Annotated in this window: 55 protein-coding genes and 1 riboswitch (2 of these 56 running past the window's edge); of the genes, 29 read left to right on the forward strand and 26 right to left on the reverse strand. The window is 66.0% G+C overall.

The window, feature by feature from the left end; genetic code table 11:
• Nucleotides 1-1,738, forward strand: partial view of a non-ribosomal peptide synthetase gene (locus K5H97_RS11155; protein ID WP_028691692.1) — the final stretch only. Its footprint begins 4,601 nt before the window's first position; the window shows 1,738 of its 6,339 coding nt (coding positions 4,602-6,339); its start codon lies beyond the left edge, outside the window; it ends in the stop codon at nt 1,736-1,738.
• A gap of 13 nt (nt 1,739-1,751) precedes the next feature.
• Here the strand turns inward: K5H97_RS11155 and K5H97_RS11160 are convergent, their stop codons facing one another.
• Complete coding sequence (locus K5H97_RS11160; RefSeq protein WP_028691691.1) at nt 1,752-2,396, reverse strand: helix-turn-helix transcriptional regulator; 645 nt, start codon at nt 2,394-2,396, stop codon at nt 1,752-1,754.
• Between the two features lie 310 nt (nt 2,397-2,706).
• Between K5H97_RS11160 and K5H97_RS11165 the strand changes: the two genes are divergently transcribed.
• From K5H97_RS11165 to ribD, 7 genes are read left to right on the forward strand one after another with little or no spacing between them, the layout of a single operon-like run.
• Entirely contained in the window at nt 2,707-3,750 is a 1,044-nt protein-coding gene (locus tag K5H97_RS11165; RefSeq protein ID WP_028691690.1) for a methyltransferase, read from the forward strand.
• Complete coding sequence (locus K5H97_RS11170) at nt 3,750-4,643, forward strand: VOC family protein (RefSeq protein ID WP_028691689.1); 894 nt, start codon at nt 3,750-3,752, stop codon at nt 4,641-4,643. The genes K5H97_RS11165 and K5H97_RS11170 overlap by 1 nt, the downstream gene beginning before the upstream one ends.
• A gap of 56 nt (nt 4,644-4,699) precedes the next feature.
• Nucleotides 4,700-5,710, forward strand: a complete 1,011-nt coding sequence (locus K5H97_RS11175) for a formylglycine-generating enzyme family protein (RefSeq protein WP_028691688.1) — start codon at nt 4,700-4,702, stop codon at nt 5,708-5,710.
• A 34-nt stretch (nt 5,711-5,744) separates the two neighbouring features.
• Nucleotides 5,745-6,341 carry a GTP cyclohydrolase II RibA gene (gene ribA / locus K5H97_RS11180; protein ID WP_028691687.1) on the forward strand — a complete coding sequence of 199 codons (597 nt, stop codon included), beginning with the start codon at nt 5,745-5,747 and terminating at the stop codon, nt 6,339-6,341.
• A gap of 23 nt (nt 6,342-6,364) precedes the next feature.
• Nucleotides 6,365-8,056, forward strand: coding sequence for a WD40 repeat domain-containing protein (locus tag K5H97_RS11185; RefSeq protein ID WP_028691686.1), 1,692 nt, complete (start codon nt 6,365-6,367; stop codon nt 8,054-8,056).
• Nucleotides 8,057-8,066: 10 nt separating this feature from the next.
• Nucleotides 8,067-8,726, forward strand: coding sequence for an SAM-dependent methyltransferase (locus K5H97_RS11190; RefSeq protein ID WP_028691685.1), 660 nt, complete (start codon nt 8,067-8,069; stop codon nt 8,724-8,726).
• Nucleotides 8,723-9,637: a bifunctional diaminohydroxyphosphoribosylaminopyrimidine deaminase/5-amino-6-(5-phosphoribosylamino)uracil reductase RibD gene (gene ribD / locus K5H97_RS11195; protein ID WP_036986307.1), complete on the forward strand. Its 915-nt coding sequence runs from the start codon at nt 8,723-8,725 to the stop codon at nt 9,635-9,637. The genes K5H97_RS11190 and ribD overlap by 4 nt, the downstream gene beginning before the upstream one ends.
• Before the next feature lie 212 nt (nt 9,638-9,849).
• Here the strand turns inward: ribD and K5H97_RS11200 are convergent, their stop codons facing one another.
• Nucleotides 9,850-10,578: a class I SAM-dependent methyltransferase gene (locus tag K5H97_RS11200; protein WP_028691684.1), complete on the reverse strand. Its 729-nt coding sequence runs from the start codon at nt 10,576-10,578 to the stop codon at nt 9,850-9,852.
• Nucleotides 10,575-12,002, reverse strand: a complete 1,428-nt coding sequence (locus K5H97_RS11205) for an MFS transporter (protein WP_028691683.1) — start codon at nt 12,000-12,002, stop codon at nt 10,575-10,577. Before K5H97_RS11205 ends, K5H97_RS11200 begins: the two co-directional genes overlap by 4 nt.
• A gap of 134 nt (nt 12,003-12,136) precedes the next feature.
• Here K5H97_RS11205 and K5H97_RS11210 point away from each other — a divergent pair, with 134 nt between their 5' ends.
• The 3 genes from K5H97_RS11210 to K5H97_RS11220 all read left to right on the forward strand — a co-directional run bounded on the left by K5H97_RS11210 (nt 12,137) and on the right by K5H97_RS11220 (nt 13,298).
• Nucleotides 12,137-12,457 carry a YbjQ family protein gene (locus tag K5H97_RS11210; RefSeq protein WP_028691682.1) on the forward strand — a complete coding sequence of 107 codons (321 nt, stop codon included), beginning with the start codon at nt 12,137-12,139 and terminating at the stop codon, nt 12,455-12,457.
• A gap of 140 nt (nt 12,458-12,597) precedes the next feature.
• Nucleotides 12,598-12,786: a hypothetical protein gene (locus tag K5H97_RS11215; protein WP_028691681.1), complete on the forward strand. Its 189-nt coding sequence runs from the start codon at nt 12,598-12,600 to the stop codon at nt 12,784-12,786.
• Between the two features lie 206 nt (nt 12,787-12,992).
• Nucleotides 12,993-13,298, forward strand: a complete 306-nt coding sequence (locus K5H97_RS11220; RefSeq protein WP_028691680.1) for a hypothetical protein — start codon at nt 12,993-12,995, stop codon at nt 13,296-13,298.
• 60 nt (nt 13,299-13,358) lie between these two features.
• Here K5H97_RS11220 and K5H97_RS11225 read toward each other — a convergent pair whose 3' ends face one another.
• From K5H97_RS11225 to ampC, 3 genes are all read right to left on the reverse strand, one after another.
• Nucleotides 13,359-13,691, reverse strand: coding sequence for a hypothetical protein (locus K5H97_RS11225; protein ID WP_028691679.1), 333 nt, complete (start codon nt 13,689-13,691; stop codon nt 13,359-13,361).
• 307 nt (nt 13,692-13,998) lie between these two features.
• On the reverse strand, nt 13,999-14,622 hold the full coding sequence (locus tag K5H97_RS11230) for a glutathione S-transferase family protein (RefSeq protein WP_028691678.1): 624 nt from the start codon (nt 14,620-14,622) through the stop codon (nt 13,999-14,001).
• 1 nt (nt 14,623) lies between these two features.
• A complete protein-coding gene (ampC, locus tag K5H97_RS11235; protein WP_028691677.1) occupies nt 14,624-15,763 on the reverse strand; it encodes a class C beta-lactamase in 1,140 nt (379 codons plus the stop codon).
• A 142-nt stretch (nt 15,764-15,905) separates the two neighbouring features.
• Between ampC and K5H97_RS11240 the strand changes: the two genes are divergently transcribed.
• Nucleotides 15,906-16,904, forward strand: a complete 999-nt coding sequence (locus tag K5H97_RS11240; protein ID WP_036986293.1) for a bile acid:sodium symporter family protein — start codon at nt 15,906-15,908, stop codon at nt 16,902-16,904.
• A gap of 10 nt (nt 16,905-16,914) precedes the next feature.
• On the opposite strand, the gene gspI is transcribed toward K5H97_RS11240, so the two are convergent.
• Nucleotides 16,915-17,274 (reverse strand): type II secretion system minor pseudopilin GspI, encoded by a 360-nt coding sequence (gene gspI / locus K5H97_RS11245; protein ID WP_028691675.1) that lies wholly within the window; start codon nt 17,272-17,274, stop codon nt 16,915-16,917.
• Between the two features lie 150 nt (nt 17,275-17,424).
• Here gspI and gspG point away from each other — a divergent pair, with 150 nt between their 5' ends.
• Genes gspG through gspF form a run of 7 tightly spaced genes read left to right on the forward strand, consistent with a single transcriptional unit; the run spans nt 17,425 to nt 25,224 of the window.
• Nucleotides 17,425-17,871 carry a type II secretion system major pseudopilin GspG gene (gene gspG, locus K5H97_RS11250; RefSeq protein WP_028691674.1) on the forward strand — a complete coding sequence of 149 codons (447 nt, stop codon included), beginning with the start codon at nt 17,425-17,427 and terminating at the stop codon, nt 17,869-17,871.
• 24 nt (nt 17,872-17,895) lie between these two features.
• Entirely contained in the window at nt 17,896-18,816 is a 921-nt protein-coding gene (gene gspK, locus K5H97_RS11255; RefSeq protein ID WP_051555711.1) for a type II secretion system minor pseudopilin GspK, read from the forward strand.
• The gene (locus tag K5H97_RS11260) at nt 18,813-19,724 is read left to right on the forward strand and encodes a GspL/Epsl periplasmic domain-containing protein (RefSeq protein ID WP_145978847.1); all 912 of its coding nucleotides are present in this window, start codon (nt 18,813-18,815) and stop codon (nt 19,722-19,724) included. The genes gspK and K5H97_RS11260 overlap by 4 nt, the downstream gene beginning before the upstream one ends.
• Nucleotides 19,714-20,235, forward strand: coding sequence for a type II secretion system protein GspM (gene gspM / locus K5H97_RS11265; RefSeq protein WP_028691671.1), 522 nt, complete (start codon nt 19,714-19,716; stop codon nt 20,233-20,235). The genes K5H97_RS11260 and gspM overlap by 11 nt, the downstream gene beginning before the upstream one ends.
• Nucleotides 20,232-22,601 (forward strand): type II secretion system secretin GspD, encoded by a 2,370-nt coding sequence (gene gspD, locus K5H97_RS11270; protein ID WP_028691670.1) that lies wholly within the window; start codon nt 20,232-20,234, stop codon nt 22,599-22,601. Before gspM ends, gspD begins: the two co-directional genes overlap by 4 nt.
• Entirely contained in the window at nt 22,598-24,019 is a 1,422-nt protein-coding gene (gene gspE / locus K5H97_RS11275; RefSeq protein WP_028691669.1) for a type II secretion system ATPase GspE, read from the forward strand. Before gspD ends, gspE begins: the two co-directional genes overlap by 4 nt.
• Entirely contained in the window at nt 24,019-25,224 is a 1,206-nt protein-coding gene (gene gspF / locus K5H97_RS11280) for a type II secretion system inner membrane protein GspF (RefSeq protein ID WP_028691668.1), read from the forward strand. Before gspE ends, gspF begins: the two co-directional genes overlap by 1 nt.
• Here the strand turns inward: gspF and K5H97_RS11285 are convergent.
• Nucleotides 25,205-26,131 (reverse strand): LysR family transcriptional regulator, encoded by a 927-nt coding sequence (locus K5H97_RS11285; protein WP_028691667.1) that lies wholly within the window; start codon nt 26,129-26,131, stop codon nt 25,205-25,207. The genes gspF and K5H97_RS11285 overlap by 20 nt on opposite strands.
• Nucleotides 26,132-26,218: 87 nt before the next feature.
• On the opposite strand from K5H97_RS11285, the gene K5H97_RS11290 reads away from it, so the two are divergent.
• A complete protein-coding gene (locus tag K5H97_RS11290; RefSeq protein WP_028691666.1) occupies nt 26,219-26,524 on the forward strand; it encodes a putative quinol monooxygenase in 306 nt (101 codons plus the stop codon).
• 14 nt (nt 26,525-26,538) lie between these two features.
• On the forward strand, nt 26,539-27,384 hold the full coding sequence (locus K5H97_RS11295) for a type 1 glutamine amidotransferase domain-containing protein (protein ID WP_028691665.1): 846 nt from the start codon (nt 26,539-26,541) through the stop codon (nt 27,382-27,384).
• Between the two features lie 110 nt (nt 27,385-27,494).
• On the opposite strand, the gene K5H97_RS11300 is transcribed toward K5H97_RS11295, so the two are convergent.
• Nucleotides 27,495-27,983, reverse strand: a complete 489-nt coding sequence (locus K5H97_RS11300) for a signal peptidase II (protein ID WP_028691664.1) — start codon at nt 27,981-27,983, stop codon at nt 27,495-27,497.
• A 193-nt stretch (nt 27,984-28,176) separates the two neighbouring features.
• Here K5H97_RS11300 and K5H97_RS11305 point away from each other — a divergent pair, with 193 nt between their 5' ends.
• Nucleotides 28,177-29,223, forward strand: coding sequence for a class I SAM-dependent methyltransferase (locus K5H97_RS11305; protein ID WP_028691663.1), 1,047 nt, complete (start codon nt 28,177-28,179; stop codon nt 29,221-29,223).
• 99 nt (nt 29,224-29,322) lie between these two features.
• Here K5H97_RS11305 and K5H97_RS11310 read toward each other — a convergent pair whose 3' ends face one another.
• Both K5H97_RS11310 and nspC read right to left on the reverse strand, forming a co-directional pair.
• A complete protein-coding gene (locus K5H97_RS11310; protein WP_028691662.1) occupies nt 29,323-30,567 on the reverse strand; it encodes a saccharopine dehydrogenase family protein in 1,245 nt (414 codons plus the stop codon).
• A 30-nt stretch (nt 30,568-30,597) separates the two neighbouring features.
• Nucleotides 30,598-31,695 carry a carboxynorspermidine decarboxylase gene (gene nspC / locus K5H97_RS11315; RefSeq protein WP_028691661.1) on the reverse strand — a complete coding sequence of 366 codons (1,098 nt, stop codon included), beginning with the start codon at nt 31,693-31,695 and terminating at the stop codon, nt 30,598-30,600.
• Nucleotides 31,696-32,198: 503 nt separating this feature from the next.
• On the opposite strand from nspC, the gene katG reads away from it, so the two are divergent.
• On the forward strand, nt 32,199-34,445 hold the full coding sequence (gene katG, locus K5H97_RS11320) for a catalase/peroxidase HPI (protein WP_028691660.1): 2,247 nt from the start codon (nt 32,199-32,201) through the stop codon (nt 34,443-34,445).
• 56 nt (nt 34,446-34,501) lie between these two features.
• On the opposite strand, the gene K5H97_RS11325 is transcribed toward katG, so the two are convergent.
• Nucleotides 34,502-35,836: an MFS transporter gene (locus K5H97_RS11325; protein WP_028691659.1), complete on the reverse strand. Its 1,335-nt coding sequence runs from the start codon at nt 35,834-35,836 to the stop codon at nt 34,502-34,504.
• A gap of 238 nt (nt 35,837-36,074) precedes the next feature.
• Here K5H97_RS11325 and K5H97_RS11330 point away from each other — a divergent pair, with 238 nt between their 5' ends.
• Entirely contained in the window at nt 36,075-36,434 is a 360-nt protein-coding gene (locus K5H97_RS11330; protein WP_028691658.1) for a VOC family protein, read from the forward strand.
• Nucleotides 36,435-36,437: 3 nt separating this feature from the next.
• Here K5H97_RS11330 and K5H97_RS11335 read toward each other — a convergent pair whose 3' ends face one another.
• The 3 genes from K5H97_RS11335 to K5H97_RS11345 all read right to left on the reverse strand — a co-directional run bounded on the left by K5H97_RS11335 (nt 36,438) and on the right by K5H97_RS11345 (nt 38,864).
• The gene (locus K5H97_RS11335) at nt 36,438-38,021 is read right to left on the reverse strand and encodes a sensor domain-containing diguanylate cyclase (protein WP_028691657.1); all 1,584 of its coding nucleotides are present in this window, start codon (nt 38,019-38,021) and stop codon (nt 36,438-36,440) included.
• Between the two features lie 149 nt (nt 38,022-38,170).
• On the reverse strand, nt 38,171-38,650 hold the full coding sequence (locus K5H97_RS11340) for a hypothetical protein (protein ID WP_028691656.1): 480 nt from the start codon (nt 38,648-38,650) through the stop codon (nt 38,171-38,173).
• A gap of 58 nt (nt 38,651-38,708) precedes the next feature.
• On the reverse strand, nt 38,709-38,864 hold the full coding sequence (locus K5H97_RS11345; protein WP_155952705.1) for a hypothetical protein: 156 nt from the start codon (nt 38,862-38,864) through the stop codon (nt 38,709-38,711).
• A 167-nt stretch (nt 38,865-39,031) separates the two neighbouring features.
• Between K5H97_RS11345 and K5H97_RS11350 the strand changes: the two genes are divergently transcribed.
• From K5H97_RS11350 to K5H97_RS11365, 4 genes are all read left to right on the forward strand, one after another.
• Entirely contained in the window at nt 39,032-39,403 is a 372-nt protein-coding gene (locus K5H97_RS11350; RefSeq protein ID WP_028691655.1) for a GFA family protein, read from the forward strand.
• A gap of 46 nt (nt 39,404-39,449) precedes the next feature.
• Nucleotides 39,450-39,884, forward strand: a complete 435-nt coding sequence (locus K5H97_RS11355; protein ID WP_028691654.1) for a bleomycin resistance protein — start codon at nt 39,450-39,452, stop codon at nt 39,882-39,884.
• A 34-nt stretch (nt 39,885-39,918) separates the two neighbouring features.
• Nucleotides 39,919-40,416, forward strand: a complete 498-nt coding sequence (locus tag K5H97_RS11360; RefSeq protein ID WP_028691653.1) for a GNAT family N-acetyltransferase — start codon at nt 39,919-39,921, stop codon at nt 40,414-40,416.
• A gap of 134 nt (nt 40,417-40,550) precedes the next feature.
• Nucleotides 40,551-40,871 carry a hypothetical protein gene (locus K5H97_RS11365; RefSeq protein ID WP_028691652.1) on the forward strand — a complete coding sequence of 107 codons (321 nt, stop codon included), beginning with the start codon at nt 40,551-40,553 and terminating at the stop codon, nt 40,869-40,871.
• A 70-nt stretch (nt 40,872-40,941) separates the two neighbouring features.
• Here the strand turns inward: K5H97_RS11365 and K5H97_RS11370 are convergent, their stop codons facing one another.
• From K5H97_RS11370 to K5H97_RS11390, 5 genes are all read right to left on the reverse strand, one after another.
• A complete protein-coding gene (locus K5H97_RS11370; RefSeq protein WP_028691651.1) occupies nt 40,942-41,727 on the reverse strand; it encodes an ABC transporter ATP-binding protein in 786 nt (261 codons plus the stop codon).
• A complete protein-coding gene (locus tag K5H97_RS11375; RefSeq protein WP_028691650.1) occupies nt 41,724-42,740 on the reverse strand; it encodes a FecCD family ABC transporter permease in 1,017 nt (338 codons plus the stop codon). The genes K5H97_RS11370 and K5H97_RS11375 overlap by 4 nt, the downstream gene beginning before the upstream one ends.
• Nucleotides 42,737-43,750 (reverse strand): ABC transporter substrate-binding protein, encoded by a 1,014-nt coding sequence (locus K5H97_RS11380; protein ID WP_028691649.1) that lies wholly within the window; start codon nt 43,748-43,750, stop codon nt 42,737-42,739. The genes K5H97_RS11375 and K5H97_RS11380 overlap by 4 nt, the downstream gene beginning before the upstream one ends.
• A 114-nt stretch (nt 43,751-43,864) precedes the next feature.
• Nucleotides 43,865-44,062: riboswitch (cobalamin riboswitch) on the reverse strand.
• A gap of 27 nt (nt 44,063-44,089) precedes the next feature.
• Complete coding sequence (locus tag K5H97_RS11385) at nt 44,090-45,250, reverse strand: DUF1624 domain-containing protein (protein WP_028691648.1); 1,161 nt, start codon at nt 45,248-45,250, stop codon at nt 44,090-44,092.
• Between the two features lie 98 nt (nt 45,251-45,348).
• Nucleotides 45,349-46,269 carry a LysR family transcriptional regulator gene (locus tag K5H97_RS11390; protein WP_028691647.1) on the reverse strand — a complete coding sequence of 307 codons (921 nt, stop codon included), beginning with the start codon at nt 46,267-46,269 and terminating at the stop codon, nt 45,349-45,351.
• Between the two features lie 112 nt (nt 46,270-46,381).
• Here K5H97_RS11390 and K5H97_RS11395 point away from each other — a divergent pair, with 112 nt between their 5' ends.
• Nucleotides 46,382-47,569 (forward strand): MFS transporter, encoded by a 1,188-nt coding sequence (locus K5H97_RS11395; protein WP_028691646.1) that lies wholly within the window; start codon nt 46,382-46,384, stop codon nt 47,567-47,569.
• A 3-nt stretch (nt 47,570-47,572) separates the two neighbouring features.
• Here K5H97_RS11395 and K5H97_RS11400 read toward each other — a convergent pair whose 3' ends face one another.
• The 6 genes from K5H97_RS11400 to K5H97_RS11425 form a co-directional block, all read right to left on the reverse strand.
• Nucleotides 47,573-47,830 (reverse strand): PAAR domain-containing protein, encoded by a 258-nt coding sequence (locus K5H97_RS11400; RefSeq protein ID WP_028691645.1) that lies wholly within the window; start codon nt 47,828-47,830, stop codon nt 47,573-47,575.
• Nucleotides 47,831-48,033: 203 nt separating this feature from the next.
• Nucleotides 48,034-49,230, reverse strand: coding sequence for a DUF6708 domain-containing protein (locus K5H97_RS11405; RefSeq protein WP_081791603.1), 1,197 nt, complete (start codon nt 49,228-49,230; stop codon nt 48,034-48,036).
• Nucleotides 49,230-51,848 carry a T6SS effector BTH_I2691 family protein gene (locus tag K5H97_RS11410; RefSeq protein WP_222578006.1) on the reverse strand — a complete coding sequence of 873 codons (2,619 nt, stop codon included), beginning with the start codon at nt 51,846-51,848 and terminating at the stop codon, nt 49,230-49,232. The genes K5H97_RS11405 and K5H97_RS11410 overlap by 1 nt, the downstream gene beginning before the upstream one ends.
• A gap of 243 nt (nt 51,849-52,091) precedes the next feature.
• Nucleotides 52,092-53,066 (reverse strand): PDR/VanB family oxidoreductase, encoded by a 975-nt coding sequence (locus K5H97_RS11415; protein ID WP_036985824.1) that lies wholly within the window; start codon nt 53,064-53,066, stop codon nt 52,092-52,094.
• A 56-nt stretch (nt 53,067-53,122) separates the two neighbouring features.
• Nucleotides 53,123-54,244: an aromatic ring-hydroxylating oxygenase subunit alpha gene (locus K5H97_RS11420; RefSeq protein WP_028689260.1), complete on the reverse strand. Its 1,122-nt coding sequence runs from the start codon at nt 54,242-54,244 to the stop codon at nt 53,123-53,125.
• Nucleotides 54,245-54,365: 121 nt separating this feature from the next.
• Nucleotides 54,366-54,909: the 3' end of a BCCT family transporter gene (locus K5H97_RS11425; RefSeq protein WP_028689261.1), read on the reverse strand. It continues 1,055 nt past the right edge of the window; 544 of the gene's 1,599 nt are visible here — the last part of the coding sequence; the start codon falls outside the window, past its right edge; the stop codon is at nt 54,366-54,368.

Raw genomic sequence — 54,909 nt, forward strand, 5'->3', positions numbered from 1 at the left:
GAGTGAAGACGCGCAGCTCACCTACCGCGAGCTCGACGCCCAGGCCAATCGCCTGGCCCATCACTTGATCGGCCTTGGCGTGCGGCCCGACAGCCGGGTAGCGGTGTGCCTGGAGCGGGGCGCCTCGCTGATCGTCGGCCTGCTCGGCGTGCTCAAGGCCGGTGGCGCCTATGTGCCGCTGGACCCCGGCTACCCCGACGAACGCCTGCACTACATGCTGGCCGACAGCGCGCCCCTGGCACTGCTGGTGCACGGAGCCACCCGTGGCCTGTTCGAGGGTCAGTCGACATCGCTGGTGGATCTGGATCACGGTGACTGGCAGGTGCACGGCGACCCTGCGCCGGAGCTGCCGGAACTGGGTGGCGGGCACCTGGCCTATGTCATGTACACCTCGGGCTCGACTGGCACGCCGAAAGGGGTGATGGTCGAGCACCGCGGGCTGTGCAACCTGATGCGCTGGGGCAGCGACCTGTGCCCGCCGCGGGCCGACGACGCGCTGCTGCAGCGGGCGCCGTTCAGCTTCGACGGTTCGGTGTGGGAGTTGTTCTGGCCACTGTGCGCGGGCTTGCGCCTGGTGCTGGCCCGCCCCGACGGTCACCGCGATCCGGCTTACCTGGTGCAGCTTGTCCAGTCGCGCAGGGTGACCACCGTCAAGTTCGTTCCGGCCCTGCTGCAAGCGTTTCTCGACACCCCGGGCGTGGAGCGTTGCAGCAGCCTGCGCGATGTCTTCTGTGGTGGCGGCGAGCTGACGCTGGCGCTGGCGCAACGGGTGCGCCAGGCCTTGCCCCAGGTGCGCTTGCACAATGTCTATGGCCCCACCGAAGCTACCGTGGACAGCACCGCCTGGACCTTGGAGCCGCAGCAGCCGTTGCCCGTCGCCCCCCCGCCGATCGGGCGGGCGATCGGCAACACGCGTCTGTACGTGCTCGATGCCCATGACCGTCCGGTGCCTGTGGGTTGTGCCGGCGAACTGCACATCGGCGGCATCGGTGTGGCCCGCGGCTACCTGGGCTTGCCGGCGTTGCAGGCCGAGCGCTTCATCGCCAGTCCGTTCGTGGCCGGCGACCGCCTGTACCGAACCGGCGACCTGGTGCGCTATCGCGCCGATGGTGAGCTGGAGTTTCTCGGTCGCAACGACTTCCAGGTCAAGCTCAACGGCCTGCGCATCGAGCCGGGCGAGATCGAGGCGCTGTTGGCGGCTCATCCGGACCTTGGCCAGGTGGTGGTGCTGGTTCGCGAGGAGCGCCTGGTGGCTTATGCCAGCTGTCGCGACGGCCATGGCGCGCCGACGCTGGAAGCGCTGCGTGCCTACCTGCTGGCGCGACTGCCGGCCTACATGGTGCCCTCGGCCTATGTGCTGCTGGCCGAGTTGCCGCTGAGCCCCAATGGCAAGGTCGATCGCCGCGCTTTGCCGGCGCCGGGCGTGGAGGCGGTGATCAGTCGGGCCTATGAGGCGCCCCGTGACGAGCTGGAGCATACGCTGGCGCAGATCTGGACCGAAGTGCTGAAGATCGAGCAGGTCGGCCGCGACGACAACTTCTTCGAGCTGGGTGGGCACTCGCTGTTGGCGGTCAGCCTGGTGGCGCGCATGCGCCAGGCCGGGCTGCATGCCGATGCGCGCCTGTTGTTCAGTCAGCCGACCTTGGCGGGCCTGGCGGCCAACACGCGCCGCGGGCAGGAACAGGTGGCGATTGCGCAGACCACGATTCCAGCGCTCAAGGGCAGGCGGCGGATCTGACCGGTTGGGGCCGCTACTTCGGCGAAATGCGATAGACGCAGCGCCGATCCCCTGAAATCAGGTGTTCGCAACGCTCCACCAGCCCCTGCTCGCCGATCGCCGCCTGGAATACCTGCAGCTCGCTGCGGCAGAACCCCTGGCAGCGGGTGGCGGCGATGCAGATCGGGCAGTGGTTCTCGACGATCAGCCAGTCGTTGCCGTCGGCCTGCATTTCGGCCATGTAGCCGGCGCGCTCACGCAGCTGCACGAGGATGCGCACCTTGTCCTCCAGGCTTTGGCCATCGGCGCAGGCCTGCTGGTACTCACGGCTGTTGCTGTCTTCCATGCGGCTGATCAGGCGGTCGACCCCGTCGCTGCCGAACACCTGCTCGACGCTCTCGATCAGTTGCAGGGTCAGCACGCTGTGGGAGTCGGGGAAGCGGCGCTGGGCCGTGGCGGTCAGTGCCCATTTCTGCGAAGGGCGCCCGGCGCCCTTGGCCGGCACGCTGATGCCGCTGACCAGGTCGGCCGCCTGCAGTTTCTGCACTTGCTGGCGAGTGGCTTCGAAGGTGATGGCGAGCAGCTGGGCCAGGTCGGCGGTCTTGAGCGGCCCGCGGGTCTTGAGCAGGAACAGGATGCGGTCGGCGGTGCAGTTGGTATCAACGGTGGTCGAGGTCATGGAGCGCTGGAAACCGGGCGTGAATGAACGGATCGGGCACTCTCCTGGGCCATCCTTTGCGCAGGCAAGTGGGCGAAGGATAGCCCGGATTCGTGGTGATTTGTGCAAGAAGAACGATTATCGAATATAAAATTTATATGCGATAAAAATATAAAAGGTATTAGTTGTATTTATTGAGTCCGCGGCTAAGCTGAATTGCGGAGCCTGTGCTTGCCGGTCCCAGGGAGGGGTGCGTGCACGTCCATCGACACCTTGCTGGCAAATGCCGGGCATGGGCTCACCCACAATAACTCGACAGGGATGTGAGTGCATGAATGCCCAGAAACCCGTGACCATCTATGAACACGCCGACGCGCTGAACAGCCTGCAAGGCGTGGTCGACCTGGTGAAGCTTTCCGACCAGTACCGCCAGTCCGCGATCCTGCATTCGGCGCTGGCCCAGCGTGTGTTCGACCACACCCGCCAGCCGGTCAGCGCCCAGGCCCTGAGCGATGCGCTGGGTTGGGTGCCGAACAAGGGCCGCATCTTCCTCAACGCGCTGGTGGCCATGGGCCTGTTGAAGCGCACCGCCCAAGGTTTCGAGAACCTGCCGCTGAGCCAGCGTTTCCTGGTCAGCGACAGCGCCGAGTTCATCGGCCCGATCATCGACCACCAGCGCCTGCAGTGGCAAAACTGGCCGCGCCTGGACGAAGTGCTGCGCAGCCGCACCTCGCTGGATTTCCAGCAGGAAAACCGCTTCAAGCACGACCTGGCGGCCCGCGACGCCTTCAACGATGCCATGGTCCGTTTCAGCCAGCCCATGGTTGATGTGCTGCGTGACCTGCCGCTGTTCGACAAGGCCCGCCGGGTGATCGACCTGGCCGGTGGCCACGGCACCTACCTGGCCGAGATCGCCAGCCGAAATCCGCAGGTCAAGGGCGAGGTCTGGGACCTTGAGCCCACCCGCGAGGCCGCCGCGGCCACCTTCGCCAAGTACCGTCTTGACGACCGCCTGGGCTTCCATGCCCGCAACCTGCTGGACCTGGCGCAGTACCAGGGCGAGCGGGCCGACGTGGTGATGCTCAACGACTGCCTGCACTATTTCACCCGCGAGCAGGTGCGTACCCTGATCGCCGGCGCTGCCGGCATGGTCGAGGGCGACGGCGCGCTGCTGGTGCTGAGCATGGCCCTGGAGGATGACGAGATCCACCCGGCGCTGTCGGCCGACTTCTCCCTGCACATGATGCTCAACACGGTCAACGGCGAGCTGCATCCGACCCGCTACCTGATCGACAGCATGGCGTCGGCGGGGTTGAGCGTGGAGCAGGAGCCGATCGGCCGCTACACCCTGCTGATCGGACGGAGGGCTGCCTGATGCTGCGCTTGTTGGCATTGCATGCCGCGCCGCTTGGCGACGCGGCGGCCCAGGCCCTGGACAGCTTGGGCAGCGCCGCGGCGGCGGCCGGTTTCAGCCTGCAGGTCAGCCAGAATCCGGCCGGCCAGGGACCGGTGGACGCAGTCTGCCTGCTGCTCGACAGCGCCACGCCACCGGTTGCGTTGAACACGTTGCTCAATGAGGCCAGCGGGCTGTGTCGCAACACCGCGCTGGTGCTGGTCCGCGTGCAGGGTGCACTGGCACAGTTGCCGCCCGCCAGCGGCGTGATCGCCCAGTGGCAGCAGGCGAGCCAGGGCTTTCTCTATCCGTACTCGCTGGATATCGGTGCCGGGCAGGCGCCGGAGCTGGCGATCAAGGACTGGCTGGCGGGCTTCGCCAAGTTCGCGGCCGCGACCAAGCTGTGGCGTTCGCTCGACGGCCTGGGCCTGGACGAAGCGGCGCGGGCCGCGCAGCGCCCCGAGCTGAACCACATCAATATCCTCACCCGCGACCTGGAAGCCTCCAAGGCGTTCTACAGCGACATCCTTGGCGCCAACTACTGCTACAACCTGGGGCCGCGCAAGGCCGTGATGGAGCTCAACGGCTTCGACTTCTTCATCGAGCAGAGCGAGTCGTTCAGTTACCCGACCGGCTACCACATCGGTGTGCGGGCACTGCCCGGGGATGTGCGGCGCATCGCCGAGCAGGTCACCGCTGCCGGCACCATCAAGCTGGTCAAGGGCAACGGCCCGGCGCCGGGCTACCACCATGGGCCGGACAACGTGCGCAGCGCCGTCTACTTCGAGGACCCGGATGGCCTGGTGATCGAGGTCTACAGCGCCGAAGTGGAGATGATCGAAAGCAACCCTCGGTTGCTCCTCGACCGCCTCTGACCCCACGTCGTCACAGGCCTGCCGCTCGGCGGGCCTGTGCCTAGGCAGGTATTCGCATGAACAGCTACAAACAGTGGCATTGGCCACGGCTGCCCAGCCCATTGCCCAAGGATGTCAGCGACCGGGCGTTGATGGGCTACCCAGAGCACTACCAGGAGCATCCGTTGCAGGCGCAGGTCGCCACGGCGCTCGACGATCTGCTCCAGGCGCCGCTGGACGTCTTGCTGACGTTGCTTGAGCAGCCACGCCAACCCCTGGCCCGGCGCATCGCCGCCGGCGAGGTGCTGGCATTGCGCGGCGACCCGCGCATCGACACCTTCGCCCCGCAGATGATCGATATCCCGGCGGCGCGGGTGCACATCGGCCTCGACCCGCGCGCGGTCGAGCAGGTGATGGACCAGTTCGACGGGCTTGGCCTGGACCGCAGCTGGATCGACAAGGAAACGCCGCGCCACGCCGTGGAACTGGCGGCGTTCCGTATCGCCCGCTTCCCGGTGACGCACCAGGAGTACCGCCAGTTCCTGCTCGACAGCGGGCATGCCGGCATCCCCGACGGCTGGGCGTTCGGCCGGTATCCGCGGCACCACGCCAACCACCCGGTTTACAGCGTCTCGGCCAGTGACGCCGATGCCTACGCCCAGTGGCTCAGCGAGCGCACCGGCCGACGCTTTGCCCTGCCCAGCGAGGCGCAGTGGGAGTATGCCGCCGCCGGACCTGAAGGGCGTCAGTTCCCCTGGGGCGACGCCTACCAGGTCGAGCACGCCAACACCGCCGAGCTGGGCTATCTGGACAGCACGCCGGTCGGCGTGTTCAGCGACGCCGCATCGCCCTTCGGGGTGCTGGACATGGCCGGCAACGTCGAAGAGTACGTGGCCGAGGACTACCGGCCATACCCCGGCGGCCCGCAGATCGAGGACGACCTGGTGCTCGATGTCGGCACCCACCGCGTGGCCCGCGGTGGCAGCTTTACCCGTTTCCGCGACCTGGCGCGCACCGCGCGCCGCCACGGGCGTTACCCGCGACCGATCTACGTCATGGGTTTTCGCCTGGTTGAAAACCACAACTGAGCTGTTCCGTCTTCCGTGCAAGAGGTCTGATTCCATGAACAAGGATGTTTCGCTTCACACCATCGTGCCGATTTCCATCCTCGGCGGCGATGTCGATGCCCATTTCTTCGGCTTCCACGGCTTCGAGCGTGACCAGGAGCATTTCGCCGTCGGCATCGGCCGCGAGCAGTGCGACGTGCCGTTGGTGCGGGTGCACTCCGAGTGCATCACCGGCGATGTGTTCGGCTCGCAGCGCTGCGATTGCGGCCCGCAATTGCAAGAGGCGTTGCGCACCCTCAAGGAGGTGGGCGGCTACCTGATCTACCTGCGCCAGGAAGGGCGTGGCATCGGCCTGTACTCCAAGTTCGAGGCCTACCTGCTGCAGGACAAGGGCCTGGACACCTATGAAGCCAACCTGCGCCTGAACCACTTGGCCGACTCGCGCTCGTTCGACCCGGCCGTGCAGATCCTGCGGGCCCTGGGCGTGGACCAGTGCCGGTTGCTGACCAACAACCCGGAGAAGGTCGCCCAGCTGCGCGCCGGTGGCATCGATGTGATCGAACAGGTGCCCACCGGGGTGTTCCTGACCAATCACAACCGCAACTACCTGCAGGCGAAGGCCGTCAAGTCCAGCCATTCGATCAAGCTCTGACTCCAGCGAAAAAGGATCTTTCGATGAAACACATTGGCCCTATCAGCGGTATCGCCGCCCATGCCGCGCGCTTCGTCGCCACCGCCGGCTACGACAACCAGGTGATCTTGTGGAACGCCGCCACCGGCGAGCCGATCCACCGTGTGCACCACGACCACCTGGCCAACCAGTGCGCCTTCAGCAGTGACGGCAAGCACCTGGTCAGCGCCAGCAGCGACTACACCGCGCGCATCTGGGAAGTGCCGAGCATGCGCCTGAAAGCCGTACTGCAGGGGCACAACGACGATGTCGAGATGGCGGTGTTCTCGCCAGACAGCCAGCGCGTGGCGACCTGTTCGCGTGACCATGTGCTGCGCATCTTCGACCTCGACGGCGTGCAGTTGCAGGCGTTCCATGGCCACCAGGCCGACGTTATCTCGGTGGTCTGGTCGCCGGACGGCCAGCGCCTGATCTCCAGCAGTGACGACGGTACCGTGCGCCAGTGGGATACCCGCAGCGGCCAGCAATGCGACGAGGTGGACATCGGCGGCGTGGAGACCGACACCATCGCCATCACCCGCGAAGGCGTGGTGTTCGCCGGGGACGACGAGGGGCGCATCTCGATCATCGCCCAGGGCCAGGTGCAGACCGTGCCGGCCCACGCCGCCGGGATCAAGCGCATCGTCTGGAACGACGACAAGCGCCTGCTGGTGAGCCTGAGCTATGACCGTTCGGCGATCCTCTGGACCTTCGACGCCGCGCGCAACCTGGTCAAGCGCCGCAGTACCGCGCTGCCGAGCATCGTCTGGCCGCGCAGCTGCGCTTTTGTCGGCGACGAACAACTGGTGTTCGCCACCTTCGGCTCGCGCTACGCCACCTGGAACTACGAGCAGGACCAGTGGCAGGTGTCGGGCATCGAGCCGGCGGTAAGCATTAACGCCGTGGTGCGCAGCGAAGAGCGCCAGTACAGCATTGGCGATGCTGGCATTCTGCACCGTGACGACCAGCCGGTGACCAGTGTCGGCAGCCTGTGCAACTTCCTCCTGCCGTTCGGCCCGCTGCTGTTGACCGGCGGCCAGATGGGCCAGGTGTTCGATGGCCTGTCCGGGCGCATGCTGTACCAGCACCGTTCGCCACTCAACTGCGGCGCCACCTTCGTCAGGAATGGCGAAGACCTGGCGTTGATCGGCACCTATACCGGCGAAGGCCTGGTGTTCGGCCATGATGGCCAGGGCGGGCTGCGCCTGGTGGCGTCGATCCCCATGCATGACAACGCGATCAAGGGCGTGGCCGCCGACCAGCGCCACCTGTTCAGCGTCTGCGCCTCGGCCGATGCCGCGCTGCACAGCATCGAGGATTTCAGCAGCGTGCGGCATATCGAGGGGGCGCATACGCGTATTTCCAATGGTTGCTGCCCGATCACCGGCGGTTTCGCCAGCATCGGTCGCGACCTCAAGCTGCGCCTGTGGCTGGAGACCGGCGACGAGGTGTTCGACTCGCCGCACCAGCACTCGATCAAGTGCATCGCCGCCTCCGCTGATGGCCGGGTGATCGCCACCGCGGCCTACAACGGTACCGTGGCACTGTTCGACCTGGTCTCGCGGCGCTGGCTGCCCATGCAGCGGCCGACCGCCAGCGGCATTTCCTGCCTGACCCACGACGCCGTCAGCGGCGCCTTCCTGGCCAGTTCCTATGACGGGCGCATCTACGGCATCGACGCCCGCCTGGCGTCCTGAGGAGCAGCACATGAGCAAGCAAGCAAGTGACTTCATGGCCCAGGGCGACTACCGCAAGGCCCTCGATACTTCGTTCGTGCACCGCTACAGCCATGGCGAGGACGAGTGGTCGTGGGACATCGGCATGATCCAGGCGGCCCAGGCTTTCCTCGAGCGTCTCGACCCCCGTGCTGATCAGCATGTACTGGACATCGGCGTGGGCCGTGGCCGTGACGCCTCCACCTTCATCCTCGCCGGGCATCGGGTCACCGGCCTGGATATCGTCGAGAACTCCAGCTGGCCGTTGCTGCGCAAACGCTGGGGCGATCGCCTGGACCTGGTGAACAAGGCCATGCAGGACTGGCAGCCGGCGCCGGGCACGGTGTTCGATGCGGCCCTGGACAATGGCTGCTTCCACCACCAGCATCCGGACGAGTGGGGCGCGTACCTGGCCCATGTGCGCCGCCTGCTGCGCCCCGGCGCGCTGGTGGGGCTGAACGTGTTCGGGGTCGACGCGGCCCATCCGCAGCCGGGCTGGCGCGAGATGGACAACCAGCGCCAAGGCTACTTCTTCACCGACGATGGTATCCGTCAGACCCTTGAGGCCCATGGCTTCACCTGGGAGGGGCTGGAGGTGATCGAGCGCCAGCACGGCGAAGCCCGCTACCTGTTGGCGCTGGTGCGCACGTGAGTGCGATCGACCGCCATTACCTGGACATGGCCCTGGCGCTCGCCAGCCAGGGCCTGTACAGCACCATGCCCAACCCGCGGGTCGGTTGCGTGATCGTCAACGCCGGGCAGGTGGTAGGGCGCGGCTGGCATCAGCGCGCCGGCCAGCCCCACGCCGAAGTGCACGCCCTGCGCGAGGCAGGCCCGGCGGCGCGCGGGGCGACCGCCTATGTGACCCTGGAACCTTGCGGCCACCAGGGTCGCACGCCGCCGTGCGCCGATGCCCTGGTGGCGGCGGGGGTAAGCCGGGTGGTCACGGCCAGCGGCGACGTCTCGCAGAGCATCGGCGCGGATCGCCTGCGCGAGGCGGGCATCGTGGTCGAGGCATTGCCCTGCCCACGTGCGCGGGCGCTCAATCGCGGGTTCTTCTCGCGCATCGAACGCCAGCGCCCGTGGGTGCGGGTATTGCGTCCGGCGGCGCTGGAGATCGGCGCGATTGGCGAGGGCGCGATGCTCAGCCATTGCGACGAGCAGGCGCCCCTGGCGCACTGGCGGGGCAGGGCCTCGGCGCTGCTGAGCACTTGTGACTGGGTGAAGGCCTGCGACACCTCGCTGGTGGCGCAGGTTGCCGGGCAACGCGCCGAACCGGTGGTGCCCTTGCGGGTATTGGTCGACCAGGGGCTGGACTGCCCGGCTTCGGCCAAGATGCTCGACGGGCGTGCGCCGACGCTGGTTTTGCATGGGGCGCAGGCGAGGCGGGACGGTCGGTATGCACGGGCCCGTTGCCAGGTGCTGGAGGATCTGGGGGCCTTGCGGATACTACAGACGTTGCATGAGCTCGACTGCAACGAAGTCCAGGTCGAGGCCGAGCCGGCCTGGTGCGAGGCCTTGGCGCGCCAGGGGTTGGTGGATGAGTGGTTGGTGCAGGTTTGAGGCCTTCCTGAGCGCTGTACTATCCCTGTGGGAGCAACCGTCTTGCTCAGGCCCCTCAATCTGGCGCGATCTCTGTGGGAGCGGCCTTGTGTCGCGAAAGGGCTGCGCAGCAGCCCCTATTGCGGTGAAACGCTGAAATTACCGGGGCCGCTTCGCGGCCCTTTCGCGACACAAGGCCGCTCCCACAGGGATATGCGTAAGCCCCGATCATTTCAGCGACTGCAGATCAACCCGACCTGCAGGCTGTTCTGTTCGAACAGGTCCCAATATCCCGGCGGATGCGCCTTCTTGCGGATCCCGCTGATCAGCGGGGCAATCCAGCGCACATTGCGCAGGCCGACATCGTGGGCGGCCTGCTCGTAGACTGCCTTGTCCCAGCGGTAATAGGTGAAGTCCGCAGGCGGTGAGCTCATGAATTGCCCCTGGCAGCGCAGGCCGCCTTCCACCGGCTGCTCGTCCAGCACACGGATGCCGTATTCGGTGAAATTGCCCAAGGCCAGGTCAAAGGCGGGATTCGCCGTGTAGGCGATCAGCTGTCCGTTCGGTTTGAGGTTCAGCGCGACGCTCTCGAACATGCGCCGCAGCTCCTCGACGCTGCCGGCGTAGTTGAACAGCCAGGCGGCGGTAACCTTGTCGAACTGGCCGATGCGGCCCATCTGCGCCACGTCGCGCACTTCGTAGGCGATGCCGTCGTTGGCCTGGCGCGCCTGGTAGATCATGCTCGGCGAGATGTCCACGCCGTGCACCCGAGCCGCGCCCCAGTCCTTCAGGCGGCGGCTGAAGAAGCCATGCCCGCAGGCCAGGTCGAGAATCTCATCGCCGGTTACGTCGCCGGCCATGTAGCGAAACGTGTCGACCTCGACCCCGCGCTGGCTGGCGTGGCTGGTGAAGTCTTCGAACTGCTCGCTGATCCGCTCGTAGACTTCCTTGGATTCCTTCATGGGCACTCCTTCCTTACAGAGGTGAGGCGCAGCGCCAACGGCAGGGCCAGCAGCGGTGCGCAGGCGAACACGGCGAACAGCCACAGCGCCGCCTGGCGCGCGCCTTGCTCGCCGCCGGGCTCGACCAGCCCGGCACCATTGGCGACCAGCCCGGCCAGGGCCGCAGCCAGGGCGGTGGCGTAAAGTTGCACGGTGGTGATCGAGGCCGAGGCGAGGTTTTCCTCGCCGGGGCGCGCTGCCTGCAGCACCCGGGTGAGCAGGTGCGGCCAGCCCAGGCCGATCCCCAGGCCCACGCCGGCCAGGGCCAGGGCGAACAAGGCCAGGCCCGGCGCGCTGGCGATCCAGGCCGGGGCGGGGGTCAGCAGGGCCAGGGCCAGCAGCGCCACCGCGACCACCAGCGGCCCACTGCGGATCTGCCAGGCGCCGCCTTCACGGTCACGGCCGGCGCTGGCCAGGGCGCCGACCGTCCAGCCTGCGGCCATCACGGCGGTCAGGTAGCCGGCGGCGAGTGGGCCGAAACCATGGATGCGCTGGAGGAAGTAGGGCACATAGATTTCAGTGGTGATGGCTGCTACCAGCAGGCACATCATGGCGAACAGTGCGCCCATCGGTTGCCTGAGGCTGTAGGCGCCCGTGGGCAGCAGGTGGTGGCGCGCCCTGGGATCGAGGCGGGCGATCAGCGCGGCGATGGCCAGGCCGGCGACGATGCCGGCCAGGTTGATCCACAGGCTGTCGGCCAGGCTGGCCGCACAGATCGCCAGCACCGAGGCCACCAGGCAGGCGATCAGCCCGTAGGCCGGGCGCGCGCCATTGTCGTCCAGCGCCTGGCGCGCCGGCAGGCGCAGGCAGACGATCAGCGCCAGGGCGCCAGCCACCGGCAACAGCGACCAGAATGCCCAGCGCCAGTGCCCGCCCTCGGCGAACACTCCGCCCACGGCCGGGCCGCACAGCGTGGCCACGCCCCACATCGCCGAGACCAGGGCCATGGCGCGAGGCCACAGGCGGCTGTCGAACACCAGGTGGATCAGCGCATAGCTCAAGGCGAACAGGATGCCGCCTCCCAGGCCCTGCACGCTACGCCCGAGCAGCAGCACCGGCATGCTCCCGGCCTGGGCGCAGAGCATTGCGCCAAGGGTGAACACCAGCAGTGCCAGCAGGTAGGCGACCCGCGGTCCGCCACGGGCCAGCAGGCGGGTGGAGAGGGTGGAGCCGATGATCGAGGCGACCACGAACAGGGTGGTGTTCCAGGCATAGAAGGCCAGCCCGCCGATCTCTTCGATCACCGTCGGTAGCAGGGTAGTGACGATGTAGACATTGATGGCGTGCAGGGCGACACCGCCAGCCAGGGCGATCGAGCGCAGCGCGTTGCCGCCGCTGAGCAGTTCGCTCCAACGGGCCGGCGGCTGTTCGGGGATGGCGGTCATGTACGCTCCTTGCGTGGTCCTGCGCTGGAATTCTAGGAGTCGGCAAATAATTATTCAATATATTGCTTGTGTAATTTGCTTGCGGCGGATTTGTTAGGATCGTGCTCTTTTGTCTTGTTTCAGGAGCGACATCCATGATCATCAGCACCACCAGCCAGCTCGACGGTCGCCCGATTGCCGAGTACCTCGGCGTGGTCAGCGCCGAATCGGTGCAGGGGATCAACTTCGTGCGCGATTTCTTCGCGCGCTTTCGCGACGTCTTCGGCGGCCGCTCGCAGACCCTGGAGGGCGCGCTGAAGCTGGCCCGTGAGCAGGCCACCGAGGAACTCATGGCGCGGGCACGGCAGTTGCAAGCCGATGCGTTGGTGGGCGTGGACTTCGAGATCAGCATGCCGTCGGTACAGGGTGGCATGGTCGTGGTGTTCGCCACCGGCACGGCGGTACGTCTGAAGTAAGGCCAGTTGCCATTGGTCGGGCCAGGAGATTTTGCCCGGCTGGTCTGCAAATGACCGGCTAGTCTCACTTCAACGGACCGTCGCTTCACTAGGCAGGTGTATTGCCTGCCGGCACGGTTGCCATTGGAGGGAGACAGGGCATGAGCGAATCCTATTTCGAAGACTTGAACGATGCGTTTCCGATCAACAGCCAGGTACGCTGCGGCCAGGCGGCTGTTCGCCTGGGCTTTGCCAACATGACCCTGGACGAGTCGGAGCAACTGCAACCGGCGCACCTGCAACGGGCCAAGAAGGGGCGTTTCACCCCGCGTGTCCCGTCGAAGAAGTGAACCTGCGTTGACCTCATAAGCCCGCTCTCACAAGCAGGAGCGGGCTTGCCCCGCATCACGTTTGATCAATCAACACGAAACCGCCCGACGGCGCGCCTTTCCCGCCATTTCTTGACCCCGCTCATGGTATCGGTGCGTCCCCCTCGCCGAAGGCCCTAGGCTGTGCTTTTCTTGCGCGGGATTTCAGACACGGAGTATCGACTTCAATGCGAATCAGGGAAGAGACCTACTGGCAGTGGGCCGATGCGCAGATGCACAGTCGCTGTCACGACGAGGAACTGAGCGACGGCACCAGCTTCGATGTGCAGGTGCGCCTATCCAGGGTCGGTGCCACACAGTTGTTTCTCGGACTGTATGCGCGCAGCGGCGAGGCCTTGCTCGAGGAGTACTACCCCTCGCGGCCGGGCGAAACCATGACCCGTGCGCTGGTCTGGGGCGTGGATCGCGCCCGCGCCCTGGCAACCGGCGCTTTGCCATTACCGGAACAGGTGCCACGTCGGCGCCTCGCCTAGCAGCAATGAAAAAGCCCGGCCTTTTCAGGCCGGGCTCAAGAAACGGTGTGCTGCGCCGCTTCAGTTCAGCGCGTCGATCACCTTGATTGCCTGCCGCTCGCGGGCGGCGGGCCATTCTTGTTGCAGGGTCTGCAGTACGCGACCGACGAAGGTGGTGTCGGCGGCGGCCTTCTTGCCGACGTAGCCCTGGCCACGGCGGTAGACCTTGAAGCGGGCGCGCATGCTGGGCATGTGCGATTCGAATTCGGCTTCGACCGTGTTCGGCGGCAGGCGGTCCAGGCGGACCTCACCGGACTGGCTGACCCACAGCAGGTGGTCGTCGAGGCTGTCCTTGCGCGCGGCGAACAGACGGGCCAATTGGTCGATGGTTGGATTGTTGTTCAAGTTCATCATAAAGCCCCCATTACTCTCATTCGTTGGTGAAGTTCGGCTGAAGTTCACATTCGGCGCCACACGATGTAGCGCGCTAACCAAGGCTGCTACAGCAGCTTCGCAACAGGGGCTTTCTCACGCTGCCTTCTGGGCAGTTTCCCTCTCCACGGACGGCCTGCGTTACCGCGCAGGCCGTCTGGAACACCCTTGCCACCGCTCCCGATCGGGGAGACGGCCTCATCATGCACAAGGCGCGGGAAGGGCGTCAACAGATTTGTAGTGATTATTTTTAGTCACTACATCTTGTCGGACAATCTTCCCGGTTCTGTCACGCCAGTCCGTTGTCGCCGTGCTCGAGGTAGCCGGGGCGTTGCCGCAGGCGCTCATGATAGGCCTCCAGCGCCGGCAGTTGCGGGTGCTCCAGCGGCGTGCGCCGCCAGCGGTTGAGGGACAGGCCGATGGCCACGTCGGCGAGGCTGAAGGCGTCGCCAGCGACATAGGCGTCGGTGGCCTGCAGGCGCGCTTCGAGCAGGCGCATCCTGGCCGTCCACTGGGCGCTGCTGGCGGCCAGCAGTGCAGGGTCCTGATGCGCCGGCGATTGACGCACCAGCGACATGAACGGGTAGCGCCAGGCGTCGTTGAGGTCGGTGGCCTGCCAGTCGAGCCACTGGTCGACCGCGGCGCGGGCGCGCGGGGCGCCGGGGTAGAGCGCCTCGCCGCCGTACTGGTTGACCAGGTAACGCAGGATGGTATTGGACTCCCACAGCACGAAGTCGCCATCGACGATCACCGGCACCGTGGCGTTGGGGTTCAGCGCCAGGAACTCGGGCGTGTCGGTGGCACGAAAGCCACTGCCCCAGTCTTCGCGCTGGAACGGCAGGTTCAGTTCGGCGCAGGTCCACAGTACCTTGCGCACGTTGATCGACGAGGCCTTGCCCAGGATCTTCAGCATGTCACGGCTCCAGGCTGGAAAGGATGCGTTGCGCGGCGCGCACGCGTTCTTCGTTGGGGTAGTTGCGGTTGGCCAGCAGGACGATGCCCATCTGCCTGGACGGCACGAACGCCACGTAGGCACCGAAGCCGCCGGTGGCGCCGGTCTTGTTGTACCAGGCGGCTGGATCGGCGGGCAGCGCCGGGTTCAGCGCCTGGATCGGGTTTTCTCCGCGGATGATTTTGGCGCCGTTGTATTCCAACAAGGTGTCGAGGCTGACCGGGTAGGGGTAGCGCTCCCAGCCCAGGCCCTGGATCATCGCGCCGACCTGGAAGTAACCGGACTGGGTGATGGCGATGGCCTTGCGCATGGCGGGGTCAAGCGTGTCCGGCTGCAGTTGCAGTTGCACATAGCGCAGCAGGTCGCTGGCGCTGGTCTTGATGCCGTAGGCCTGCTCGGCGTAGGGGCCCGGGTTGACCCGCACCGGCTGGTCCTTGGCGTCGTAGCCTTGCGCGTAGAGCCCGCGGGCGCTGGCCGGAACCTCCAGGTAAGTGTGCTTGAGCCCCAGGCGGAGCAGCACCTGCTGGGTCATCAGTTTGGCGAACGGTTGGTGCTGCGCACGGGCCGCCAGGTCACCGAACAGGCCCAGGCTGGGGTTGGAGTAGCAGCGGTGAGTGCCGGGTGCGAAGCGGGGCTGCCAGTGCTGGAACCAGGCCAGGGTCTGGGACGGCGTCTGTACTTCATCGGGGAACTGCAAGGGCAGGCAGTCACCGCTGTAGGCTCCCAGTTCCAGGACGCTGGCCTTGCCGATCGAGGCCTTGGCCAGGGCCGGCTGGTAGCGGCTGGCGGGGGCCTGCAAGTCGAGCTTGCCTTCGGCGCTGGCCAAGGCGGCGAGGGTCGCGGTGTAGGTCTTGCTCACCGAGCCGACCTCGAACAGCGTGTCGCGGCTAACCGGCTGGCGGCTGGCCTTGTCGGCCAGGCCGTAGTTGAAGTAATGCGACTGGCCGTTGGCATACACCGCCACGGCCATGCCGGCAATGCCTTGCTCGCGCATCAGCGCCGGGATGACGTCATCGACGGTGGTTTGCAAGTTGTTGGCCAGCAGGGGGGGCGCGGCCAGCGTCAGGGCGGTGGCCAGCAGCAGGCGAGGGGGGCGTTTCATGGTGGGGCGTTCCTTGTCGTGGATCAGGGGCGTGGCGAAGCGAGGTGTCCGTTGGGCGACACCGACAGGGGTTCCGGCGTTAGCGGCACAAAGGCCAAGACCTTATCGTCCGGGCTTGCACAAAGACAAGACGGAAACTGTGATGAGATATCTACGGATGCTGTTCGACAACTTCACCCTGGCACTGCTCGGGGTGGTGTTCATCGCCACCGTACTGCCGTGCTCCGGCGAGGGCGCGCTGCTGTTCGGCTGGTTGACCAACCTGGCCATCGGCCTGCTGTTCTTCCTGCACGGCGCCAAGCTGTCGCGTGAGGCGATCATCGCCGGTGCCGGCCACTGGCGCCTGCACCTGCTGGTGTTCACCTGCACTTTCGTGCTGTTCCCGCTGCTGGGGCTGGCGTTCAAGCCGCTGTTCGTGCCGCTGGTGGGCAATGAACTTTACCTGGGCGTGCTGTACCTGTGCGCCTTGCCGGCCACGGTGCAGTCGGCGATCGCCTTCACCTCGCTGGCCCGGGGCAATGTGCCGGCGGCGATCTGCAGCGCGGCGGCCTCGAGCCTGTTGGGGATCTTCTTGACGCCGCTGCTGGTGATGCTGCTGCTGGGCGCTTCGGGCGACACCGGCTCCGGGCTGGACGCGGTACTGAAGATTACCTTGCAGTTGCTGGTGCCCTTCGTCGCCGGACAGGTCGCCCGCCGCTGGATCGGCGCCTGGGTCAAGCGCAATGCACGCTGGCTGAAGGTGGTGGACCAGGGCTCGATCCTGCTGGTGGTGTACACCGCCTTCAGCGAAGCGGTGGTCACGGGCCTGTGGCATACGGTCTCGCCGCCGCACCTGGCCGGGCTGTTCGCCGTGTGCGGCATCCTGCTGGCGGTGGTGCTGCTGGGCACACGACTGCTCGGGCGAGTGCTGGGGTTCAATGTCGAGGACCGCATCACTATCCTGTTCGCCGGTTCCAAGAAGAGCCTGGCGACGGGCGTGTCCATGGCGCAGGTGTTGTTCGTCGGTGGCGGCATCGGGGCGATGATCCTGCCGTTGATGCTGTTTCATCAGATCCAGCTGATGGTCTGCGCGGTGCTGGCGCAGCGGTATGCGGCGCGGGTGGAGGCGGGGCATCCTGAGGCGGGCGTCACGGTGAAATGATGCGCTGCGTTCACTGACCCACCAATGTTTGCAATCGCGCCAGCGCAGGCCCTTCGCGTTGGCGCTCGAACACCTGCAGCGACACCTCCAGCAATCCGGCCCGCGCCTGTGCGATTCGTTGTTCGCAGCGCAGGCGCAAACGCCCCTGGTCGCATTCGAACTGCCTGACGCCGGGCTTCGCGCCACCCTCCAGGCGCAGTTCGGCCAGGCGCCCCTGGGCCGCCAGCAGGGCCAGCCCCTTGTCGCGCAACAGCCCGTTGCCCTGGGTCATCAAGCCGGTGGCGCGCACGGCGGCGGCCATGGCCACGGCGACGATGGTCAATGCCACCAACACTTCGATCAGGGTGAAACCGTCCTCGGTGGTGCGCACAGGGGCTCCATTCTCGCGCAGGCCAAAGCGGTACTGTAGAGCGGCGCGATGACGGTTTGACGACGCCGACTCCCGAGCTTTTTCAATATCCGTGACATACCGGCTTGCCACAATCGGCCCCCGATTCGAACTCACGCAAGGAATGCCGAGATGCAGATCGTCCGCCGCAACATGCCCGCCCATCGACTCCGCCAGCAGGGTTTCACCCTGATCGAGATCATGGTGGTGGTGGTGATCCTCGGGATTCTCGCGGCGATGGTGGTGCCCAAGGTGCTCGATCGCCCTGACCAGGCCCGCGCCACCGCGGCGCGCCAGGATATCGGCGGGCTGATGCAGGCACTCAAGCTGTACCGACTGGACAATGGCGCCTACCCCAACCAGAACCAGGGCCTGAAAGTGCTGGTGGAAAAACCGGCCCAGGCCAAGGACGGCCAATGGCGCGCCTACCTCGACCGCCTGCCCAACGACCCCTGGGGGCGCCCGTACCAGTACCTGAACCCGGGCGCCAACGGTGAGATCGATGTGTTCTCCCTGGGCGCCGACGGCCAGGCTGGCGGCGACGGGGTGAATGCCGATCTCGGCTCCTGGCAGTTGTGACCGGCCATGGCGCGCCAGGAGGGCATGGCCGTGATCAGTGCGTTGCTGATCGCCGCAGTGGTGGCGGTGATCGCCGCCGGCATGATCGAGCGTCAGGGCTTGCTGACCCGTCAGATGGAGAACCACCAACTGGCATTGCAGGGCCAGTGGGCCCTGGAAGGCGGCCTGCAGTTCAGCCGCCAGGTGCTGTTCGCACAGCGCTTGCGCGATCCGCTGGTGCGTGGCGGTCAGCCCTGGGCTCAGCCGATGCGCGACGTGCCGTCCGGCAGCGTGCGCTTCGACGGGCAACTGGAGGACGAGCAGGGCAAGTTCAACCTGCGCAACCTGATGGTTGATGGCCAGGTGGACGCCGAGGCGTTGGCGACCTTCAAGCGTCTGTGCGCGCTGATCGGGATCAATGAGCGCCTGGCCACGGCCATCGCCGGACAGGTGATCGACAGCTACCCACAGCGCCCGCTGGCCGCTCTCGGCAAACTGGACAGCGGCCGGGCGACTTCACCGGGTGGTGCCGTCGAAGCGTTGCCGGCCAGGCGCCCGATGCTGCGCAGCGTCGAGGGCCTGGCCGGGCTCAAGGGCATGGATGGCCAAGCCCTGGAGCGCTTGCGCCGTTTCGTCACGGTGCTGCCGGCGCTGACCTGGGTCAATGGCAACACCGCCAGCGCCGAAGTGCTGGCCGCCCAGGTGCCGGGCCTGTCGCTGCAGCAGGCCGCGGCGTTGGTGGCTGAGCGCGATGGCGGGCGCTGGTTCATCAATCGCGGCGATTTCGTCAATCGCCTGCGCATGCCATCCCTGGCCATGGCCAATGTGCGGGTGGGGATCAACAGCGACTGGTTCCGCCTGCGCGGCCTGGTGCGCCTGGGCAATCGCGAGCTTGCCCTGCAGGCGCTGCTGCGCCAGCGCGAGGGGCAGTTGCCGGATGTCATCTGGCGGCGGGTGGGCGCATGAATACGGTCATGGACGTGTGGCTGGCACCGCTGGCCGAACTGGACGAGGCGTCGCTGCTGGAGTATCGCCTGGCCGATCGGTGTGGCCAGGCGAACCGCGGGCAACTGCTTCGGCAGGCCAAGGGTGCGCCCTGGCGTCTGCACCTGCACGAGCAGGATAGCCTGGCCTTGGACATCGCCATGCCGCCTCTGACCGGCAAGCGTCTGACGGCGGCGGTGGGTTGTGCGGTGCAGGGGCTGGTGCTGGGGGATGCCGGGCAGGTCCATGTCGCCCACGGGCCGCGCCGGGTCGATGGGCAGGTCGCGGTGGCCTGGCTCGGCTTGGCGGAACTGGCGCGGCTGCAGGCGTGGCTGCAGATCGGTGGGATCAAGGTAGCCGGGTTGCACGCCTGTCAGGACGCTGCACCGTCAGTGGTGGATCTTTCCGGCGGGTTGACCGGGCCGGCGAAGCCGATGGCCTGGGGGCGCACGCTGGGCATCTGGGTTGCGGCGACGCTGGCCTGGTGCCTGGGCCTCAATCTTTACGCGGCTCAATTGGCCAGTGAAGGTGACGCGTTGCGTAGCCACATGGTTGCGCAGGTGCGCCTGGCCTTCCCACAGTTGCCGGTGGTGCTCAACCCGCTGCAGCAGGCACGCCAGCAACTTCACGGCGGCACGGCGGTCGGGTTGGCGGCATTGCTGGACGGTGCCGGGCAGGTCATGCCGTTCCTGGTCGGCAATGTCGAGGCCATGGATTACCAGGATGGTCAGTTGCGTATCACCGCCCTGGCCGACGGCGGCAAGGTCCCGGCGGGCAGCGCCTGGCAGGCCGATCTTGCCGCCCGTGGCATTGACGCACAGACCAGCGGGCAAGGCTGGACCCTGCGCGCGGCCAAGCCATCCGGCGAGGAACTGGCCCATGTCGATTAAAGCGCGCCTGGCTACCGTCCGCGCGCAGGGGCGGCAACGCTGGCAGGCCCTGGCCGTGCGGGAGCGCCGGGCCGTCGCCCTGGGCGGTGGGCTGCTCGGCGTGTTGTTTTGCTGGCAGGTGCTGGTCCAGCCGGCCTTGGCCAAGATCGACCACTGGCAAGCCGAGACACCCAAGCTGCGCGGCCAGGCCCAGGCGCTCGCTGCGCTGCTCGGCGAGCGCCTGGCGCAGCGCCCCGCAGACACCGCCCTGGCATTGCGGCAAAGCCTGGAACAGGCCGGCCTGCTGGCACAGACACAGCTCGACGCCGAGGGCGATGCCTGGCGCCTGAGCTGGCAGCGGGCCCCGGCCGAAGCGGCGATGGCCTGGCTGCAGGGCGTGCCGCCGCGGCTGGGGCTGGACATCGGCCAACTGGCGCTACGTCGCGACCCGGCTGCCGAGCCGGGCAGCCCGGCGACCTTCTCCGGAACCCTTCGCATGGATCAGGCGCATGGCGCTAAGGACCCTTCATGACGTGCCTCCGTTCACCGCGACTGCCGTTCGCGCCCTTGCTCCTGGCCCTGGCGCTCAGCGCCTGCGCCAGCGCGCCGAGCGCGCAACGCCCCCTGGCCAGCAGCGAGCTGGGCCGCCCGCTGGCCGAGGCCGGCGCTTCGACGGGCGTGCTGGATCATCGTGCGCAGCCCGGGCCACAGACCCGCTCGGCAACGCGCCAACCCGCTCCTCGGGTCGGCCAGCGCCACAGCCGCGCCGTGGCGGCGCCGGTTCCGGGCAATCCGCTGGGTGACCAGCCAGTGCAGTTGAACTTCGTCGATGCCGATATCCAGGCGGTGGTGCGCGGCCTGTCCCGCGCCACCGGCCGGCAGTTCCTGGTCGATCCGCGAGTCAAAGGGCAACTGACCTTGGTGTCAGAGGGTGAGGTACCCGCCAGCAAGGCCTACGGCATGCTGTTGTCGGCCCTGCGCATGCAGGGCTTCAGCGTGGTCGACGTCGGCGGCGTGGCCCAGGTGGTGCCCCAGGCCGACGCCAAGCTGCTCGGCGGCGCGCTGGTGACCGGGGACCGTGATGCCGGCAACGGCATGGTCACCCGCACCTTCCGCCTGCAGTACGAGAACGCCGTCAACCTGATCCCGGTGCTGCGCCCGATCGTCTCGCCCGACAACCCGATCAACGCTTACCCCGGCAACAACACTCTTGTCGTCACCGACTACGCCGAGAACCTCGAACGGGTGGCGCAGATCCTCGACCGGGTCGACATTCCCACGGCCATCGACACCGACGTGGTGGCGGTCAACAACGGCATCGCCAGCGACATCGCCGGCATGGTCAACGAACTGCTCGACAGCCAGGGCAACGACCCGACCCAGAAGATCAGCGTGCTGGGCGACCCGCGTTCGAACAGCGTGGTGATCCGCTCCGGTAGCCCCGAGCGCACCCAGCTGGCCCGTGACCTGATCTACAAGCTCGACAACGCCCAGAACAGCGCCGGCAACCTGCACGTGGTGTACCTGCGCAATGCCCAGGCCGACAAGCTGGCGCAGAGCCTGCGCGGGCTGCTGACCGGCGAGAGCGACACTGCCGGCAACGACGCCACGCGCGCGCTGCTCAGCGGCGGCGGCATGCTCACCGGCGGCAGTGGCAACGGCACCAGCGGCAATGGCGGCAGCGCGCAGGGCAACAGTGCCAACAACAACGCCAATGCCAGCCGCAGCAGCAACCAGAGCGCCGGTACTACACCGAATGGCTATGGCAGCAGCACCCAGCAGAACGACCAGGGGCTCGCGTTCTCCGCCGGCGGCGCGACCATCCAGGCCGACAAAACCACCAACACCCTGCTGATCTCCGCGCCCGAGCCGCTGTACCGCAGCCTGCGCGAGGTCATCGACCAGCTCGACCAGCGCCGCGCCCAGGTGGTGGTGGAAAGCCTGATCGTCGAGGTCGGCGAGGACGACGCCAACGAGTTCGGCATCCAGTGGCAGGCCGGCAACCTCGGCAAGAATGGCGTGTTTGGCGGCGCCAACCTCGGTGGCAGCGGCCTGGTCAAAGGACCCAGCAGCATCGACGTGCTGCCCAAGGGGCTGTCGGTAGGGGTGGTCGACGGTACGGTGAAGATCCCGGGCATCGGCGAGGTACTCGACCTCAAGGTGCTGGCCCGGGCGCTGAAAAGCAAAGGTGGCAGCAACGTGCTGTCGACACCCAACCTGCTGACCCTGGACAACGAGGCGGCGAGCATCTTCGTCGGCCAGACCATCCCCTTCGTCAGCGGCCAGTACGTCACCGACGGTGGCGGTAACAGCAACAACCCGTTCCAGACGATCCAGCGCGAGGAGGTGGGGCTGCGGCTGAACGTGCGTCCGCAGATCTCCGAGGGCGGCACGGTCAAGCTGGACGTCTACCAGGAGGTCAGCAGCGTCGACCAGCGCGCCTCCAGCGCGGCCGGCACGGTGACCAACAAGCGCGCCATCGACACCAGCATTCTGCTCGACGATGGCCAGATCATGGTCCTGGGCGGCCTGCTGCAGGACGGCTACACCCAGACCAACGAGGGCATTCCATGGCTGTCCGGGCTGCCGGGGGTCGGTGCGTTATTTCGCAGCGAGCGCCGCGCCAGCAGCAAGACCAACCTGATGGTGTTCCTGCGTCCGTACATCGTGCGCGATGCGGCGGTCGGGCGCAGCATCACCCTCAATCGCTACGACTTCATCCGCCGCGCCCAGGGCAGCCTCAAGCCCGAGCACTCCTGGGCCTTGCCGGACATGGACATGCCGCTGCTGCCGCCGGTGGGGCAGGGCGTGCCCGAGCAAGGGCGAGTCCATCCGGCGGCGCTGCGCGCACCGCGGGCCGCGATCCGCGCGGTGCCGGTGGACGAGGTGGCGCGATGAGCCGCCTGCCATACGCCTGGGCCAAGGCCCAGCGCCTGGTGCTGCGGGTGGACGGTGAGGACGGGTCGGTGCTGTCGCGCTGCCCGTCGAGCCCGGCCTGGGCAGTGGCTGAGGTGCGCAGACGCCATGGCCCGGCGCGGCTCGAGGCGCTCGCCGATGCGCAGATGGATGCGCTGCTGGCCAGCGCCTACGCCGACACCGGCAGCGCGGCGGCGGTGGTGGGGGCTGCGGAGAACGAAGTGGACCTGGACCGCCTGCTGCAGGACATCCCGGAAGTCACCGACCTGCTCGAGGCCCAGGACGATGCGCCGGTGATCCGCATGATCAACGCCTTGCTCACCCAGGCCGCGCGCGACCAGGCCAGCGACATTCATATCGAGCCGTTCGAAAGCCACTGCCTGGTGCGCTATAGGGTCGACGGCACCCTGCGCGACGTGGTCTCGCCGCGCAAGGCGCTGCACGGCGCGCTGGTGTCGCGGATCAAGATCATGGCGCAGCTGGATATCGCCGAGAAGCGCCTGCCCCAGGACGGGCGCATCGCCTTGCGCGTGGCCGGGCGACCGATCGATATCCGTGTGTCCACCGTGCCCACCGGCCATGGCGAGCGGGTGGTGATGCGCCTGCTCGACAAGCAGGCCGGACGTCTGCGCCTGGAGGCGCTGGGCATGGACGCAGGCATCCTGGCGCGGCTCGACCAGCTGATTCGCCAGCCCCACGGCATCGTGCTGGTCACCGGCCCCACCGGTTCGGGCAAGACCACCAGCCTGTACGCCGCCCTGGCGCGGCTGGACGCCAGCGTCAGCAACATCCTCACCGTGGAGGATCCGGTGGAGTATGACTTGCCGGGCATCAGCCAGATCCAGGTCAACGCGCGTATCGACATGAGCTTCGCCGTGGCCTTGCGCGCCATCCTGCGCCAGGACCCGGACGTGATCATGATCGGCGAGATCCGCGACCTGGAGACCGCGCAGATCGCCGTGCAGGCCTCGCTGACCGGGCACCTGGTGCTGGCCACCCTGCACACCAACGACGCGGTGTCGGCGGTCAACCGCCTGGTCGACATGGGCGTCGAGCCGTTCCTGCTGGCCTCGGCGCTGCTTGGGGTGCTGGCCCAGCGCCTGGTACGCCGATTGTGTCCGCACTGCCGCGAGCCCGACCCGGCCACGCCCGGGCAATACCGCGCGGTGGGTTGCGCGCACTGCAACCACTGCGGCTACAGCGGCCGCACCGGCATCCACGAGTTGTTCTGCGTGGACGACGAGGTCCGTGGCCTGGTGCACCAGGGCGCGGATGAACAGGCCCTGCGCGTCGCCGCCCGGCGCAACGGTATGCGCAGCATGCGCGAGGATGGCCAACGCTGGGTCGACAGCGGCAGCACCTGCCTGGAAGAGATCCTGCGCGTGACACGGGACACCTGATGAACCGCTATCGCTATGAAGCCGCCGATGCCCAGGGCCGCGTGGTCAAGGGCCTGCTCGAAGCCGACAGTCCGGGGGCGGCGATGGCCCAGCTGCGCGCCCTGGGCCTGACCACCCTGGAGGTCGAAGTCCAGGACGTGGCCGGGCAGGGCAGTGGTCTGTTCGGCGTGAAGCTGTCCGACGGCGACCTGGCCTGGGCCACGCGTCAGTTGGCCAGTCTGCTGGCCGCCGGTCTGCCGCTGGAAGCGGCGCTGGGGGCGACCCTGGAGCAGGCCGAGCGCAAGCATGTGGCCCAACTGCTGGGCGCGGTGCGCGGGGATGTGCGCAGCGGCATGCGCTTGGCCGATGCCCTGGCCAACCGGCCGCGGGATTTCCCTGAAATCTACCGGGCGCTGGTGGCGGCGGGCGAGGAGTCTGGCGACCTGGCCCAGGTGATGGAGCGTCTGGCCGACTACATCGAAGACCGCAACACCCTGCGCGGCAAGATCCTCACGGCATTCATCTACCCCGGCGTGGTGGGGCTGGTGTCGGTGGGTATCGTCATCTTCCTGCTCAGCTATGTGGTACCGCAGGTGGTCAGTGCCTTCACCCAGGCGCGCCAGGACTTGCCCGGGCTGACCCTGGCCATGCTCGCTGCCAGTGACTTCGTGCGCGAATGGGGTGTGCTGTGCTTCGCCCTGATGGCCGGAGCGTTCTGGGGCTGGCGGGTCTATCTGCGCGCCCCGGCGGCACGCCTGGCGTGGCATGGGTGCGTCCTGCGGTTGCCGTTGCTCGGGCGTTTCGTGCTGGGCCTGAACACGGCGCGTTTCGCCGCCACGCTGGCGATCCTCGGCAGCGCTGGCGTGCCCTTGCTGCGGGCACTGGAGGCGGCGCGCCAGACCCTGGGCAACGAACGCCTCGACCAGTGCGTCAACGAGGCCACGGCGCGGGTGCGCGAGGGCGCCGGGCTGGCCTCGGCGCTGGCGGTGGAGAAGGTCTTTCCACCGCTGCTCATCCACCTGATCGCCAGTGGCGAGAAGACCGGCAACCTGCCGCCGATGCTCGACCGCGCCGCCGACAGCCTGGCCAAGGACATCGAGCGCCGCGCCATGGGCATGACCGCGCTGCTCGAACCGTTGATGATCGTGGTCATGGGCGCGGTGGTGCTGCTGATCGTCATGGCGGTGCTGATGCCGATCATCGAGATCAACCAGCTGGTGCAATGACCCGTTGCGCCACTTCCCACACCTGCTGGCGGAACCATCGGCGCATGGGATCGGCGTGGGTGCGCGCGTGCCAGATCTGCATCACCTCGACGTGCGGCAGCACCAGGGGCAGGGCATGCAGGCGCAGGCCGGGGTCGCGCTCGACTGCTTCCATGGCCAGCGAGCGCAGGCACGTCAGCAGCAGGTCGGTGCCGCGCACCAGGCGCGTGGGGGCGATGAAGCTGGACAGTCCGGCCACCACCCGGCGTTGCCGGCCGAGAGCCCGCAGGGCCTGGTCGACCCGGCCGTCGAGATCGCCGGTCAAGGTCGTCAATAGGTGGTCGCAGGCCACGAATGCCTCCAGGGTCAGGCCGTCGACCAACCTCGGGTTGTCGGCGGCGGCCAGCACCGCGAAGTCCTCGCAGAGCAGCCGCTGCTGGTGGAATGTGTCTGGCAGGTCGCTGTAGAAGCCGGCGATTGCAAGGTCGCAGGTGCCTTTCTCCAGCGCCTCGCGGGGCAGGTCGCCACGGGTGTTGTGGGTGACCAGGGTCAGGTTCGGCGCCTGGTCGCGAAGAATCGGCAGCAGCCCGGGCAGCAAGGTCTGCTCCAGGTAGTCGGTGCTGTACAGGTGCAACTGGACCGGGCGTTCAAGGAAGTGCTCGCCGTCGCAGCGGCTGAAGAAGTCCTGCAGGTGCCCGATCAACTGCTGCACCTGCGGCGCCAGCTCGTGGGCCCTGGGGGTGGGCGTGAGGCCGCGTGGCGCGCGCACGAACAGCGGGTCGCCGAACTGGTGGCGCAGCTTGTTGAGCTTATGGCTCAGGGCCGGCTGGCTGAGCGCCAGGCGTTGCGCGGCACGGGAGGCGCTGCGCTCTTCGTAGAGCACCTGGAACAGGTGCAGCAGGTTGAGGTCCTTGTTACCGATATTCATGAATTGAATCGCAGGAATAAGTGCTTTCGAATTATCGAATCATAGCGTGCTGGTTAGGATGGGCCCAACCTGTTGAGGGAGTCGCCCATGACCATCGCCATTTTCGCCGCCATCCAGCCCCTTCCCGAATACCGTGACGCCACCGAGCAGGCCCTGCGCCGGATGGTCGAGCAGACCCGCGCCGAGCCCGGCAACCTGCGCTACGACCTGTTCGTGCGCGAGGGGGGGACGCTGGCGTTCGATCTGTTCGAGCTGTACGTCGACGAGGCCGCCGTCGAGGCCCATCGCCACAGCCCCCATTACCAGGCCTACCGCGCCGCCACCGCCGATTGGCTGGCCGCACCGACACAAGTGCAGCTTGCCCGCCCGCTGGATATCGCGCCATTCAACTGAATCAGGAATCGACCATGAACAAGATTGCTCCCGTTGCGCTGGCGCTGGCCGGCGCATTGCTGACTGGCCACGCCGCCGCTGCCGCGAAGGGCGAAGTGCTGGTGTTGTTGTCCAGCGAGAACCAGTTACCGCTCAAGGACGGCAAGCCGTACCCCACCGGTTATTACCTCAACGAGTTCGGCGTGCCCGCCGACCGCTTGCTAAAGGCCGGCTACAAGCTGGTGCTGGTGACGCCCAGGGGCAATGCGCCGAGTGTTGACGAGCGCTCGATCGACCCGATGTACTTCGGCGGCGATGCCGGCGAGATGCAGCGAATCCGCCAGGTGGTCGAAAGCCTGCCGGACATTCGCGACACGCTGTCGTTGAAGGAGGTGCTGGCGGGCGATCTGGATCGTTACGCGGGGATCTTCATCCCAGGTGGCCATGCGCCGCTGATCGACCTGGCCAATAACCCTGACGTCGGCACCTTGCTGCGCCATTTCCACCAGGCCGGCAAGCCCACCGCCGCCATCTGCCACGGCCCGATCACGCTGCTGTCGGCGCAGCAGGATCCGGTCGCCTACCACGCCGCGCTCGCCCGTGGCGAAACCCCAGCGGCCAGCGACTGGAGGTACCAGGGCTATCGCATGACCATTTTTTCTGACCCTGAGGAGCAGATGTTCGAAGGCTCGCTCAAGGAACAGCGTCTGCAGTTCTATCCCGCCAAGGCCATGGCCGGCGCAGGAGGCGACATGAGCTACGCCGAGGCCTGGCAGCCCCATGTGGTGGTCGATCGCGAGCTGATCACCGGGCAGAACCCGTTCTCCGACAAGGCGTTGGCCGATGCGCTGCTGGAGCGGTTGGAGGCTGCTGGGCAATAGCGATTCGGGTGCTTGGCGAAACAGGTAAAGCGCCTATGAGACCGGGCGCCGCCCACGCGGCGCTCGATCCTGAGAGCGCTGCAAGGGGCGCGGTGGGCACTTGGTAGCTTTCACGCGATGGCCGGTTTCTTCATCGCCCCCAATCCCAGCACCAGCGCCCCCGCCATGATGGCGATGTCGGCAAGGTTGAACACGCCGGTATGCAGCGGGCCGAGGTTAAGCACGAGGTAGTCGACCACATGGCCGTCGCGCAGCACCCGGTCGATCAGGTTGGCCAGGCCGCCCATGGCGATGAAGTAGGCCGCGCCGGCCTTCACCGGGGTCGCTTGCCAGTGCCTGAACGCCCAGGTCACGGCCCAGCAGCATGCCACGCCTACCGCGGCCACGAAGATCAGTTGCTTGAGGCCCGGCGACAAGCTGGCGCCGAGGCTGAGGAACGCGCCAGGGTTCATGCTCAGGGCCAGGTCGAGCCAGACGATCTGGTTGCCGAACACATAGCTGTGGTTGTTCAGGGCGACCAGGGCGATCAGTTTGACCCACTGGTCGAGCATGATGAAGGCGACGCCGAGGATCAGGACGAGGGTACGGCTGGAGAGCATGCAGGCAATTCCTTCGCTGCGCGGGTGCGGCCGTCCGGTATTGGCGGGGCTGCCGGCAGCGCGGCGAAGATAGCGCAGGCGGGTCTAGACTTAAAGTCTGGACCGGCTTCAAAGCGGTTCGATCATCCATCCGACCACCGCCTCTGGACCTGACGTCGCCGACGGTGGCCTTCTGGCAAGAGGAGGGCAGGTCATGGACGAGGCACGGCTTCAGGAATTCATGGGCAAGCTGGTGGGTGACATGGGCGCGGCAGCGACGCTAGCCAATGTCATTCTCGGGGATGAGCTCGGGCTTTATCGGGCCATGGCTGACAGCCAGCCGGTCACGCCCGAGGCGTTGGCCGAACGGACCGGCTGTCAGCTACGACTTGTGCGTGAGTGGCTCAATGGCCAGGCGGCGGCGGGCTATCTGGTGCATCGTGATGGACAGTTCACCCTGCCCGAGGAGCAGGCCATGGCACTGGCCCTGGAAGACTCCCCGGTCTACATGGCCGGCGGCGCCTCGGTGCTGGCGGCGCTGTTCCATGACAAGGACAAGTTGGTCGCGGCCATGCGCGGCAACGGCGCACTCGCCTGGGGCGATCATCATCCCTGCATGTTCAGTGGTACCGAGCGGTTCTTCAGGCCGGGTTATCGGACTTTCCTCGTCGCCGACTGGCTACCGGCACTGGAGGGTGTGGTGGCCAAGCTGCAGGCCGGTGCCCGAGTGGCCGATGTCGGCTGTGGCCATGGCGCCTCGACCATCGTCATGGCCGAGGCGTTTCCGGCCTCGCGCTTTACCGGCTACGACTACCATGCGCCGTCGGTGCTCACCGCCACCGAGCGGGCCCGCGACGCAGGCGTGGCCGAGCGGGTCATCTTCCAGCAGGCTTCGGCCAAGGACTATCCCGTTCGCGACCTGGACCTGGTGTGCTTCTTCGACTGCCTGCACGACATGGGTGACCCGGTGGGGGCGGCTCGGCATGCTTACCGGGCGCTCAAGGACGACGGCACGGTGATGCTGGTGGAACCGTTCGCCGAGGATACGCTGGATGCCAACATCAATCCGGTCGGCAGGCTGTTCTATGCGGCGTCCACCTTCATCTGCACACCGAATTCGCTGTCGCAGGAGGTGGGGCTGGGATTGGGGGCGCAGGCCGGGGAGGCGCGGTTGCGGGCGGTGTTCGAAGAGGCAGGGTTCAGGCGGTTCCGCAGGGCGACGCAGACGCCGTTCAACTTGATACTGGAGGCCAGGAAGTAGCGATCTGTCAGTGTTGCCCCTATCGCGGGGCAACCCCGCTCCCACAGACAGCTTGCACAAACAGAAGGGGCGCCATCTGGCGCCCCTTCGTCGTGCAGCTTAGGCTTCAGCGTCCCATGGACGATCGCCTTTTTCATCCTTGACGCGGGTCGGCAGGCCCATCACGTCCAGCGCCTTGAGGAACGGCTCGGCCGGCAGTTCCTCGACGTTGACCATGCGCCCGGCGTCCCATTCGCCACGGGCGACCAGCAGTGCGGCGGCCACCGGCGGCACGCCGGCGGTGTAGGAGATGCCTTGGCTGTCGGTCTCGGCGTAGGCTTCTTCGTGGTCGGCCACGTTGTAGATGAACACCTCGCGCGGCTGGCCATCCTTGGTGCCCTTGACCAGATCACCGATGCAGGTCTTGCCGGTGTAGCCCGGGGCCAGCGAGGCTGGATCCGGCAGCACGGCCTTGACCACTTTCAGCGGTACCACTTCCAGGCCTTCGGCGGTCTTGACCGGCTGCTCGGAAAGCAGGCCGAGGTTCTTCAGCACGGTGAACACGTTGATGTAGTGCTCGCCGAAGCTCATCCAGAAGCGCACGTTCGGCACGTTCAGGTTCTTCGAGATCGAGTGCACCTCGTCGTGACCGGTCAGGTACAGGTTCTGCGAACCCACCACTGGCAGGTCGTCGGTACGCTTGACCTCGAACATGGTGTTGCTGGTCCATTGGCTGTTCTGCCAACTCCAGACTTGCCCGGTGAACTCGCGGAAGTTGATTTCCGGGTCGAAGTTGGTGGCGAAGTACTTGCCGTGGGAACCGGCATTGACGTCGAGGATGTCGATCGAATCAATGCGGTCGAAATACTGCTGCTGCGCGAGTTTGGCGTAGCTGTTTACCACACCCGGGTCGAAGCCGACACCGAGAATGGCGGTAATGTTCTTCTGCTGGCATTCCTCGAGGTGCTTCCACTCGTAGTTGCCATACCAGGGCGGGGTTTCGCAGATCTTGCCCGGTTCTTCGTGAATCGCGGTGTCAAGATAAGCGACACCGGTATCGATGCAGGCACGCAGCACCGACATGTTGAGGAAGGCGGAACCAACGTTGATCACGATCTGCGACTCGGTCTCGCGGATCAGTGCCTTGGTCGCCTCGACATCGAGGGCGTTGAGCGAGAAGGCCTGGATGTCGGCGGGTACCTTGAGGCTACCCTTGGCCTTGACGCTGTCGATGATGGCCTGGCATTTGGAGATGTTCCGTGACGCAATCGCAATACGACCCAGTTCGTCGTTATGCTGTGCGCACTTGTGGGCCACCACCTTGGCGACACCTCCTGCACCAATGATAAGAACGTTCTTCTTCAATTCAGCTTTTCTCCTTCGTGAAAGCCTGTCTTACGACAGGCTCGAAACGTAGTCTTCGAACCCGAACTCGCGCACCAGCTCGACGCTGCCGTCGAGCTGCTTGACCGCGATGGATGGCATTTTCAGACCGTTGAACCAGTTTTTCTTGACCATGGTGTAACCGGCGGTGTCGACGAACGACAGGCGGTCACCGATCTGCAGCGGCTTGTCGAACTGATACTCGCCGAAGATATCGCCGGCCAGGCACGACTTGCCGCAGACCATGTAGGTGTGCGCGCCGTCGTTGGGCGCCATCTTGGCGTTGAGGCGATAGATCAGCAGGTCGAGCAGGTGTGCCTCGATCGAGCTGTCGACCACGGCCAGGTGCTTGCCGTTGTACAGGGTGTCGAGCACGGTCACTTCCAGCGAGGCGCTGTTGGTGATGGCCGCTTCGCCCGGCTCCAGGTAGACCTGCACGCCGTACTGTTGCGAGAAGGCTTTCAGGCGTGCGCAGAACGCGTCCAGCGCGTAGTCTTCGCCGGTGAAATGGATGCCGCCGCCGAGGCTGACCCACTGGACCTTGTGCAGCAGGTGGCCAAAGCGTTCCTCGATGTGCGTGAGCATCTTGTCGAACAGGCCGAAGTCGCCGTTCTCGCAGTTGTTGTGGAACATGAAGCCGGAGATCTTCTCGATCACCTTCTCGATTTTCTCAGGGTCCCACTCACCGAGGCGGCTGAACGGGCGCGCCGGGTCGGCCAGCAGGTAGTCGGAACTGCTCACCTGCGGGTTGACGCGCAGGCCGCGCACCTTGCCCTCGGACTGTTCGGCGAAACGCTCAAGCTGGCCGATGGAGTTGAAGATGATCTTGTCGCAGTTCTCGAGCATCTCTTCGACTTCATCGTCGGCCCAGGCCACGCTGTAGGCGTGGGTTTCGCCGGCGAACTTCTGGCGGCCGAGCTTGAGCTCGTACAGCGAGGACGAAGTGGTGCCATCCATGTACTGCTGCATCAGGTCGAACACCGACCAGGTGGCGAAGCACTTGAGGGCGAGCAGGGCCTTGGCCCCGGACTGCTGGCGCACGTAGGCGATCTTTTCCATGTTGCCCAGCAGCTTTTGTTTATCGATGAGGTAGTACGGCGTCTTGATCATTTAAAGGCCCCCGGCCAGGCCGGCCAAAAAAAGGACACGCATTGTGCCTTCACTTGCCGCGGTACGAAAGGGCGCGAGGCGCATTTCGTCCGAGTCGACCACGCACGGCGCTGTTGAAGCGCCATCTGGCCCGTGATTGCGCCGTCCCTGGCGCGGGCTCGGCCGGTATCGCGAGGATTGGCCAAATATGCTTTTTCATCGGGCGGGCCCAGTTGAACAGATCAATGTGACGATCCTGGTCTGCCACGTGATCGTGGCACGGGCAGGGGGCGCCACAGGCTGACAGAGCCAGGCTATCACCCCCTAATAGCGCTTCTATTAGACCTCTGCCCAGGCTCGACTAGTCTTTGTGCGGGTTCCGCGAAAAGCCGGTGCACAGGCGTGCCCGGCCACTACTGATGAGCAGAGGGCGTGCTTGCGGGCGCGCCTGTTCCGAGACCTGGCAGCAAACATACAAGAACGCCTGGAAATCTGAATTGAACCGACCCGAAAGGTAGAAGCAGATGGCGAACGAATCGAAATGCCCGTTCCACCAGACCGCCGGTGGCGGCACCAGCAACCGTGATTGGTGGCCTGACCAGCTCAACCTGAAGATCCTCCACCAGCACTCCAGCAAGTCCGATCCCATGGACCCGGACTTCGACTACGCCAAGGCGTTCAAGAGCCTCGACTTCCAGGCGCTGAAAAAAGACCTGACCGCCTTGATGACCGATTCCCAGGACTGGTGGCCGGCCGACTTCGGCCACTATGGCCCGCTGTTCATCCGCATGGCCTGGCACAGCGCCGGCACCTACCGCATCGGTGACGGCCGTGGCGGCGCAGGCTCCGGCCAGCAGCGCTTCGCCCCGCTCAACAGCTGGCCGGACAACGTCAGCCTGGACAAGGCCCGGCGCCTGCTGTGGCCGATCAAGCAGAAGTACGGCAACAAGATCTCCTGGGCCGACCTGATCGTGCTCACCGGCAACGTCGCTCTCGAATCCATGGGTTTCAAGACCTTCGGCTTCTCCGGTGGTCGCGCCGATGTGTGGGAGCCCGACGAGGACGTGTACTGGGGCTCGGAGAAGGTCTGGCTGGGCGGTGACACCCGCTACGGTAAGGATCAGGTCAAGGCCCAGCCCCCCGGCCAGGGTGACTTGGTGGCCGAGCCTGCCAAGCATGGTGAGGAACAGAACCGTGACCTGTCGGCCGAGCGCAACCTGGAGAACCCGCTGGCCGCCGTGCAGATGGGCCTGATCTACGTGAACCCCGAAGGGCCGGAGGGCAACCCCGACCCGGTCGCCTCGGGCAAGGATATCCGCGAGACCTTCGGCCGCATGGCCATGAATGATGAAGAGACCGTGGCTCTGATTGCCGGCGGTCACGCCTTCGGCAAGACCCATGGCGCGGGCCCCGCCGACAATGTCGGCGCCGAGCCGGAAGCCGCGGGCCTTGAGCAGCAAGGTTTCGGCTGGCACAACAAATTCGGTACCGGCAAGGGCGCCGACACCATCACCAGTGGCCTGGAAGTGATTTGGACCTCGACCCCGACGAAGTGGAGCAACGAGTACCTCAACAACCTGTTCAACTTCGAGTGGGAGCTGACCAAGAGCCCGGCGGGCGCCCATCAGTGGCGACCGAAGGATGGCAAGGGCGCGGGGACCGTGCCGGATGCCCACGACCCCGGCAAGACGCACGCCCCGTCGATGCTCACCTCCGACCTGGCGCTGCGTTTCGACCCCATCTACGAACCCATCGCCCGACGCTTCAAGGACAACCCAGACCAGCTCGCCGACGCTTTCGCCCGCGCCTGGTACAAGCTGATCCACCGCGACATGGGCCCGCTGGCCCGTTACCTCGGGCCGGAAATGCCCAACGAGGAGCTGTTGTGGCAGGACCCGCTGCCCAAATCAGGCCCTCAGCCGAGCGACGCCGATATCGCCGCGCTCAAGGCCAAGGTGCTGGCGTCGGGGCTGAGTGTGTCGGAGTTGGTTTCCGCCGCCTGGGCCTCGGCTTCGACCTTCCGTGGCTCCGACAAGCGCGGTGGTGCCAACGGCGCCCGCTTGCGCCTGGCACCGCAGAACGGCTGGACGGCGAACCAGGGCCTGGACAAGGTGCTGACGGCACTGGAGAAGATCCGCGGCGAGGGCGGCAACAAGATCTCCCTGGCCGACCTGATCGTGCTGGCCGGCAGCGCGGCGGTGGAGAAGGCGGCCAAGGACGCCGGGCACAACATCAGCGTGCCGTTCCATCCGGGGCGTGTGGATGCCTCGCAGGAGCAGACCGATGTCGAGTCGTTCGCCGTGCTCGAGCCGCTTGCCGACGGTTTCCGTAACTTCAGCAAGGCCCGCTACAGCGTCAAGGCCGAGAAGCTGCTGCTGGACAAGGCCCAGTTGCTGACCCTCACCGCACCGGAGCTGACCGTGCTGATCGGCGGCCTGCGGGTGCTCGGTGCCAATCATGGCGGCAGCAAGGACGGCGTGTTCACCGACAGGGTCGGCGTGCTCAGCAACGACTTCTTCCGCAACCTGCTGGACATGGGCGTGGAGTGGAAGCCGACCTCGGCGGACAACGAGGCGTTCGAGGGTCGTGACCGCAAGACCGGCCAAGTGAAATGGACCGCCAGCCGGGTCGACCTGGTGTTCGGCTCCCATGCGCAGCTGCGTGCCTTGAGCGAGGTGTATGGCAGCAGCGATGCCAAGGACAAGTTCGTCAAGGACTTCGTGGCGGCGTGGGTGAAGGTGATGGAGCTGGACCGCTTCGACCTGCCGTGAGGAAAGGCGTGGGGGCGGGGCAACCCCGCTCCCACGAGAAGCCCCAGGGCAACCCGCTACAGGTCTTGAGATACCCCAGGCTGATCGTTGCCCGGCGTGTCCTCATGCAACGAAGCCTGCGAGGTCTCCGGCAACGCCAACCCGCCCACCAGGGCCAGCAAGGCAATCACCACCAGGTAGAAGGCCGGCGCCAGGCGGCTGCCGCTCTGTTCGATCAGCCAGGTCGCCACCAGCGGCGCGGTACCGCCGAACAGGGTGTAGGCGACGTTGTAGGTGATCGCCGAGGCGGTGTAGCGGCTGCGGGTGGGGAAGCATTCCGACAGCAGCGCGGCGGTGACCACACCGCTCATCAGCGCGCCGATGGCCAGCAGGATCACTCCCAGCAATGCCCCCGACAGCGAACCGGAACTGGCCAGCCAGTAGGCGGGGAACACCGCGAGCATCACCCATAGGCACGTAAAGCCGATGGTCCTGCGCCGTCCGACGCGGTCGCTGAAGGCACCCGCCAGCGGGCAGCCAGCGGCGGCGAACAGCAGCGCAACGGTCGAGACCAGCAGCGCCTGGGCGCGGCTGAGGTGGCCGACCGTCTGCAGGTAGGTGGCGAAGTAGGTGGTGAACATGTAGAACGACAGTGCCGTCAGCGAGATGAACGCGCCCAGGTTGCGAATGGTGCGGCCATGGTGGCGCAGGGTGTCGCCCAGCGGCGAATGCGCATGGGCCTTGCCTTCGGCCAGTGCCTGGCGAAACGCCGGGGTTTCCTCCATGCGCCAGCGCAGGTACAGGCCCACCAGGCCCAGGGGCGCGGCAACCAGGAACGGTACGCGCCAGCCCCAGGCGTTCATCGCCTCGGGCGTGAGGCTGGCCTCCAGTCCGTAGGCGATGACTGCCGCGCAAGCAAAGGCGGAGAAGGTCGAGACCGGCACGAAGCTGCCATAGAACGCCCGCCTGCCCCGTGGCGCGTGCTCCATCAGGTAGGCGCAGGCACCGGCGTACTCACCGCCCGCGGAAAATCCCTGCAGACAGCGGGCGAGGGTGAGCAGTACCGGAGCCAGTACGCCGATGCTGGCGTAGGTCGGCAGCAGGCCGATCAGGGTGGTGGAACCGGCCATCAGCAGGATGGTCAGCGACAGGATGCGCTTGCGTCCGAGCCGGTCGCCCAGCGCGCCGAACACGATGCCACCCAGCGGGCGCAGGGCGAAGGCCACGGCGAACACGGCGAAGGTCTTGAGCAGGGCGACGCTGGCGTCCTCACTGGCGAAGAACTGACTGGCGATCAGGGTGGCGAGAAAACCGTAGACGGCGAAGTCGAACCACTCGACAAAGTTGCCGATGGCCGAGGCGGCGATCACCCGCCGCAAGGTGGCGGGCGGGACCTCATGGGCGATGGACATGGATGCTCTCCGTTGCTCTGGCAGCCTGGGCGGATGCGGCGCGCTCAGGTCGCGCCGTCGTTGTTCTCGGGCCAGTAGACAAGCGGCAGGGCGAGCAGGCTTTGTCGAGGGCGACCTCCGGATATCCGTTAGCACCGCCCCCTGAGCTTGGAAGGACAAACATGATGTGTGGAAGCGGGCCTGCGCGCGTGGCGCTTGCAGTAAGCTTCCCCTTCCAATCCCCGCAAGGAGGCTCACCATGGGTGCGCGTGGCAATGACCGGCAAATCGACAACATCGAGTTCAACGTGGGCGATATCGCCCGCAGCAAGGCTTTCTACGGCCAGGTGTTTGGCTGGACCTTCACCGACTACGGGCCGACCTATACCGAATTCAGTGACGGTCGCCTCACGGGTGGTTTCACCACGGGCGAACCGGTTCGTCCGGGTGGGCCGCTGATCATCCTGTATGCCGCTGACCTGGCGCAGGTGCAGCAGCGCGTCGAGGCTGCCGGCGCCCGAATCAGCCGCCCGGTGTTCGCGTTTCCTGGCGGGCGGCGTTTCCATTTCATCGACCCGGACGGCTATGAATTGGCGGTGTGGACGGCCGACGCCGTGTAGGGGTCAGGCCGGGCTGTCGATGCAGACGCGGTTGCGTCCCTTCTGCTTGGCCTGGTACAGCGCCTTGTCGGCCCTGGCCAGGGCGTCGGCAGGCGTGCCAGCGTCGCGGGGCTGCCAGCTGGCCACACCCAGGGAGATGGTGACGGTACCGGTCGGTACGATCGGGGTGTGCTCGACCGTCAGGCGCAGGTGGCCGGCGACAGCTGTCGCCACCTCCAGGCCGGCACCCGGCAGCAGCATGAGGAACTCCTCGCCGCCGGTACGGCACAGCACGTCGCCTTCGCGGCAGGTCCCGCGCATCAGCCTGGCCAGCTGCTGCAGCACACGGTCGCCGGCATCGTGGCCGTGGCTGTCGTTGATCCGCTTGAAGTGATCAATGTCCAGCACCACCACGGCAAACCCGCACTGCTCGGCCTGTTGCACCCGCAGTGCCTGTTGCAGCCCGCGCCGATTGACCAGCCCTGTCAGCGGGTCGGTCTGGGCATCTCGGTTGAGCCGGCCGATGCGCTCCTGCAGCAGGTTCACGCCGAACAACAGGGCACGCTTGAGCTCCGCGGCCTCTGCATACCAGGCACGGACCTGGTGGATGCGTTCGGTGGTCTGCTGTTGGCCCATGCCCCGGGCGACACTGGCCAACTGCCGCAGCGGGTGGGCGATGACTTGCGTGAGCCAGTACAGCAGCAGGCAGCCGAGCAGCGCCAGCGGCGCGGAAATCACCACTACATTGAGGATCAGCTGGCGAAGCGGTTCCACGGTTTGGCGCAGTGGCTGCTGGGCGACGATGGTCCAGCCGGCACTGGGTACCGTGGCGAACCCGGCGAGCATCTCCACGCCCTGGCTGTTGACCAGGCGCCGGGTGCCATGGTCGAGGTTCGGCAGGTCGTCGAGCAGCGCGTTGTCGCCTACCAGGGTGCCGACCCGTTTGCTGTCGGGGTGAAACAGCAGCCGGCGGTTGCGGTCGACCACGTACAGGTACGAGCCGTTCTGGTAGAAGTGCGTGCCCAGCAGGCTGTTGAGCAGGTTGCGTTCGCGCAGGTACAGGCTGCCGCCGATATAGCCGTGGTAGTGGCCGCTGGCGTCGAAGATCGGTTGCGAGAGCACCACCAGCAGGTTGTCGGCCGCCGACAGGAAAGGTGTGGAGACCAGCGTGCGGCGCTCGCGCAAGGCTTGCCGGGCGCCGGGTGAGGTTGCCTGGCTGCCGGCCAGGTGCTGCAGCGGTGCGGGCGATAGCGAGCGTACGGTCCCCTGGGCGTCGACCCGCAAGGTGGAGTTGAACAGGTTGCTCTGTTGCTGCAGGCGGTCGATCTCAGCTTGCACCAGGCTGTCGTCGTCCGGGTGCAGGCCACTTTGCCGGGCGCCGTAGGCCAGTTGCTGCAGGGCATTGACCAGGGTGGTCTCGGTCACGGCGGCCAGCTTGGCGGCATAGGCCCGGTTGGCCTCCAGGGCGCTGTCGATCAGCAGCTGCCGTTGTACCCGGTAACTGGCGAAATAGCTGGCCAGCAGCATGACCAGGGCCGTGGTGGCGCAAAGGGCGAGTATGAGGGTGCGCAGGTCGGGGCGCGGTCCGTGCGGGGTGAAATATCGCAATCCTTGGCCTCGTCGGATACAGCGGAAAACGCACCTTACGCGCTTGGACCAAAGTGGACCATGCTTGAGCGCAATTGCAGGGTTGGAGGACAAAGGTGGCTCCGGTTTCCCACGGGGCTCACGGAATTATCCTCCCATGTTACCTACGTTCAGGGGGCAGTCTGCTCCAGCGCCTGCAGGTCGTCCTCGACTTGTTGCATGCGCTCCTGCACCAAGGCCTGGACCTTGGCGTCGCTGGCGCTTTCGCGCATCAGCGTGGTGAGCTTCTCGCTCAGGCGCTTGCCTTCCTCGCTCTGGCCCAGTTCCCTGGCCTTTGCCGGATCGCGGGTGGCCTGAACGATAAGGTCGAACTCAGCATCGCTGAAGTGCTCTTCGCTGTAGAGCCTGAACAGGTCACGGCGCTGGTCGTCGACGGTCAGGTGCTTGCGCAGCACGTCCTTGATCTTGTCCTGGGGCACCTGCGCATGGGTCATGGCCAGCAGCCCGGCCATGCGCTCGATGTTGTGGTCGTAGGCTTCCTGCAGGGGCAGGTTGGCGAGGATCTTTTCCTCGCGGCTGGGCTTCTGGTCGCAGGCGGCGAGGGCGGCGAGCAGCAACACGGGGAGCAGTAGACGGGGCAGGCGGGGCATGGTGGGGCCTTGGGCACGGTAAGGCCTGGGAGTGTACTGCAATCCCGTGATCGAGGAATCAGCGTTGCAGCGGATTGCGCAGGCGTACCCAGAGGATCGCCGGCAGGGCCATCAGCAACCATTTCAGGTAGCGGTTGACTTCGTAGTGTTCACAGGCCACGCCGATGAGGGTGCAGACCACCACCACGGCCACGAACTGGATCATTCTTTCCATCAGCAGGTTTCCATCATTGCAGGGGCCGGACGGGCCGCGGGGCGCACTGTAGCAGGAGACGCAGGTAGCGCAGGTCGGCATGCCACACGGCGTAACACTTTTGCGCCACCGTTGGGCGCCAGGTTGGCTATTGTGCGGCAATCCCGACAGCCAAGGAAGGTAACCCCATGACCCTCTACAAAGGTGGCTGCCTGTGCGGCCGTATCCGTTTCACCGCCAGCGGCGAGCCGCGCTTTCCGCATACCTGCTCGTGCGGGCAGTGCCAGCGACATTCCGGCAGCCTGACCCTGTGCTGGGTGGAGTTCGACAATGCGGCGGTCGTCTGGACCGGGGAGGGTGGCCTGCCTGCGCTGTATCGCTCGTCCGAGGGCTCCAGCCGTGCGTTCTGTGCCACCTGCGGCAGCTCCCTCGGGGCCATCGACGATGCGCCGACGGTGGCCTTGCTGCTGGGCTGCTTCGATGCCAAGGGCGTCCAGGCCCTGCGCCCGACCTCGCATTCGTTTCGGGCTTGTCGGCCGCGCTGGTGGAAGGTTGGATAAGGGGTATCATGCGTCCCACTTCCCCATGCCGCTCAAGGACGACCGCATGCTGCAACGCAACAGGATGGTGCCCGAACTGATCGTCAGCGACCTCGATCGCAGCCTGGATTTCTGGGTTTCGTTGTTGGGGTTCGAGATCGCCTACCAGCGTCCGGAGCAGCGCTTTGCCTACCTCGACCTGCAGGGCGCGCAGGTCATGCTCGAGCAGTTCGACGCCGACGACCACTGGCTCACCGGCCCCCTGGAAAAACCCTTGGGGCGGGGGATCAATCTGCAGATCGACGTCGTGGCGGTCGCGCCGCTGGTCGAACGGCTCGAGCGCCATCGCTGGCCGTTGTTCCAGGCGTGCGAGGACGTCTGGTATCGCGCCGATGCCATTGAAGTGGGGCTGCGCCAGTTTCTGGTCCAGGACCCGGATGGTTACCTGCTGAGGTTGGCGCAACGGCTGGGCGAGCGTCCTGCACGGTCGGGCCTGGGGTAGAATCCACGGCTCGTCCCTCTTGCCGAAACTGCCCATGCCCGATTGGACCCTGCACCAGGCCACAGACGCCGATGCCGCTGACACCGTGCACTTTGTCGATACGGCACGACGAGGGTTGTTTGCGCTGCTGGCCGACTCGCCCTTGCCCAAGGACCTGGCGCGATTCAGCGAGACCTATGTCGATGGCCAGGGTTGCTTTCTCATTGCCCGTGCCCAGGGCCGGGTGATCGGAAGCGTCGGCTACCTGCCATACGATCATCGCTTCCCTCAACTCGACTACCATGCCTGCCGCACGGTGGAAATCGTCCGCCTGTTCGTTACCCCCGACCACCGCCGTCACGGGCTAGCCAGCGCGCTGTTCTCGGCATTGCGCGAGGAGGCCCGGCAGGCCGGTGTCGAATGCCTGTACCTGCACACCCATCCCTTCCTGCCCGGGGCGATCCGCTTCTGGCAGCGCCATGGCTTCGGCACGGTGGATATCGAGGCCGACCCGGTCTGGCAGACTACACACATGGCGCTCAGGCTTGTCTGAAACCTGTAAGAAATCGCCTAGGCGTCCGGCAAATCATTCCAACTTTCGCGCACAGCGCTCAACACCGTGTTCATTTCCATTCCCGCTGTATTCGCCTACCGTCTCCTTCCACCCCCATCACAAGGAGATCACGCATGCCTGAGCTTGCGTTGTACAAGGTGAAATTGCTGGACGAATTCGAGGCCCGCGAGGACGACTGGAGCTTCAGCCACTTCGAGCGCCGCCTGACCCAGGTCAAGCCTGCCGCCAACTACCAGGATGCCAAAGGCATTATCAAGGCCGCCCACCTGGCGAACAACTGGCCGAAAACGGTCCGGCGCTACCTGCTGAGCAACTACCGATTCCACGGCAATGTCAGCAGTGAGCTGACTGAAACCTTCGTGCAGGTGCTGGCGGGCATGACGCCGTTGGAGCTGCAGGCGTGGAGGTTGCCGCCTGCAGGATACATGGGCTGAGATGCAGGCTGTAACCTCTGCTCAGCGCTATGACAAACGATGCTGGGGTCGCGAAGCGGCTCCAGCCCTTTCAGGCGCGAAACCGCAGTATCCGCGCCCCATCATACGGATCGATCAGGTAGTGGGCCTGAACCCCGAATGTCGCCAATATCCGCTCCGGTGTCAGCACCACCTCCGGTATCCCCAAGGCAACCAACCGTCCTTGGTCAAGCACCGCCAACCGGTCACAAGTCAACGCCTGGTTGAGATCATGCAAGGCCACCAGGGTCGTCACCGACAGCGCTTGAACCTGCCGCAGCAGGCTCAGTTGATGCTGGATATCAAGATGATTGGTCGGCTCGTCCAGTAGCAGTACCTGCGGCCGCTGGGCCAGGGCCCGGGCGATGTGCACGCGCTGGCGTTCGCCGCCGGACAGCTCGCCCCACAGGCGCCGACGCAGGTGGCCGGCGTCGGCGTCGGCCAGGGCCTGCTCGACGATGGCACGGTCGTCCGCGCCGAACGGCGCCAGGGCCGACAGCCACGGCGTGCGGCCGAGGGCCACGGCGTCGTAGACGCTGATGGCGTCCAGGGTATCGGCCTGCTGTTCGACCAGCGCCAGGCTTTGCGCAACCCGGCGACGCGGCATGCGCTCCAGCGCCTCGCCCAGCAAACGCACGCTGCCGCTGCTGGGCGTGCGCAGGCCGGCGAGCAGCTTGAGCAGGGTTGACTTGCCCGATCCGTTGGGGCCGACCACACCGAGGGTCTCGCCGGGCATCACGCTCAGGTCGATGTCTTGCAGCACTTCGCGGCCGCCCAGGCGCAGGCCCAGCCCCTCGCAGACAAGCGGGGCGTTGGCGAGGGCGGTCATCACGGTCATGGACGCCCCCGGCGGCTGACCAGGATCAGCGCGAACACTGGCGCGCCGATCAAGGCGGTGACCACGCCCACCGGGATCACCTGGCCGGCGATCAGGGTCCGCGAGAGGATGTCGGCGACAATCAGGAACAACGCACCGCCCAGCGCGCTGGCCGGCAGTAGGCGGCTGTGCCCGGGGCCGAGCAGAAGGCGCAGGGCGTGGGGGATGACCAGGCCGACGAAGCCGATGGCACCGACGATCGAGACCATCACCGCAGTCACCAGCGCCGTGCAACTGATCAGCAACAATTGCGTGCGCCGCACCGGCACGCCCAGCGAGGCCGCCGAATCGGCACCGAAGGTGAAGGCGTCCAGCGCCCGGCGGTGCCACAGGCACACCGCCAGCCCGAGCACGGCCACCGGCAGCGCTAGCCAGACCGACGGCCAGCGCACGCCGCTGAGGTTGCCCAGCAGCCAGAACAGGATGCCCCGGGCCTGTTCGGCGGTGGCCGACTTGGTGATCAGAAAGGCCGTCAGCGCGTTGAACAGTTGCGAGCCGGCGATGCCGGCGAGGATCACCTGCGCATTGTCGTGTCGGCTGCCGCTGGCCCGCGACAGCACCAGTACCAGGGCGAACGCGGCCAGCGCACCGATGAAGGCACCGGCCGACAGCGACAGCACCGCGCCGCCCAGGCCGAACAGCCCCACCGCCACGGCACCGGTCGAGGCGCCTGCCGACAGGCCCAGCAGGTACGGCTCGGCCAGCGGGTTGCGCAGCAGCGCCTGGAGGATCACCCCGCAGGTCGCCAGCCCCGCGCCACAGGCGGCGGCCACCAGGGTGCGCGGCAGGCGGTAGTTCCAGACGATGCCGGCGTCGATGGGGTCGAGCGCATGGCCGGCCTGCCACAGCTGGTTGGCCAGTACCTGCCAGACCACCTCGGCGCTGATCCGCGTCTCGCCGATGGCGATCCCGGCGAGCATGGCCAGGCACAGGGCGAGCAGCGCGAAGGCGCTGATGGGCAGCAGGCGGTTCATGGCTGTGGTGCTTTACCGCTGGCGAAGGCGCTGGACAGCACTTCCAGGCCACGGAACAGGCGGATGCCGGCCTGCATGGCGTCGGCGTCGAGGACGATGATCCGCCCCTGCCTGACCGCGTCCATGTTGCGGGTCACCGGGTCGCTGCGCAGGAACTCGAGCTTTTTCCGGTAGTCGTCGGCGGGGTAGCGGCGGCGGTCCATGCGCGCGACGATCAGCCAGGTGGGGTTGGCCCTGGCCAGGGTCTCCCAGCCCACCGCCGGCCATTCTTCGCTGGACTCCACCACATTGCGTACGCCGAGGGTCTGCAGCATGAAGTCGGCCACGCCCTGGCGACCAGCGACGTAAGGGTCGACCTTGAGGTCGGCGCTGGAGAACCAGAACAGCGCGCTGGTGTGACTCAGGTCCTGGCCGGCCAGGCGTTGCCGGGCCTGGTCCAGCTGGCCCTTGAGCTCGGCATTGAGGTGTTCGCCGCGATCCTGCACGTCGAAGATCTCGGCCAGCTGACTGACGCTCCTGTAGATGGTGTCGATCCTGAACGGCTGCAGGCGGGTACCGTCGGCGCCCACCAGGTTGTCCTTGCCTTCGCAGTCCGAGGGCAGCAGGTAGGTGGGGATGCCCAGCTCCGCGAACTGTTCGCGGGTGCCGACCGCGCCCTGGGCGCCGACCATCCATTCGAACTGCGCGGTCACCAGCTGCGGGCGCTTGCCGACCACCGCCTCGAAGCCCGGCTCGTTGTCGGCCAGGCGCTCGACCTTGTCGTTCTGCGCCTTGAACTCGGGCAGCACGTTGTTGAACCACAGCGAGGTGCCCGCCAGCCGCTCGCCCAGGCCCAGGGCATAGAGCAACTCGGTGCCGGCCTGGCCGATGGTCACCACGCGCTGCGGGGCCTGGGCGAAGGTCTGCGGCAAACCGCAGTTGTCGACGGTCAACGGGTAGCGGGTGGCGTCGGCGTGGGCCAGGCCCGCCAGTGACAGGCCGGCGAGCAGGGTGGCGAGGCGGTACGGCATGGTGGGGCGATCTCCTGTCGGGTGGTGCACGGAATGGCCCACGGACAGGCATCGCCAAGCGTCGCGCGGCAAGCACGCGGCCAGGGGCGGATGACCATCCCGGACACCCCGCCGGTTGGTGAATGCGTGCCGGCAGGTCTCCTGACTGGTGCGTCCTGGCCGGCGCCGGCCTTCCCGGGTCGGCAGACCCAGTGGCATCGATGGCGCAGGCTCGGCACCTACAGTTGCGGGGGCAGTTCCCTTTGGCCCGCCCTCGGCGCGCCCGGGATTCCCTTTTGATTCCGTGTGGAAACCGGCGGGCGGCATGGTAGACCATCGGGCCATCGGGTGAAAACGCTTTTACAGGTACTTGAGCCAGGCGATGTCGCGCCGCCGGGCCTTGAGCCGGGCGAAGCCGCGCACCGGCAGGTACAGGGCGATCGCCAGCAGCACCGCGACCAGCCACACCGCGCCGATGCCGTCGAAGCCGAAATGGCTGCCCTGGTTCAGGCCGAACAGCCCCACGCAGGCCACATACAGCAGCTTGAGCACATATAGGTGCAGCAGGTAGAAGAACATCGGCGCGGCGCCGAACACTGCCAGCGGGCCGATCCAGCGGGCGTCGCCGGCCCGCTCGAAAGCGCGCAGCAGCAACAGGCCGACGCCCAGGGTCAAGGCCAGGAACAGCAGCGACGGCGGGTATTTGGTGATGTTGAAGAAGCTCATCAACGTCTGCCCGACGTTGGCGTAGAAGGCCCACGGCGCCTCGCCGTAGCCATTGAGCAGGCGCAACACGACAAAGCCGAGCAGCAGCATCATGCCGCCCAGCAGCAAGCGCTGCTGGCGCTCGCCGGCATCGCTGCCGCGGCCGAACCAGGGGCCGAGTCCGTAGCCCAGGGCGATCACGCCGATCCATGGCAGCACCGGGTAGGAGGTACGCAGGCGCAAGCCGTCGGGCAGCTCCAGCCAGCTGCGCTCGTGCAGGATCGCCCAGGGTACATGCAGCGCCGAGTGCGGCGCGAAGTGCAGGCCATCGAGCAGGTTGTGGCCGGCGACGATCAGCGCGCCGAGGGCCAGCAGCAGCGGGCGTGGCAGCCACACCAGCAGCGACAGGGCGATCATGCTCAGGCCGATGGCCCAGATCACCTGCAGGTAGATCACGCTCGGTGGCAACTGGAAGGTCCAGGCGAAGTTGACCAGGCTGAGCTCCAGCAGCACCAGGAACAGGCCGCGCTTGAACAGGAACGTCGCTGTATCGCCCCGGCCTTGGTGCTTTTCGCCGTAAAGCCAGGCCGACAGTCCGGTGAGCAGCACGAACACCGGCGCGCACAGGTGCGCCAGGGTGCGGCTGATGAAGAGGCTGGGGTCGGTCGCGTCGATGGTCATCGGGTCGCTGACCTGACGGTGCAGGAAGAAGGTTTCGCGCACGTGGTCCAGCAGCATGAACAGGATCACCAGGCCGCGCAGGGCGTCGATGCTGTGCAGGCGTTGGCTGGGGAGGGCGGTCGGGAGGCTGGTCATCGAGGAGGGTCGCTGGCAGAGGTATCATTCAAAAGAAATGTTATTTTATTTCATTTGTTTGTGCCTGGATACAGCCATGCGCTGGCACTCCGCTTGAATCAGCCCTGAATCAGTGGTCCCAGCCGCTCGGCCAGGGCCTGGACCGTCGCGCTCACCTTGGGCAGATGTCCACGGTTGCGACGCCAGGCCAGGTTGATCGGCAACCCCTCCATTGCGTACTCCGGCAGCACTTGCTGCAACGTCCCGGCGTCGAGCTGGCGCTGCACCAGCCAGGTCGGCAGTTGGGCAATGCCGTGCCCGGCGCTGATGGCCAGGGCCTGCCCCTCGGCATCGCCGATGGCCAGGCGGCCCGGCATCGGCCGCAGCTGCGCCAGGCCCGGACGGGCACCGGCGAAGTGCAGGGCCGGCGTGCTGCCGTCGGCGCAGGCGTAAAGCACGCAGCCTTGGGCCTGCAACTGCTGTAGGTCGCGGGGCGTGCCGTGCCGGGCGAGGTAGGCGGGGGCGGCGCAGAACACCAGGCGCTGGCTGCCCAGGTAGCGGTGCTCGATGCCCGGCTGCCAAGTCTGTGGTCCACCGATGCGCACGACGATGTCGATGCCGTCCTCGGCCAGGTCGACGAAGCGGTCGGAGAGGGTGATGTGCGGTTGCAATCGCGGATGCAGCGCGGCGAAGTCGAGCACGGCGGGCAGCCCATGCAGGCGGCCGAAGGTGGCCGGCAGGTCGATGCGCAGCTTGCCGCAGGGGGTCTTGTGCTCGTCGTTGAGGGCCAGTTCGGCCTCTTCGATCTCCGCCAGCACGCGGGTGCAGGTGCGGTAGTAGTCGGCGCCGCTGTCGGTCAGGGCCAGGCGTCGGGTGGTGCGCTCGAACAGGCGCACCTGCAGGCGTTTCTCCAGGCGGGCCACGCCCTTGCTTACGGCGGAGCTGGTGAGGTTCATGCGCTCGGCGGCGGCGATGAAGCTGCCGGCGTTGGCCACGCTGACGAAGAAGTCGATGTCTTTCAGGCGTTCCGAGGCGGACATGGCATGGGCTCGCGATTGCTGAATATGGTTCACTTGATAAGGGAATATCTACCAGTAATCGGAACAACATTCCAGATTAAGCTGGCCTGCCATTCATCGAGGATCGCAGTAGATGTCCACCTCCAGCTTGACCCATGCCGCCCTGGCGCGGCCGGCGCCGCGTGCTGGGCTGTCGATCGGCCTGTTCGCCGTCGGCGGCTTCGCGGTGCTGACCACCGAGTTCCTGATTCTTGGCCTACTGCCCGCGCTGGCACGCGACCTTGGATTGTCGGTCGCAGGCGCGGGCCAGTTGGTCACCCTGTTCGCGGTGACCGTGATGCTGTTCGGGCCGCCGCTCACCGCCTGGCTGTCGGCCCTGCCACGCAAGGGGCTGTTCATCGCCATCCTGCTGCTGTTCGCCGCCTCCAATGCGCTGTCGGCGCTGGCGCCGAACGTCTGGGTACTGGCCCTGGCGCGGTTCCTCGCCGCGTTGGCACTGCCGGTGTACTGGGGCACCGCCAGCGAAAGCGCCGGGCAACTGGCCGGCCAGGGGCGCGAGGGCTGGGCAGTGGCGCGGGTCTACCTGGGGATCACCGCGGCGTTCGTCTTTGGCATCCCGCTGGGAACCCTGGCCGCCGGGCTGGTTGGCTGGCGCGGCAGCTTCTGGTTGCTCGCCGGGCTGTCCCTGCTGGTGGCACTGCTGATGTGGGCCTGGCTGCCACCCCTGCCGGCGGTCCCGGCCCGCGCCGCGGGAGAGCGGCAGTCGGTGATTCTCAAGGACCGTCGTTTCATCGCCCATGTGCTGCTGTCGGCGCTGGTGTTCACCGCCATGTTCACTGCCTACACCTACCTGGCCGAGATCCTCGAGCAGCTTGCTGCTGTGCCGGCCAACGCGGTCGGTTGGTGGCTGATGGGCTTTGGTCTGGTGGGCATGCTCGGCAACGCCCTGGCCGGACGGATCGTCGATCGCAGCCCGCTGCGGGCCACGCTGCTGCTGTTGGCGATGCTGGCCTTGGGCATGGGCCTGGTCACCCCGGTGATCGGCAACCCGCTGCTGCTGGTGGGCGCCCTGGCCCTGTGGGGCATCGCCTACACGGCGCTGTTCCCGGTGTGCCAGGTGCGGGTGATGCGGGCCGGCGCCAAGGCCCAGGCCCTGGCCGGGACCCTCAACGTGTCGGCGGCCAACGCGGGCATCGCCGCCGGTGCCGCGCTGGGGGGCGCGGCGATCCAGGGGCTTGGTCTGGCTGCACTGGGTTATGTGGCTTGTGGGTTTGCTGTGCTGGCTTTGGTGGCCACGTTGGTACTGCAGAGAAGCGAATGAGGCCTAATCAACCATCCAGCCGATCTCGCCCTCCAACAGGGTTCCGCCATGGCTGGTGGTATCACCTTGGCGTGCAACGGCCCGGCCTTCGATGGCATGGTTCGCCGACCCTGTTTCGATGACGGCACCACAACTGATCCTGTCGCCTACGCAGGCGACAGCGCTGCCATTGATCAATGTGGCCGTATGGCCTGAAACAACCTCGCCTGCGCCATGCAGGGGGCAGTCATGCTTGTGCCCGACTAGAACGATGGGTTTCATCACGCATGCTCCTTGTTTTCGTTGGGTGTAGGGATTCAAGCAGCGCCTTATTTGGCTTTGCACAGGGTGATTAGCGATTCGCGGGTATCGGATTGGATAAAGGTGTAGCCGCGCACTGCCGGGTTGTCGCAGTCATGGGGCGTCTCGCCACCATGCAGAGGCGTGGTGCGTTGGGCTCCATCTCGGTCAAGAACATCCCGCTTTTACGGCTGATCAATACTGTCGACCTCATGGGGCGCATCCTTCTCGATATCGGGAGTTTGACTTTGGCTCTTGGGCCGACGTTTAGAGACGCGGGGTTTTCTCTCCGGGCGTTTGCCTGGACGTATGGCCCAGAGGTAGGCGTTCTCCCGCAGTCTCTCCTGAATATGAGGTGGGTAATCGTCAACGGTGGTCACTGCCGGGACGGGTTTTCCCGGCAGGCCGGCTTCACGGATGATCTTGGGCCAGCGAGGCTTCCAGCACAGCAGGAGACTCACCCAGTGGCCTGTTCCGATGATCAGGAAGGCAGGAGAGAGCAATAGCAGGCCGCATTTGAGGACGCGTGGGGAACTGCGGAAGTAGTGGGTCAGACCTTCAAACTGAGGCGTGAAGGCTTGCCAAGGCCAGGGGAAGTGCGAGGTGATGTGGGGGCGTGGCAGTCCTTCTGGACCTTCATCCATGAAGCGACGGATAAACTCCCATTCGGCTTGAAGCTCCGCGAAATTGTTCGCGGACTTGCCTACCAAGATCAGTTCAGGACGCAGTGTGCCGGTGAAGGCGGGCGACCATGTGAGTTCCAGCGGCATGCCCATGCCACCTGGTGGAGCATACTTCCTATCAGAGCCGCTGGACGATACGCCGTTCCACGGCAGCGTGACGATTCCTCCGCAGTAGGCCGGGCGGTGGAGGTAGACCTGTTGGGTGGTACGGTTGAAGCGTATCAACAGGTGGCGTGATGTGAACATTTCAAAACGTGTGAAACGAAAACCATACTTTAGGTAAAGCCATAAAAGCCATGGGTCCAGGCAGAGAAAGAAAATTGTGGTGACTAGGAGTTCTCCATACGGTTCGCCTTGATAGTTGTAGGTCAGTACGATTAACTTTTTAATGGCGTCAGTGGTGAAGTAGAACTCGAATGTGATTAGTGCTATGGCTGTAAGAGAAAGTATTGTGATCAACCCACGTTTATCCTCCCACATGCCGCAGCGCATTTCGAGCACGTGCTCGTTGTATACGTAGACTGGGCCACGGCTCTTCGGGGTTTCGCATACTGATTTTTTTGCGGCTGCAACGTATTCTTCGTCTTCGCTTTCATACACCCCTCTATTCTTGATTGTTTTGTTCTGCTTTTTAAAGGCTTCGCGTTCTTCTTTTGGGTCAATGGCTGCGAGCCATGAAAGCCACTCAAAAAAATACACTATATAACCTCGCTCATGGCGCTGAATAAGGCTTCTAGCTCTTCAGTGTCCTTCATGTATCCTTTGTTTGATGGTTTAAGGCGGAAGCAGCATTTGCTACACCATTTTTCCAGTGCGTCATCATCGACAATGAGCAAGGCTATAGTGGTGCCGAGTACAATGGCGCCGCCTATCCAGCTTAAGCGACTCAGAAACATCATGGCTGCACGGTTCGCGGCTAGTCGTGCGGAAAGAGTGGAAAGGGTAGCGTATAAGCTGCTTTTCCACGTCTGGCTCGAACTCACTGACAGCCACTGAAAAAGTGCACTTGCCTGTGAAAATGCTATTCCTCCCTGCCCTAAAAGTAGGGCGAACGTAGATGCAGCTCTTGTTCTGTACGCTGCTGCAAGCATTGACTTTGATCTGTTTTTTGCTTCTTCGGCATCTGAAACGTCCCATGCAATACTGACAACGCCACCCACCGCAGCCAACCCCGCCCCCCATAGCCGATAACGACCCAGGCTGATGTCCGCTCCCCGTGCAATCGCGCTGTTCCGCCCGACGCCCAGCAGGGTCTGTTCCGTCCCCACCGCCAGTAGCTCGAACCCCGCCGCCGCACTGGCCAGTCCAGCGGCCACCACCTCGCTCCAGAAACGCCGATCCTTGTCATCCCGCTGCCCCTGCAACAGGAGCAGTCCCGCCTCCAGCAGGAGCAGGCCACTGGCCAGCCGAAGCCGATAGAACGAATGAGCATGAGCGCCCTGCAACGTCTCCACATAGGCGCGATCAAGGCGTCGGACCATGGGGGCCGCCACCCGTCCTCGCGAGGGGGTGTCACCCTCGAGTGCGTGTTCACTCAGGCGCAGGTTGATGGCTTGCTCGCCCAGCGAGGCAATGAGGTAGGTGCCCAGGCGCCGATATAGCAGGCGATCCATGTTGCCGTGGGCGCCGGCCTGCAGGCTCTGGCGCCCCAGTTGACCCAGCCAGGCCAAGGCGCCGGCGGTGTTGAGGGCGCTGTGCTGGGCCAGCTGGTCGAGGTGGCCGTCCACCCGGCTGAACTGCGAGGCGAGTTCCTTGGCGTACTTGAGTGAAGTGTCCACCTGCTGCCAGTGATCGTATTCCGGTGGCAGCGCTTGCAACGCCTGGCGTGTCTGCTCCAGCACCTCGGCAATGGCGCGCTGGTTGAAGACGAAGGAGCGCAGGGCCAGGTTGTCGGGCGTCAGCGTGTCGGCATGCCACCACTGGGCGAGCAGCCGCGCCCCGGCTGGCACGCCCTCCATGCCGACCACGCTGAGCCCGGTCTGGTGAGCGAAGCACAGGCCGCTGCGCAGGTCGTTCTCGTCGTAGTAGGCCAGGGCCGCGAGCAGTTGCTCAGATTGCAGCCAGGCGAGGTGGTCGTCGGCCCGCACGTCGGCCAGGCGCTGCGCTTCGAGGCCGTGGGATTCGAACCAGGCCAGCTGGTCATGCATGGCCTTGAGGTCGACGTGTGGCAGGTAACGCGCCTCGAACTGCCGGGCGAACTCGCCGTTGTTCGCCCGGGCCTCAAGGTCCTGGCGCCTGAGTGCGCCTGCGGTATCGAGAATGCCTTCCTTGGCCTGCGCCCACCAGGCGGCCATCTGCGGGTTGGCGCCCTGGTCGGCACCGGCGAGGTGGGCGCGCATGGCCTCTTTGTGACGGTCGACCAGCGCGGCGACCTTGCGCTCACTGAATTGCTGATGCAGTTCGGTGAAGGCCTGGGCGACCAGCACCTTGCGCTCGTTGCTGGGGCCGGGTTTTCCCGCGACCGACTCCGAGGCTTGCAGCCAATCCTTCAGGTGTTCCATGCCCGCGTTGCGCCAGGCATTGAGTTGCTGGGTGATGCCGATGGCATCTTCCACCACCACCGCGATACCACGGGCTTCGGGTTTGCCGGCAACCGGGCCCAGCATGTACCGGGCTGCCGTCAGCGAGTGGACGCTGGTTTCACTGAACAGCTGGTTGTCCAGCAGCTTGCGCAATGAGCTGTCGGTTTGCGCAGCGAAATCGGCGACCAGGTCCAGTTGGTCATGGCGCAGCACATAAGGCCTGGGCGTCGGGCAGCCAAGGCCGGTGAAAGCGGCAACATCCACGGCCGGCAGCCTGTCGCGTCGACGCAGCAGTTGCTGCTGGGCCGCTTTGGTCAACGGGTCGGGGCTGTAGAACAGGCGCAGCTCAGCCAGGTCTTCGAGGTCATGGACGTTGAACGCCAAGGCCGTGCTGCGAATCATATCGCGCAGGGTGTGGACATCTGTGGCGTCTGGCTCGGACTGCCCGGGGGCAACCAGCGATAAAGAACCGTTCGCCGCAATGCGATAGGGCGGGTGCAGGCTGTGCTGCCCGCTGCGCTTGCGTTTCTCCATGACGTACAGGAAGCCTTGGCGCAGTGGCCGAATGGCATAGTCGGCCTGCTGAAGCGTGGCAACACTGTAGGGATGGCGCAGGTGATCGGGCAGGGTTGGCAAGCGCAGGCGCTGGCCGGTAGTGCCGGCAACGGCCGCATAGCGCAGGGGCAGGATGGTGAAGGTGCGCGTGCAATGGACGGCGGGCCCGCTGGCGAAGGGGGCCTCAAGGGCCTCGCAGGCTTGCCGATTGATTTCGAGCAGTTTGTTGAAGTCGAACATCCGATGTCCTCAGCGAAGCTGTTCATGCAGGCGTGTTAGTACCGAGCCCGTGGCTGTTGCAGCCAGCCACGGGCGACGTTACGCAGACCTGAAACACTAGCGAGGAGCGGATTGAGGGTGGTCGACAGGGCTTCCCAAAACCACGTAGGACGTTTCTCTGATTTTCCTTTTCAGCGCTTATTGGCAGTATTCAGTTACATCTCACCGGCGAATCCGCGTGGGCAGGCGATCCGCCGCCGGGGCTCAGAGATCCAGCACCAGGCGCGCCGAGCGCGCCCGCGAGACGCACAGCATCAGGGTCTGTTGCGAGGCTTTCTCCTCGTCGCTCAGGTACTGGTCGAAATGCTCGGCCTCGCCTTCGAGGATCGCCGTCTCGCAGGTGCCGCACACGCCTTCGCGGCACAGGCACTCGACCTTGGCGGCCTTGGATTTCTCGATGGCCTGGAGAATGGTCATGCCTTGCTCGACTTCCAGTTCGGTGCCGGAGCGCGCCAATACCACGGTGAACGCCGAGCCTGCGGCCGGCGCGGCGGCGGCGAACTGTTCCCAATGCACGCGGGACTCGGCGATGCCGGCGGCGGCGGCGCTGGCGATCACCGCGTCGATCAGCGGCTTGGGCCCGCACACATAGAGATGGGCGTCATCGGTGAGCCCCGCACAGAGCGCGGCGAGGTCGAGCTTGCGCCCCAGGCTGTCGATGTAGAAGCGGGTGTTGCCGGCATGCGGGCCTTGCGCCAGGTCGCCCTGGAAGGCGCCGTGCTCGGGGGTGCGGAAGGCGTAGTGCAGCTCGTAGGGGGTGGCGCCGCCTTCGAGCTCGTGCAGCTGCGCCAGGAACGGGGTGATGCCGATGCCGCCGGCGATCAGCACGTGGCGTCCCGCCTTGGGGTCGAGGGCGAACAGGTTGTTGGGGGTGGAGATGGTCAGCTCGCTGCCCACTTCGACCTGCTGGTGCATGAACGCTGAACCGCCCTTGGACTGCTCCTCCAGCCGCACGCCGATCTGATAGCTGTGCAACTGGCGCGGGTCGCTCATCAGCGAGTAGGCATTGCTGAACTGGCTGCCGCAGGCCGACTGCATCTGCACGATGACATGGCTGCCGCCGCTGAAGGCGGGCAGGGCGGCGCCGTCGGCGCGGGCCAGGGTGAAGCGCTTGATCTGCGGCGTGGCCTGTTCCACGCCGGTCACGCGCACCTTGAACATTTCGTATTGCTTGGCCATGGCGTACCTCGACAACGAAGCCCGCGCCAGGCCCTGGCGCGGGGCGGGGAGCGTGTTCAGTCGTCCAGGTGGGCGACGGCGATCAGGTTGTGGAAGTGGGCGATGCCGTGCTCGCTCACGCCGCTGCGCTGCGAATCGACCATGATCCGCCCCTGGCCGCGGTAGCCGCGGGACTTCAGGCCCTTCTGCACGCTCTCGACCAGGCGTAGGTCCTCGGGACGGAACACCTCGCGGTACCAGTCGATCAGCTTGCGCTGCTCCTCGGTGAGGTCCTTGTTGAGGAAGTAGATGTCGTAGTGCTGCAGGGTGGTTTCGGCATCGACCGGGAACTCGTAGATCACGGTCATGAAGTTGGCCCCCGGCGGTACGTTGAACATGGTGCACGGCCAGGCCCAGAAGCCGGCGAAGGACGGGTCCTTGACCGTTTCATCGAACGTGAACGACTGCTCCGACGGTTTGGCCAGACCGTACTGCAGGGTCCAGTTGCCGTGCAGGCTGTGGCTGTACTGGCCGACGTCCACCGAGTCGGAGAAGCCGGGGTGGGCCGGGGCGCAGTGGTAGCACTCGAGGTAGTTGTCGACGATCGACTTCCAGTTGGCCGGGGTGTCGCTGACGAAGCGCGCGGCCAGGTGCAGGTCGTCGATCACCGCGCAGGCTTCGCGCATGCGCTTTTGCATGCCGGGCAGCTGGTCTTCGACGGAACCGGCGTCGTTGTCCATGTTGATGAAGATGAAGCCGGCATACTCTTCGACGCGCAACTGCACCAGGGTGGAGTTGTCCTTGTCGAAGTTGGCCACGTTCTCGCAGTTGCGCGCGTGGGCCAGTTCGCCGTCGAGCTTGAAGGTCCAGGCGTGGTACGGGCAGGTGATGACGTTCTTGGCCTTGCCGCTGCCTTCGAGCAGTTGGTGGCCGCGGTGCGGGCAGACGTTGTAGAAGGCGCGCAGCACGTCGTCGCGGCCACGCACGACGATGATGCTTTCGCCGATCACCTGGCGGGTGAAGTAGGCGTTCTTCTCGGCGACTTCGCTGCGGTGGCCGACGCAGATCCAGCTGCGGGCGAAGATCGCTTCCTTCTCGTGCTCGAAGACGGCGGCCTGGGTGTAGAACGTGGCCGGGAGGGTGAAGGCCACTTCGGGGTTGGCGCAGAAGTCGGCGGGCAGGCGTTTGAAATCGTTCATGGTTCTATCTCGGTTCTTATTGGTTAACGCGTATCTGTTGGTTAACAAGCTGGGCAAAAAAATTTGTCGCAGGTTTGGCAATGTGAGAGCGGGCTTACCCGCTCCCACGACAAATCCAGACTCAGTGCACTGCCGCCGCGCTGCGTGGTGCCTGCATGGGTGGCTCTTCTCCGGCCAGGCGGGTGGCCTCTTCCTCGATGCGGTACGCCGGCACCTGGCCGTAGTCGGCCGCCAGCCACTTGAAGAAGCCGTAGATCTTCACCAGCAGGATCACCATGAACGGGATCGCGGTAAGCACCACGGCGGTCTTCATGGTCGACAGCGAGGCCTTGGCGAACAGCATGGCCAGCGGCACCAGGGTCAGCACCACGCACCAGAACAGGCGCAGGGTCGGGCTCGGGTCCTCGCCCTCGCGCAGGTTGCGGGTGCTGGTGGCGGCCACGGCGTAGGCGGCGGCGTCCATGTGCGAGGCGCAGAACACCGCCATGATGAACAGGTACGCGGCGAGGAACAGCGTGCCCCACGGCAGGGCCAGCAAGAGGTCGGTCACCGCCGCTTCGCCACCGAGGGTGCCGAGCAGCTTGGGCACGTCGATCTGGCCGTTGATGAACTGGTGCATGCTGTAGCTTTCCAGCGCGCCGAAGAAGAACCAGCAGCCGAAGCTG

It is taken from the genome of Pseudomonas mosselii (genome assembly GCF_019823065.1).
GTDB lineage: Bacteria > Pseudomonadota > Gammaproteobacteria > Pseudomonadales > Pseudomonadaceae > Aquipseudomonas > Aquipseudomonas mosselii.

Bases quoted from the DNA above. Each gene is read 5' to 3' on its own strand.
- K5H97_RS11160 (WP_028691691.1), bottom strand. From the start codon at position 2,396: ATGACCTCGACCACCGTTGATACCAACTGCACCGCCGACCGCATCCTG.
- K5H97_RS11165 (WP_028691690.1), top strand. From the start codon at position 2,707: ATGAATGCCCAGAAACCCGTGACCATCTATGAACACGCCGACGCGCTG.
- K5H97_RS11170 (WP_028691689.1), top strand. From the start codon at position 3,750: ATGCTGCGCTTGTTGGCATTGCATGCCGCGCCGCTTGGCGACGCGGCG.
- K5H97_RS11175 (WP_028691688.1), top strand. From the start codon at position 4,700: ATGAACAGCTACAAACAGTGGCATTGGCCACGGCTGCCCAGCCCATTG.
- ribA (WP_028691687.1), top strand. From the start codon at position 5,745: ATGAACAAGGATGTTTCGCTTCACACCATCGTGCCGATTTCCATCCTC.
- K5H97_RS11185 (WP_028691686.1), top strand. From the start codon at position 6,365: ATGAAACACATTGGCCCTATCAGCGGTATCGCCGCCCATGCCGCGCGC.
- K5H97_RS11190 (WP_028691685.1), top strand. From the start codon at position 8,067: ATGAGCAAGCAAGCAAGTGACTTCATGGCCCAGGGCGACTACCGCAAG.
- K5H97_RS11200 (WP_028691684.1), bottom strand. From the start codon at position 10,578: ATGAAGGAATCCAAGGAAGTCTACGAGCGGATCAGCGAGCAGTTCGAA.
- K5H97_RS11205 (WP_028691683.1), bottom strand. From the start codon at position 12,002: ATGACCGCCATCCCCGAACAGCCGCCGGCCCGTTGGAGCGAACTGCTC.
- K5H97_RS11210 (WP_028691682.1), top strand. From the start codon at position 12,137: ATGATCATCAGCACCACCAGCCAGCTCGACGGTCGCCCGATTGCCGAG.
- K5H97_RS11215 (WP_028691681.1), top strand. From the start codon at position 12,598: ATGAGCGAATCCTATTTCGAAGACTTGAACGATGCGTTTCCGATCAAC.
- K5H97_RS11220 (WP_028691680.1), top strand. From the start codon at position 12,993: ATGCGAATCAGGGAAGAGACCTACTGGCAGTGGGCCGATGCGCAGATG.
- K5H97_RS11225 (WP_028691679.1), bottom strand. From the start codon at position 13,691: ATGATGAACTTGAACAACAATCCAACCATCGACCAATTGGCCCGTCTG.
- K5H97_RS11230 (WP_028691678.1), bottom strand. From the start codon at position 14,622: ATGCTGAAGATCCTGGGCAAGGCCTCGTCGATCAACGTGCGCAAGGTA.
- ampC (WP_028691677.1), bottom strand. From the start codon at position 15,763: ATGAAACGCCCCCCTCGCCTGCTGCTGGCCACCGCCCTGACGCTGGCC.
- K5H97_RS11240 (WP_036986293.1), top strand. From the start codon at position 15,906: ATGAGATATCTACGGATGCTGTTCGACAACTTCACCCTGGCACTGCTC.
- gspG (WP_028691674.1), top strand. From the start codon at position 17,425: ATGCAGATCGTCCGCCGCAACATGCCCGCCCATCGACTCCGCCAGCAG.
- gspK (WP_051555711.1), top strand. From the start codon at position 17,896: ATGGCCGTGATCAGTGCGTTGCTGATCGCCGCAGTGGTGGCGGTGATC.
- K5H97_RS11260 (WP_145978847.1), top strand. From the start codon at position 18,813: ATGAATACGGTCATGGACGTGTGGCTGGCACCGCTGGCCGAACTGGAC.
- gspM (WP_028691671.1), top strand. From the start codon at position 19,714: ATGTCGATTAAAGCGCGCCTGGCTACCGTCCGCGCGCAGGGGCGGCAA.
- gspD (WP_028691670.1), top strand. From the start codon at position 20,232: ATGACGTGCCTCCGTTCACCGCGACTGCCGTTCGCGCCCTTGCTCCTG.
- gspE (WP_028691669.1), top strand. From the start codon at position 22,598: ATGAGCCGCCTGCCATACGCCTGGGCCAAGGCCCAGCGCCTGGTGCTG.
- gspF (WP_028691668.1), top strand. From the start codon at position 24,019: ATGAACCGCTATCGCTATGAAGCCGCCGATGCCCAGGGCCGCGTGGTC.
- K5H97_RS11285 (WP_028691667.1), bottom strand. From the start codon at position 26,131: ATGAATATCGGTAACAAGGACCTCAACCTGCTGCACCTGTTCCAGGTG.
- K5H97_RS11290 (WP_028691666.1), top strand. From the start codon at position 26,219: ATGACCATCGCCATTTTCGCCGCCATCCAGCCCCTTCCCGAATACCGT.
- K5H97_RS11295 (WP_028691665.1), top strand. From the start codon at position 26,539: ATGAACAAGATTGCTCCCGTTGCGCTGGCGCTGGCCGGCGCATTGCTG.
- K5H97_RS11300 (WP_028691664.1), bottom strand. From the start codon at position 27,983: ATGCTCTCCAGCCGTACCCTCGTCCTGATCCTCGGCGTCGCCTTCATC.
- K5H97_RS11305 (WP_028691663.1), top strand. From the start codon at position 28,177: ATGGACGAGGCACGGCTTCAGGAATTCATGGGCAAGCTGGTGGGTGAC.
- nspC (WP_028691661.1), bottom strand. From the start codon at position 31,695: ATGATCAAGACGCCGTACTACCTCATCGATAAACAAAAGCTGCTGGGC.
- katG (WP_028691660.1), top strand. From the start codon at position 32,199: ATGGCGAACGAATCGAAATGCCCGTTCCACCAGACCGCCGGTGGCGGC.
- K5H97_RS11325 (WP_028691659.1), bottom strand. From the start codon at position 35,836: ATGTCCATCGCCCATGAGGTCCCGCCCGCCACCTTGCGGCGGGTGATC.
- K5H97_RS11330 (WP_028691658.1), top strand. From the start codon at position 36,075: ATGGGTGCGCGTGGCAATGACCGGCAAATCGACAACATCGAGTTCAAC.
- K5H97_RS11340 (WP_028691656.1), bottom strand. From the start codon at position 38,650: ATGCCCCGCCTGCCCCGTCTACTGCTCCCCGTGTTGCTGCTCGCCGCC.
- K5H97_RS11345 (WP_155952705.1), bottom strand. From the start codon at position 38,864: ATGGAAAGAATGATCCAGTTCGTGGCCGTGGTGGTGGTCTGCACCCTC.
- K5H97_RS11350 (WP_028691655.1), top strand. From the start codon at position 39,032: ATGACCCTCTACAAAGGTGGCTGCCTGTGCGGCCGTATCCGTTTCACC.
- K5H97_RS11355 (WP_028691654.1), top strand. From the start codon at position 39,450: ATGCTGCAACGCAACAGGATGGTGCCCGAACTGATCGTCAGCGACCTC.
- K5H97_RS11360 (WP_028691653.1), top strand. From the start codon at position 39,919: ATGCCCGATTGGACCCTGCACCAGGCCACAGACGCCGATGCCGCTGAC.
- K5H97_RS11365 (WP_028691652.1), top strand. From the start codon at position 40,551: ATGCCTGAGCTTGCGTTGTACAAGGTGAAATTGCTGGACGAATTCGAG.
- K5H97_RS11370 (WP_028691651.1), bottom strand. From the start codon at position 41,727: ATGACCGTGATGACCGCCCTCGCCAACGCCCCGCTTGTCTGCGAGGGG.
- K5H97_RS11375 (WP_028691650.1), bottom strand. From the start codon at position 42,740: ATGAACCGCCTGCTGCCCATCAGCGCCTTCGCGCTGCTCGCCCTGTGC.
- K5H97_RS11380 (WP_028691649.1), bottom strand. From the start codon at position 43,750: ATGCCGTACCGCCTCGCCACCCTGCTCGCCGGCCTGTCACTGGCGGGC.
- K5H97_RS11385 (WP_028691648.1), bottom strand. From the start codon at position 45,250: ATGACCAGCCTCCCGACCGCCCTCCCCAGCCAACGCCTGCACAGCATC.
- K5H97_RS11390 (WP_028691647.1), bottom strand. From the start codon at position 46,269: ATGTCCGCCTCGGAACGCCTGAAAGACATCGACTTCTTCGTCAGCGTG.
- K5H97_RS11395 (WP_028691646.1), top strand. From the start codon at position 46,382: ATGTCCACCTCCAGCTTGACCCATGCCGCCCTGGCGCGGCCGGCGCCG.
- K5H97_RS11400 (WP_028691645.1), bottom strand. From the start codon at position 47,830: ATGAAACCCATCGTTCTAGTCGGGCACAAGCATGACTGCCCCCTGCAT.
- K5H97_RS11410 (WP_222578006.1), bottom strand. From the start codon at position 51,848: ATGTTCGACTTCAACAAACTGCTCGAAATCAATCGGCAAGCCTGCGAG.
- K5H97_RS11415 (WP_036985824.1), bottom strand. From the start codon at position 53,066: ATGGCCAAGCAATACGAAATGTTCAAGGTGCGCGTGACCGGCGTGGAA.
- K5H97_RS11420 (WP_028689260.1), bottom strand. From the start codon at position 54,244: ATGAACGATTTCAAACGCCTGCCCGCCGACTTCTGCGCCAACCCCGAA.